The sequence below is a fragment of the Amycolatopsis sp. H20-H5 genome (genome assembly GCF_035828755.1).
Classification (GTDB): domain Bacteria; phylum Actinomycetota; class Actinomycetes; order Mycobacteriales; family Pseudonocardiaceae; genus Amycolatopsis.
The window spans coordinates 1-57315 of the sequence record NZ_JAYMZS010000046.1 but is presented as its reverse complement, the minus strand read 5'-3'; the positions used below and the strand labels follow the sequence as shown (position 1 = coordinate 57315).

The 57315-nt window shown below is 69.1% G+C and carries 49 protein-coding genes, 1 tRNA gene and 1 pseudogene (1 of these 51 only partly in view); 24 read left to right on the top strand and 27 right to left on the bottom strand.

Translation table 11 applies throughout. The features are described 5' to 3' along the window. The 3 genes in view from QMK34_RS24415 to QMK34_RS24405 are tightly spaced (at most 23 nt apart) and all read left to right on the top strand, a layout consistent with a single transcriptional unit that may run on beyond the window. Window positions 1–3572, top strand: the 3' portion of a protein-coding gene (locus tag QMK34_RS24415) for a polyketide synthase (RefSeq protein ID WP_326416636.1). 2878 nt of this gene lie to the left of the window's left edge; the window shows 3572 of its 6450 coding nt (coding positions 2879–6450); the start codon falls outside the window, past its left edge; its stop codon occupies window positions 3570–3572. A gap of 23 nt (window positions 3573–3595) precedes the next feature. Beyond that, the gene (locus QMK34_RS24410) at window positions 3596–5197 is read left to right on the top strand and encodes an acyl-CoA carboxylase subunit beta (protein WP_326416634.1); all 1602 of its coding nucleotides are present in this window, start codon (window positions 3596–3598) and stop codon (window positions 5195–5197) included. 12 nt (window positions 5198–5209) lie between these two features. Further along, window positions 5210–6187 carry an alpha/beta hydrolase gene (locus QMK34_RS24405; protein WP_326416633.1) on the top strand — a complete coding sequence of 326 codons (978 nt, stop codon included), beginning with the start codon at window positions 5210–5212 and terminating at the stop codon, window positions 6185–6187. Here the strand turns inward: QMK34_RS24405 and QMK34_RS24400 are convergent. The 4 genes from QMK34_RS24400 to QMK34_RS24385 all read right to left on the bottom strand — a co-directional run bounded on the left by QMK34_RS24400 (window position 6167) and on the right by QMK34_RS24385 (window position 11607). After that, on the bottom strand, window positions 6167–7330 hold the full coding sequence (locus tag QMK34_RS24400; RefSeq protein WP_326416642.1) for a helix-turn-helix domain-containing protein: 1164 nt from the start codon (window positions 7328–7330) through the stop codon (window positions 6167–6169). The two genes, QMK34_RS24405 and QMK34_RS24400, sit on opposite strands and share 21 nt — an antisense overlap. A 109-nt stretch (window positions 7331–7439) precedes the next feature. Then, a complete protein-coding gene (locus tag QMK34_RS24395; protein ID WP_326416632.1) occupies window positions 7440–8810 on the bottom strand; it encodes a helix-turn-helix domain-containing protein in 1371 nt (456 codons plus the stop codon). A gap of 244 nt (window positions 8811–9054) precedes the next feature. Further along, window positions 9055–9996, bottom strand: a complete 942-nt coding sequence (locus QMK34_RS24390; protein ID WP_326416631.1) for an alpha/beta fold hydrolase — start codon at window positions 9994–9996, stop codon at window positions 9055–9057. A 408-nt stretch (window positions 9997–10404) separates the two neighbouring features. Beyond that, the gene (locus tag QMK34_RS24385; protein ID WP_326416630.1) at window positions 10405–11607 is read right to left on the bottom strand and encodes a PucR family transcriptional regulator; all 1203 of its coding nucleotides are present in this window, start codon (window positions 11605–11607) and stop codon (window positions 10405–10407) included. A gap of 320 nt (window positions 11608–11927) precedes the next feature. Here QMK34_RS24385 and QMK34_RS24380 point away from each other — a divergent pair. Next, window positions 11928–13064, top strand: a pseudogene (locus QMK34_RS24380) (helix-turn-helix domain-containing protein); the annotation flags it as partial. Here QMK34_RS24380 and QMK34_RS47905 read toward each other — a convergent pair. Next, window positions 13008–13601, bottom strand: coding sequence for a GtrA family protein (locus QMK34_RS47905; protein WP_442785202.1), 594 nt, complete (start codon window positions 13599–13601; stop codon window positions 13008–13010). The pseudogene QMK34_RS24380 and the gene QMK34_RS47905 sit on opposite strands and share 57 nt — an antisense overlap. Before the next feature lie 274 nt (window positions 13602–13875). Here QMK34_RS47905 and QMK34_RS24370 point away from each other — a divergent pair, with 274 nt between their 5' ends. Continuing rightward, window positions 13876–14442: a hypothetical protein gene (locus QMK34_RS24370; protein ID WP_326416626.1), complete on the top strand. Its 567-nt coding sequence runs from the start codon at window positions 13876–13878 to the stop codon at window positions 14440–14442. 45 nt (window positions 14443–14487) lie between these two features. Here the strand turns inward: QMK34_RS24370 and QMK34_RS24365 are convergent, their stop codons facing one another. Together QMK34_RS24365 and QMK34_RS24360 are read right to left on the bottom strand one after the other, a co-directional pair. Beyond that, window positions 14488–15654 carry a lipase family protein gene (locus QMK34_RS24365; RefSeq protein WP_442785203.1) on the bottom strand — a complete coding sequence of 389 codons (1167 nt, stop codon included), beginning with the start codon at window positions 15652–15654 and terminating at the stop codon, window positions 14488–14490. A gap of 134 nt (window positions 15655–15788) precedes the next feature. Then, on the bottom strand, window positions 15789–16358 hold the full coding sequence (locus tag QMK34_RS24360) for a hypothetical protein (RefSeq protein WP_326416624.1): 570 nt from the start codon (window positions 16356–16358) through the stop codon (window positions 15789–15791). 444 nt (window positions 16359–16802) lie between these two features. Here QMK34_RS24360 and QMK34_RS24355 point away from each other — a divergent pair, with 444 nt between their 5' ends. From QMK34_RS24355 to QMK34_RS24340, 4 genes are all read left to right on the top strand, one after another. Continuing rightward, on the top strand, window positions 16803–18050 hold the full coding sequence (locus QMK34_RS24355; protein ID WP_326416623.1) for a DUF6801 domain-containing protein: 1248 nt from the start codon (window positions 16803–16805) through the stop codon (window positions 18048–18050). A 109-nt stretch (window positions 18051–18159) separates the two neighbouring features. Next, window positions 18160–19287, top strand: a complete 1128-nt coding sequence (locus QMK34_RS24350) for a DUF6801 domain-containing protein (protein WP_326416622.1) — start codon at window positions 18160–18162, stop codon at window positions 19285–19287. 243 nt (window positions 19288–19530) lie between these two features. Continuing rightward, the gene (locus QMK34_RS24345) at window positions 19531–20721 is read left to right on the top strand and encodes a DUF222 domain-containing protein (protein WP_326416621.1); all 1191 of its coding nucleotides are present in this window, start codon (window positions 19531–19533) and stop codon (window positions 20719–20721) included. A gap of 487 nt (window positions 20722–21208) precedes the next feature. After that, a complete protein-coding gene (locus tag QMK34_RS24340; RefSeq protein WP_326416619.1) occupies window positions 21209–25201 on the top strand; it encodes a discoidin domain-containing protein in 3993 nt (1330 codons plus the stop codon). 73 nt (window positions 25202–25274) lie between these two features. Here QMK34_RS24340 and QMK34_RS24335 read toward each other — a convergent pair whose 3' ends face one another. Both QMK34_RS24335 and QMK34_RS24330 read right to left on the bottom strand, forming a co-directional pair. After that, a complete protein-coding gene (locus QMK34_RS24335; RefSeq protein WP_326416618.1) occupies window positions 25275–25700 on the bottom strand; it encodes a nucleoside deaminase in 426 nt (141 codons plus the stop codon). After that, window positions 25697–26566, bottom strand: a complete 870-nt coding sequence (locus tag QMK34_RS24330; protein ID WP_326416617.1) for an LLM class flavin-dependent oxidoreductase — start codon at window positions 26564–26566, stop codon at window positions 25697–25699. Before QMK34_RS24330 ends, QMK34_RS24335 begins: the two co-directional genes overlap by 4 nt. 92 nt (window positions 26567–26658) lie before the next feature. Between QMK34_RS24330 and QMK34_RS24325 the strand changes: the two genes are divergently transcribed. Continuing rightward, window positions 26659–27111 (top strand): Lrp/AsnC family transcriptional regulator, encoded by a 453-nt coding sequence (locus tag QMK34_RS24325; RefSeq protein ID WP_326416616.1) that lies wholly within the window; start codon window positions 26659–26661, stop codon window positions 27109–27111. Here the strand turns inward: QMK34_RS24325 and QMK34_RS24320 are convergent. From QMK34_RS24320 to QMK34_RS24305, 4 genes are all read right to left on the bottom strand, one after another. Further along, window positions 27101–28168, bottom strand: a complete 1068-nt coding sequence (locus tag QMK34_RS24320) for an alpha-1,3-galactosidase-related protein (protein ID WP_326416615.1) — start codon at window positions 28166–28168, stop codon at window positions 27101–27103. The genes QMK34_RS24325 and QMK34_RS24320 overlap by 11 nt on opposite strands. Beyond that, window positions 28159–28614: a hypothetical protein gene (locus QMK34_RS24315; protein ID WP_326416613.1), complete on the bottom strand. Its 456-nt coding sequence runs from the start codon at window positions 28612–28614 to the stop codon at window positions 28159–28161. Before QMK34_RS24315 ends, QMK34_RS24320 begins: the two co-directional genes overlap by 10 nt. 63 nt (window positions 28615–28677) lie before the next feature. Continuing rightward, complete coding sequence (locus tag QMK34_RS24310) at window positions 28678–29049, bottom strand: RNA-binding S4 domain-containing protein (RefSeq protein ID WP_326416611.1); 372 nt, start codon at window positions 29047–29049, stop codon at window positions 28678–28680. Window positions 29050–29100: 51 nt separating this feature from the next. Next, complete coding sequence (locus QMK34_RS24305; RefSeq protein ID WP_326416610.1) at window positions 29101–29595, bottom strand: DUF3237 domain-containing protein; 495 nt, start codon at window positions 29593–29595, stop codon at window positions 29101–29103. 76 nt (window positions 29596–29671) lie between these two features. Between QMK34_RS24305 and QMK34_RS24300 the strand changes: the two genes are divergently transcribed. Continuing rightward, a complete protein-coding gene (locus QMK34_RS24300) occupies window positions 29672–30313 on the top strand; it encodes a TetR/AcrR family transcriptional regulator (protein ID WP_326416609.1) in 642 nt (213 codons plus the stop codon). 45 nt (window positions 30314–30358) lie between these two features. Here QMK34_RS24300 and QMK34_RS24295 read toward each other — a convergent pair whose 3' ends face one another. Further along, window positions 30359–30826 (bottom strand): CBS domain-containing protein, encoded by a 468-nt coding sequence (locus tag QMK34_RS24295; protein ID WP_326416608.1) that lies wholly within the window; start codon window positions 30824–30826, stop codon window positions 30359–30361. Continuing rightward, window positions 30823–31023, bottom strand: a complete 201-nt coding sequence (locus tag QMK34_RS24290; RefSeq protein ID WP_326416607.1) for a hypothetical protein — start codon at window positions 31021–31023, stop codon at window positions 30823–30825. The genes QMK34_RS24295 and QMK34_RS24290 overlap by 4 nt, the downstream gene beginning before the upstream one ends. A 26-nt stretch (window positions 31024–31049) precedes the next feature. Between QMK34_RS24290 and QMK34_RS24285 the strand changes: the two genes are divergently transcribed. Continuing rightward, a complete protein-coding gene (locus tag QMK34_RS24285) occupies window positions 31050–31493 on the top strand; it encodes an LmrA/YxaF family transcription factor (protein ID WP_326416606.1) in 444 nt (147 codons plus the stop codon). 92 nt (window positions 31494–31585) lie between these two features. Here the strand turns inward: QMK34_RS24285 and QMK34_RS24280 are convergent. After that, window positions 31586–31659 (bottom strand) — tRNA-Leu (locus QMK34_RS24280). A gap of 122 nt (window positions 31660–31781) precedes the next feature. Here QMK34_RS24280 and QMK34_RS24275 point away from each other — a divergent pair. After that, window positions 31782–32003, top strand: a complete 222-nt coding sequence (locus tag QMK34_RS24275) for a DUF3618 domain-containing protein (protein ID WP_326416605.1) — start codon at window positions 31782–31784, stop codon at window positions 32001–32003. Between the two features lie 19 nt (window positions 32004–32022). Here the strand turns inward: QMK34_RS24275 and QMK34_RS24270 are convergent, their stop codons facing one another. After that, complete coding sequence (locus QMK34_RS24270; protein ID WP_326416603.1) at window positions 32023–32505, bottom strand: hypothetical protein; 483 nt, start codon at window positions 32503–32505, stop codon at window positions 32023–32025. Window positions 32506–32741: 236 nt separating this feature from the next. Further along, complete coding sequence (locus QMK34_RS24265; protein ID WP_326416602.1) at window positions 32742–33341, bottom strand: TetR/AcrR family transcriptional regulator; 600 nt, start codon at window positions 33339–33341, stop codon at window positions 32742–32744. Window positions 33342–33419: 78 nt separating this feature from the next. Between QMK34_RS24265 and QMK34_RS24260 the strand changes: the two genes are divergently transcribed. Further along, a complete protein-coding gene (locus tag QMK34_RS24260) occupies window positions 33420–34880 on the top strand; it encodes a flavin-containing monooxygenase (protein ID WP_326416601.1) in 1461 nt (486 codons plus the stop codon). Window positions 34881–35198: 318 nt separating this feature from the next. On the opposite strand, the gene QMK34_RS24255 is transcribed toward QMK34_RS24260, so the two are convergent. The 5 genes from QMK34_RS24255 to QMK34_RS24235 all read right to left on the bottom strand — a co-directional run bounded on the left by QMK34_RS24255 (window position 35199) and on the right by QMK34_RS24235 (window position 43105). After that, on the bottom strand, window positions 35199–35666 hold the full coding sequence (locus QMK34_RS24255; protein ID WP_326416599.1) for a helix-turn-helix transcriptional regulator: 468 nt from the start codon (window positions 35664–35666) through the stop codon (window positions 35199–35201). 212 nt (window positions 35667–35878) lie between these two features. Beyond that, complete coding sequence (locus QMK34_RS24250; protein WP_442785201.1) at window positions 35879–37546, bottom strand: LCP family protein; 1668 nt, start codon at window positions 37544–37546, stop codon at window positions 35879–35881. Window positions 37547–37706: 160 nt separating this feature from the next. Then, the gene (locus QMK34_RS24245; protein WP_326416597.1) at window positions 37707–39881 is read right to left on the bottom strand and encodes a phospholipase A2; all 2175 of its coding nucleotides are present in this window, start codon (window positions 39879–39881) and stop codon (window positions 37707–37709) included. Between the two features lie 64 nt (window positions 39882–39945). Next, on the bottom strand, window positions 39946–41394 hold the full coding sequence (locus QMK34_RS24240; protein ID WP_442785200.1) for a diguanylate cyclase: 1449 nt from the start codon (window positions 41392–41394) through the stop codon (window positions 39946–39948). Between the two features lie 496 nt (window positions 41395–41890). Then, on the bottom strand, window positions 41891–43105 hold the full coding sequence (locus QMK34_RS24235; protein ID WP_326416596.1) for an MFS transporter: 1215 nt from the start codon (window positions 43103–43105) through the stop codon (window positions 41891–41893). Between the two features lie 411 nt (window positions 43106–43516). On the opposite strand from QMK34_RS24235, the gene QMK34_RS24230 reads away from it, so the two are divergent. Then, window positions 43517–44410 carry an SDR family NAD(P)-dependent oxidoreductase gene (locus QMK34_RS24230; RefSeq protein WP_326416595.1) on the top strand — a complete coding sequence of 298 codons (894 nt, stop codon included), beginning with the start codon at window positions 43517–43519 and terminating at the stop codon, window positions 44408–44410. Window positions 44411–44513: 103 nt separating this feature from the next. On the opposite strand, the gene QMK34_RS24225 is transcribed toward QMK34_RS24230, so the two are convergent. After that, window positions 44514–46361: an AMP-dependent synthetase/ligase gene (locus tag QMK34_RS24225; protein WP_326416593.1), complete on the bottom strand. Its 1848-nt coding sequence runs from the start codon at window positions 46359–46361 to the stop codon at window positions 44514–44516. 202 nt (window positions 46362–46563) lie between these two features. On the opposite strand from QMK34_RS24225, the gene QMK34_RS24220 reads away from it, so the two are divergent. Together QMK34_RS24220 and kynU are read left to right on the top strand one after the other, a co-directional pair. Continuing rightward, the gene (locus QMK34_RS24220; protein WP_326416592.1) at window positions 46564–47289 is read left to right on the top strand and encodes a transcriptional regulator; all 726 of its coding nucleotides are present in this window, start codon (window positions 46564–46566) and stop codon (window positions 47287–47289) included. Continuing rightward, window positions 47286–48452 (top strand): kynureninase, encoded by a 1167-nt coding sequence (gene kynU, locus QMK34_RS24215; protein ID WP_326416591.1) that lies wholly within the window; start codon window positions 47286–47288, stop codon window positions 48450–48452. The genes QMK34_RS24220 and kynU overlap by 4 nt, the downstream gene beginning before the upstream one ends. On the opposite strand, the gene QMK34_RS24210 is transcribed toward kynU, so the two are convergent. Continuing rightward, a complete protein-coding gene (locus QMK34_RS24210) occupies window positions 48427–49014 on the bottom strand; it encodes a TetR/AcrR family transcriptional regulator (RefSeq protein ID WP_326416589.1) in 588 nt (195 codons plus the stop codon). The two genes, kynU and QMK34_RS24210, sit on opposite strands and share 26 nt — an antisense overlap. A gap of 235 nt (window positions 49015–49249) precedes the next feature. Here QMK34_RS24210 and QMK34_RS24205 point away from each other — a divergent pair, with 235 nt between their 5' ends. The 5 genes from QMK34_RS24205 to QMK34_RS24185 all read left to right on the top strand — a co-directional run bounded on the left by QMK34_RS24205 (window position 49250) and on the right by QMK34_RS24185 (window position 53881). Continuing rightward, the gene (locus QMK34_RS24205) at window positions 49250–49522 is read left to right on the top strand and encodes a hypothetical protein (protein WP_326416588.1); all 273 of its coding nucleotides are present in this window, start codon (window positions 49250–49252) and stop codon (window positions 49520–49522) included. A 574-nt stretch (window positions 49523–50096) separates the two neighbouring features. Continuing rightward, window positions 50097–52514, top strand: a complete 2418-nt coding sequence (locus tag QMK34_RS24200; RefSeq protein WP_326416587.1) for a sensor histidine kinase — start codon at window positions 50097–50099, stop codon at window positions 52512–52514. Then, window positions 52514–52933 (top strand): roadblock/LC7 domain-containing protein, encoded by a 420-nt coding sequence (locus QMK34_RS24195; RefSeq protein WP_326416585.1) that lies wholly within the window; start codon window positions 52514–52516, stop codon window positions 52931–52933. Before QMK34_RS24200 ends, QMK34_RS24195 begins: the two co-directional genes overlap by 1 nt. After that, a complete protein-coding gene (locus QMK34_RS24190) occupies window positions 52930–53304 on the top strand; it encodes a DUF742 domain-containing protein (RefSeq protein WP_326416583.1) in 375 nt (124 codons plus the stop codon). Before QMK34_RS24195 ends, QMK34_RS24190 begins: the two co-directional genes overlap by 4 nt. Further along, complete coding sequence (locus QMK34_RS24185; protein WP_326416581.1) at window positions 53285–53881, top strand: GTP-binding protein; 597 nt, start codon at window positions 53285–53287, stop codon at window positions 53879–53881. Before QMK34_RS24190 ends, QMK34_RS24185 begins: the two co-directional genes overlap by 20 nt. A gap of 500 nt (window positions 53882–54381) precedes the next feature. Here the strand turns inward: QMK34_RS24185 and QMK34_RS24180 are convergent, their stop codons facing one another. Further along, a complete protein-coding gene (locus QMK34_RS24180) occupies window positions 54382–55383 on the bottom strand; it encodes a helix-turn-helix transcriptional regulator (protein WP_326416639.1) in 1002 nt (333 codons plus the stop codon). Between the two features lie 151 nt (window positions 55384–55534). Between QMK34_RS24180 and QMK34_RS24175 the strand changes: the two genes are divergently transcribed. Both QMK34_RS24175 and QMK34_RS24170 read left to right on the top strand, forming a co-directional pair. Continuing rightward, window positions 55535–55981: a DoxX family protein gene (locus QMK34_RS24175; protein ID WP_326416580.1), complete on the top strand. Its 447-nt coding sequence runs from the start codon at window positions 55535–55537 to the stop codon at window positions 55979–55981. A 34-nt stretch (window positions 55982–56015) separates the two neighbouring features. Continuing rightward, window positions 56016–56489, top strand: coding sequence for an NUDIX domain-containing protein (locus tag QMK34_RS24170; protein ID WP_326416579.1), 474 nt, complete (start codon window positions 56016–56018; stop codon window positions 56487–56489). Between the two features lie 70 nt (window positions 56490–56559). On the opposite strand, the gene QMK34_RS24165 is transcribed toward QMK34_RS24170, so the two are convergent. After that, entirely contained in the window at window positions 56560–57009 is a 450-nt protein-coding gene (locus QMK34_RS24165; protein WP_326416577.1) for a single-stranded DNA-binding protein, read from the bottom strand. Between the last annotated feature and the right edge of the window lie 306 nt (window positions 57010–57315).

Here is a 57315-nt window from a genome sequence, read left to right as displayed (position 1 = left end):
GGCGGCGCCCGGCCGGGGCGGGTCATCCGCTGCTCGGCACGCATGTCGAGGTGCCCGGCGAGCGCAGGCACCTGTGGCAGGCGAAAATCGGGCCGGACACGCCGTCGTGGCTGCCGGGACACCGGGTGCACGGCATCACCGTCTTCCCCGCGACGGGCTACCTCGAGCTCGTCCTGGCCTGCGCGCGCCGCCGGTTCACCGGTGGCTTGTGCGTGGAAGCCCTTGATGTGCACCGGATGCTGCCGGTGACCGGCGACACCGAACTCACCACCGAGTTCCGGCCCGAGGACGAGACCTCGGGCAGTGTCCAGGTGTTCGCCAGGGAGCCGAACGGCAGCTGGGCGGTGTACGCGTCCGCCCGGGTGTGCGCGGATCCCTCGCCCCGCGGTCCCGAACCGCTCGCCGAGGTGACCGGCGAATCCCTTGACCTGTATGCGGAACTATCCGGGATCGGGCAGCACTACGGCGTGGCCTTCCGCGGCCTGCACACCGTCCGCGCGGCGCGGGGCCGCGCGTCCGCCGGGATCTCGCTGCCCGAGGAGGCCGGGAGCCCGCGCGCGTACGCCTTCCATCCCGCGCTGGCCGACGCCTGCCTGCACGCGCTGGCCGCCGCCGGTGCCGCCGACCTCGCCGGTGAGGAAGGCGTCTACCTGCCCACCAGGCTCGGCCGCGTCCGGCTGCTGGGCGATCCCGGCGACGGCGTCCGCTGCCACGCGACGTTGAGTCCACACGGGACGGACTACACCGGGGCCGTGCAGCTCGTCGACGCCGCGGGCGAGGTCGTGGTCGACATCAGCGACGTCCGGGTCCGGCGGCTGGGCGGCGCCGGGCTGGCCGTCCCGCTGGCCGCGCGCAGCTTCGAGACCCGCTGGGCCGAGACGCCGTTGCCCGCCCCGGAGCCGGGCGCGCACTCGTTCCTGGTGCTCACCGACGAACATCCGGCGAGCCTCGGCCGCGCGCTCGGGCTGGCGCTCGGCCTCGCCGAGTTGGGCGACCAGGCCCTTTCGCTGCCCGCCGACGACTTGGCCGAACTGCCCGGCATGCTGGCCGCCGGGGCCGGGGTCGCGCTGCTGATCGGCTCGCCCCAGGCCTATCGCGATCCCGAGGAAGCGCAACGGCTGCTGCTCGCGGTCACCGACGTCGTCCGGCGGATGGCCGAGGCGCCCGGCTCGCGGCTGTACCTGCTCACCCAGGCAGGCACGGCCATCCGCGATGGCGAGCCGGGCGAACCGGGACTGGGTTTCCTGCGCGGCCTGATCCGCGTGCTCGCCTTCGAGCACCCCGGCCTGCACGCGACGCTGGTCGACGTCGACGCGCAGTCCGGAGCGGACTCGGTGGTCAGCGAACTGCGCGCCGCCGCGGCCGACGACGAAGTCGCCTGGCGCCAAGGCGTCCGGTACGCCGCGCGGCTCACGCGCACCGGTCCTTTCGCGACGGACGGGGTCACCGGCGGCCCCGGCGCGTACGTGATCACCGGCGGGCTGGGCAGGCTCGGCCTGGTCACCGCCCGGTGGCTCGCGGACTCGGGCGCGACCAGGATCGTCCTTTCCGGACGCCAGGACCGGGCGCGCGACGAGGTCGGCGAGCTACGTCTGTCCGGAGTGGACATCGTGGTGGTCACCGGCGATCTGGCCGAACCCGGCGTGGCCGAGCGGATCGTCGCGGCCACGGAAGGCCTGCCCCTGCGCGGGGTCGTGCACGCGGCGGGAGTGCTGGCCGACCGGCTCGCCGGAGACGTCGAAGCCGAAGACCTCGCGGCCGTCTGGCGGCCCAAAGTGCTGGGCGCGCAACGGTTACACGAAGCGACCGCACACCTCACGCCCGCCTGGTGGCTTGTGTACTCCTCGGCGGCGGCGCTGCTCGGCTCGCCCGGCCAGACCTCCTACGCGACGGCCAACGCCTGGCTCGACGCCTTCGTCGCCTGGCGGCGGTTCCGCGGCCTGCCCGCGGCGACGATCAACTGGGGCGCCTGGGCGGGCACCGGCGGTGACCGGGCCGAAAACCCCGTGCTGGAGCCGATGCCCGTGGACGAGGGGATCGAGGCACTCGAAGCCGTCCTCGCCTCCGGGCGCGCGGCCACCGGCATCACCCGGCTCGACGTCCCCCGCACCGTGGCCCTGTTCCCGGAGCTGACGAAGCGGCCGTTCTTCGAGGCGGTGCTGGAAGACGCCACCGTCGAGCCGGGCTGGGCCGGGGCCGGGGCCGGGACGTTGAAGTCCCTGGGCGCCAAAGCGGGCGAGGCCATCGCCGACCGGCTCGCCACCGTCCTTTCCGGACTACTGGGCTGCCGTCCCGCCGAGGTCGCCCGCGAGGTCCCGCTCACGCAGCTCGGTCTCGACTCGTTGATGGCGATGCGGGCCAGGGCGGCCGCCGAGCGCGACTTCGGCACTGCGCTGCCGATCCCGCTGCTGCTGCGGGGCGCCAGCATCGCCGAGGTGGCCGCCCATCTGACGGCCGAACTCGGCCTGGAAGCCGCACCGGCGAGCGCGCCGAAGAGGTCCACAGTGGACCCCAGAGATCACGCCGAACGCTGGCTGCACGGACTCTGGCGGCAGACGCTCGGCACCGAGGAGTTCGGCGTCCACCAGGACTTCCCCGGAGACGCGACGGCCGCGCGCCGGTTCTATGAGCTGGCGTCGGGAAAACTGCCCGGCGTGGCGCCGTTCGAGGAGCTGTTCGCCGTGCCGACGATCGCCGCGATGGCGGACCTGGTGCGCGAACGCCTCGACGGCCCCGAAGGCACGCCGATGCGGGTGCTGCGGGAGCGCGGCGAGGGCCCGCCGCTGTTCCTCTTCCACCCCGCCGGTGGCCCGACGAGCGTCTACCAGCCGCTCATCGAACACCTCGGCGTCCGGCTGCCCTGCTACGGCTTCGAGCGGCTGGACGAGGTCCCGACGCTGGAGGAGAAGGCGGCCCAGTACGTCGAACTGCTGCGCGCCGTCCAGCCGGAGGGGCCGTACCGGCTCGGCGGCTGGTCGTTCGGCGGCCTGCTGGCCTTCGAGGCCGCGCACCAGCTGACCGAGCTCGGCGAGCGGGTCGAGGTGCTCGCGCTGATCGACTCCATCCTGCCGCTGCGAGCGTCCGGTGAGGACGATCGCGAACTCGTCGTCGAGCGGCTGATCCGGTTCGTGGCACACGTCGAGGCCACCTACGACGTCGAACTGGGCGTCACCGGCGGCGCGCTGCGCAAGCTGGGCGAGGTCGAGCAGCTCCAGCTGGTGATGGGCAACCTGTCCGCCGCCGTGCCAGGGATGGGCCGATCGGTGCTGCGCCACCAGTACACGTCCTATGTGGACGCTCGCGTCGGCGAGCGGTACGAGCCGCGGCCCTACGACGGCCGGGTGGTGCTCTATCGCGCCAAGGACCCGCACCCGCTCACCACCTCGCTCGACCCGCGCTACCGGCGGACCGACGACGCGCTCGGCTGGGACGCGTTCTGCCCGGACCTGCACGTCGTGCCGACCCCCGGCGACCACCTGTCCATGATCGACCCGCCGCACGTAGCGGTGCTCGCCCGCCATTTCGCGACCGTGCTCAGCGGCCGCACGACCCCCGGAGTCCCCACCGCCTGAACCGGAAGACAAGGGAACCGCCCATGTTCGCCACCGACGACGAACCCGCCCAGCTGCTCGGCCACGGCACCGCCGGGGTCCTCGCGGACCTCGCCGACCGCCAGGACGAGGCCGTGCGCCTCGCCGAGAAGCGGGCTCGTGACCGGCAGCACGGCAAGGGCAAGCTGACCGCGCGCGAACGCGTCGACCTGCTGCTGGACCCGGGTTCGTTCCTCGAACTCGACCAGCTCGCGCGGCACCGCTGTGCAGAGTTCGGCATGGGCGCGGACCGGCCTTACGGTGACGGCGTGGTGACCGGGCTCGGTGAGATCGACGGCCGCCGCGTCGCGGTGTTCTCGCAGGACTTCTCGGTGTTCGGCGGCAGCATGGGGGAGACGTTCGGCGCGAAGGTCCTCAAGGTGATGGACCTCGCGCTCAAGACGGGCTGCCCGGTGATCGGCATCAACGACTCCGGCGGCGCGCGCATCCAGGAGGGCGTGGTTTCCCTCGCGCACTACGCCGAGCTCGCGATGCGGACCGTGCGCGCGTCCGGCGTCATCCCGCAGATCTCGCTGATCCTGGGCCCGTGCGCGGGCGGCGCGGTGTACGCCCCGGCGCTCACCGACGTCACGGTGATGGTCGAGCACACCTCGCACATGTTCGTCACCGGCCCCGAGGTCGTCGCCGCGGTGACCGGCGAGCGGCTCACCGCCGGCGAGCTGGGCGGGCCGAAGCTGCACAACGAGGTGTCCGGCGTCTCCCATTTCCTCGCCGAGGACGAGCCCGACGCGATCTCCTACGTCCGGTCGCTGCTCGGTTACCTGCCGCCGAACAACCTCGACGAGCCGCCGGTCTACGCCGACGGCACGAGCACCGCGCTGACCGCCGCCGACGAAGCGCTCGACCGGCTCATCCCGGACGACGACAACCAGGCCTACGACATGTACTCCCTCATCGAGTCCCTTGTGGACGATGGCGAGCTCCTCGAGATCCAGCCGGGTTTCGCGCGCAACATCGTCTGTGGGTTCGCCCGCGTCCGCGGCCGCTCGGTGGGCGTCGTCGCCAACCAGCCCCGGTGCCAGGCTGGCGTGATCGACCTCGACGCCTCCGACAAGGCGGCCCGATTCGTCCGGCTGTGCGACGCCTTTTCGATCCCGCTGGTGACCCTGGTCGACGTCCCCGGCTACCTTCCCGGCGCCGAGCAGGAGCGCGGCGGGATCATCCGCCACGGCGCGAAACTGCTGTACGCCTACGCGGAGGCCACCGTGCCCAAGGTGACGGTGGTGGTGCGCAAGGCCTACGGCGGCGGCTACGCCGTGATGGGCTCGAAGCACCTCGGCGCGGACGTCAACCTCGCGTGGCCGACCGCCGACATCGCGGTGATGGGCGCGGAAGGCGCCGTCCCGCTGCTGCACCGCCGCGAGATCGCCGCGCTGGACGGCGAAGATCGCGATGCCGCCCGCGTGCGGCTGACCGAGGAGTACCGCGAGCGGTTCACCGGGCCGTACGCCGCTGCCGAACGCGGCTATGTCGACAAAGTGATCCGGCCCGCCGAAACCCGGCTCCAGCTCGGCCGGGCACTGGACGTCCTGCGCGGCAAGCGGGCCGAGAGCCCGCGGCGCAGACACGGAAACATTCCCTTGTAGACAGGAGCGGTCATGAAGAGAACCGGCAGGATGGCAGCCGTGGTGGTGGTGCTCGCGGCGTCACTCGTCTCGATCACCCAGGCCTCGGCGGCGCCCGGCGTGACTGCCGACGACGGCGCGAAAGTGGTGTCCGAAACACAGATCGACGCACGGACCGTCGATCTCGTCATCTCCTCGCCCGCGCTGGGCACCACCGCACCGGTGCGGCTGCTGCTGCCCACCGGGTACGCGGGCCAGCCCACCCGCACGTGGCCGCAGCTCTACCTGCTGCACGGCTGCTGCGAGGTCAAGGACTACCAGTCCTGGGACTTCTTCACCGACGTGAAGGCGATGACGGAGAACTCCGACGTCATGGTGGTGATGCCCAGCGACGGCAAGGCGGGCATGTACTCGGCGTGGTGGAACTGGGGCCTGAGCTCCAAGCCGGACTGGGAGACCTTCCACACCACCGAGCTCCCGCAGCTGCTCGAACGCGGCTACCACGCGGGCACCACCCGGTCGGTGGCCGGACTCTCGATCGGCGGGTACGGCGCGATGGCCTACGCCTTCCGGCATCCCGGCATGTTCCGCGCCGCCGCCTCGTTCAGCGGCGTGCCCAACACCAAGCTGTTCGGCGTGCCGGAGTTCATCCAGGGCATCCTGCTGCAGCAGGGGCTCAGCTTCCTCAACCTGTGGGGAAACCAGTACATCAACCCGCAGCTGTGGACCGCCCGCAATCCCTACGACCACGTTGAGCAGCTCCGCGGGACAACGCTGTATGTCTCCTGCGGCAACGGCAACACCGGCCCGCTCGACCCGGCGGGTAAGTCCGACCTGCTGGAACCGGCGGCGTACGCGGCGTCGAAGAGCTTCACGGACCTGTTGACCAGCAAGGGAATCGCGGTCACGACCGACTACTACGGCAACGGCACGCACAGCTGGGAGTACTGGGCCCGCGAGCTGCACCGCGCCTGGCCGATGCTGGCGGGCTCACTCGGCGTCCCCGCCTGACGGCGTCTGAACGAGACCCTGAGCGAGTCCCTGAGCGAGTCCCTGGGCGGCCCGCAGCGCGAGCAGCATCTCGAACCGCTGCTGCGGGTCCTCCAGGCGGTGGTCGAACAACGTCTCCAGCTCCTGCGCGCGCGACCGGACGGTCTGCGGGTGCACGGACTGCCGCTCGGCGACCTCGCGGACGTTGCCGCAGGTCTCCAGCCAGGCCAGCAGGGTGTCCGCGAGCCGCTCGTACTGCTTCGGACTGAGGTCGGTCAGCGGCCCGAGCGTGCGCTTGCCCAGCTCGTCGGCGAGGAATGGCTCCCTGAACAGCCAGAGGTCGGACAGGTGCTGGTCACACCAGGTGACCGCCACCTCGGGCAGCGCGCCGGACCCGGCCAGCCGCAACGCCTCCCGCGCCCAGCGCAGCGAGTGTGCGGCGCCGTCGAGGCCGACTTCCGGGCCGACCGCGGCCCGCCAGCCGACCAGTGCGATCTCCAGCCGCCGCCGTTCGTCGCCGCCCAGCGCGGGCAGCAGCAGGCAGGGCGCGCCCCCTTCCAGGTCGATGAGCGCTTCGGGGCCCAGCGGCGGCGCGGGCTCCCGGCCGTGCTCGCGGGGTTCCAGCGCCACCGCGACCAGCCGCTCGGGCACCGGCCACTGTGCGCTTTGGGCGACCTCCTCGATCGCCGGTGCGGCGGCGGGTGGCTGCGCGAGCAGCAGGTCCAGGAGGCGACGGCGTCGCCGTTCCAGCGTCCCCGCGTTCTTGGCCTGAGCGGCCGCGTGTCCTTCGATGGACAGCGCGGACAGCTCGTCGATGTAGGCGAAAATGGCCTCCGCCAGCAGGCACAAGGTCGCCGACGGGACGTCGGCGTCCGCGCCGACCTCGGCCATCCGCCGCCAGGTGACCCGCGCCCCGACGCGGTACGCGGCCTGCAGGACGTCGAGGTTCCGGCCCTGGCCGAGCTCGTGCACGCCCAGCCCGACGAAGATCTTCCGGCGCTCTTCGGACGACGGGACCGGGCTGCCGAGCCGGTCGAGGAACTGCAGGATCGCCTCCTGCACCCCGGCCCGCAGCGCCTGGCCGAACGCCCCGTCGAGCGGGCGCCGGTAGGCCGGGATCGTCCGCTGGATCTCCTTGAGAACGTCGTCGGCGACGTCCAGCATGCGCGGCCGGAAGACCGTGGCCAGCTCGCGGGGCAACAGGGTCCACAGCTGTTCTTCCCGTGGTCCGGTCACCTGTGCACCTCGTCTTCGAAGCGAACTCGGGGGGTGGCTACTCGTCGGCGAGCAGTGCCTCCGCGCGCAGCGCGATTTCCATGTCGAGCCGGTCGTCGGCGTTGTTGAGCCGGTCGCCGAACAGATCGGTCAGCTGGTGCATGCGGTAGCGCACAGTCTGGGGGTGGACCTTGAGCTTCTTCGCGATCTCGGGGGCACTGCCCCGCGACTGCAGCCAGATCAGCAGCGTCTCGCCGAGGCGCGCGCGTTGCTTGGTCGTCAGGTCGTCGAACGGCGCCAGCGCCCGCGTGCACAGCTCCTTGACCAGGAATTCGTCAGTGAGCAGCCACAGCGTCGAGAGGTGGTCGGCGCACCAGGTGATCGGCGCGTCGGCGATGACGCCCCGCTGCACCAGCCGCATGGTCCGGCGCGCCCAGGCGAGCGACCGCGCGGCGTCGGTGAGCCGCACGGTCGGGCCGACCACCGCCCGCCAGCCGCGCAGCCTGCCTTCCAGGTCTTTCAGCTGCCGGGCCGGGTCGCCGGTGACCAGGCAGGGCTCGTTGCCCTCGAGGTCGACCAGCACTTCGCCGTGCAGGTCGGGGGTCGCGAGGCTGTGCTGGTCGGTCCTCGGTTCGAGGGCGACCACGGTGACTTCGGCCGGCAGGTTCCACTGCGCCGACACGGCCTGGGCCGCGATGGTCTGCGGGGAGGCCGGGGGATCGGCCAGCACCAGCTCCAGCAGCCTGCGGCGGCGCCGGGCGATGGTGCCCGCCGCGCGGGTCTGCGCGGCGGTGTAGCCCTCGATGGACAGCGCGGAGATCTCGTCGACGTAGGCGAAGATGGCCTCCGCGCACAGGCACAGGGCGTCGGAGCTCAGCCCGATGGACTGCCCGAACTCGGACACGTGCCGCCAGGCCACCCGCCCGCCGACCCGATAGGCGGTCTGCAGGCAGTCGAGACTGCGGCCCTCGTTGAACTCGACCTTGCCGAGGTTGCGGAACACGGTCGTCCAGGTGTCTCGTGCGCCTTCGGTGGCGACCACACTGTCGACACACTGAAGAATGGCGCCCCGGACACCCTGCGTGATGGTCGCGCCGAAGGGTCCTTCGAGCGGTTGTGCGTACTCCGGTACCGCTTTCTGGATCTCCTTGAGCATCGCCCTGGCGAGCGCGTCCACATGCGGCCGGAACCGCTCGCCCATCTGTGCGGGCAGCAGTGACCACAGGCCACGCGCTTCGGAGGCCTTGGCCGCCCGTTGTCCCGGTGGCCCGGAATCCGCGGGCCTGGGTTCCAGCGGCTGCCTGGTCTCCATCGGTTTTCTGGGTGCCGGCGCCCGCAGGAGGGAGGTGCGTGGCGTTGCCGCGTAGGTCGTACCGGATCGCCTGGCGCGCAGGTCATCCGATGTCAACCCGGTGTCCAAGTCGGTCATGTTTTTACCTTTGCTAGCAACAAAACCAGCCTCTTCGTCATCGAAGCCGATCTAGATTTTGTGGCTCAGGCAACATAATTTCGGTGTGAGGTGGCTGTCAACCGCTCAGCGGGAAGCAGGCGTTAACTCGTCTGGAGTACACCCGAACGGGTGGTGTTGCACTTTCGTGAGTGATATTTCCGCCAGTGAAACCTGATGCGCGGGTGACAACTTTGCGGTGTGACACTCCGCTGAACTGTGGCACTCAGGGTGTTCGCACGCTATTTGTTGCGATCAACAACGTGACAACTTCTTCAAAATTCAACCTCGCGGGCGGGTTTTCGGCCAGGAAGCCGTCGAGGAGCCTGCCGAAACGCTCAGGGTCGGCCACATGCGGAAAATGTTTCGCGTCTTCGAACACTTCCAGCCTGCTTCCCGGCATGAGGGTCGCCGTCCGCCGCCCATGGGCCAGCGGGATCAGCTGATCCCGGGCGCCCCACACCACCAGCGTCGGCACGCTTTCCGCGAGATACAGCTTGTCGACGGCGCTGGCCCGCTGGCCGCGCAGATCGATGAGCCCGCGGGCGATCGACAGGAAGGCCCGCCGGTGGCCCGGTGCGGCCAGCGACGAAAAGTGGGCGCCGAGCTCCCGCGTCTCCGGGGACAGGCGGCCGCCGAGCCTGCGGCCCAGCGCGGCCGCGGACCGCGCCACGGCGAGCGTGACGCGGTTGACCGTCAGCGCGAGCGTCACGTTGGCGCCGGGCAGGGCCGTGGCGCGCAGCACCGGGCTCACCTCCGGGCCGAGGCCGCCGCTGTCGACCAGCACGAGCCGCCCGCACATCTCCGGGAACTGGTAGGCGAACTGCATCGCGATCCCGCCGCCCAGTGAATGACCGACCACGGTGGCGTGCCGGTGCCCTTCCACGGCGAGCACGTCGCGGGCCAGCGTCGCGAGCGCGCCGAGGCCGTAGTCCGCCCTGGGCGTGCCCGAACCGCCGTGCCCGAGCATGTCCGGCGCGAGCACCCGGTGGCCGAAACCGTGCCGCTCGAAGTGCTCCAGCAGGGGCTGCCAGGTGTGGCCGCTGCCCGCGATGCCGTGCAGGAGGAGCACGACGTCGGCCTCGTCGGCCGGGGGCACCTCCGGGACGTATTCGGTGAGGTGTATTTCGTGGCCGTGCAAGGTCAGCGTGCGCGCGTTCAGCGTCATGGTCGGCCTTTCATTCCGGCTTCGAAAATAGCGCACGGATAAGGGAAAACAACCGTGTGCGCGCTCACCGCGAAAAGGTGCTCTCCGGTGCTAGCCCGGTGCCCGGTTATTCGTTCCACGGTGCTAGTTCCCGGGATCCGGCCGCCGGATTCTCCCTGGCCGTTGCCAGTTTCGTTACCCACCGGTAACGTCGGGCACCCTGATCGAACGCGGGAGTGTCACATGATACTGCGGAAAGCGGGCCACTGATGTCCTGCCGGGCGAGCATCTTCTTCGACGCGGTCCCCTCATGGCCCCAGCAATGCGCGGCGGGAACGGCGGGCTGGAGCCGGTTGCGGGTGAGCCGCCGCCGGGTGCGGTCCCGTCGGCCGTGCTCCTGTCAGCCCGTCGAACCCGCCACCGGTCCGGTCACCGCGCAGGCCCGTTCCGATCATGGGGGTTCTCCCGCGTGAGCCGCTGGGCGCGCAGCGCGAGGTGCATGCCCAGCCGGTCGTCCGGGTCCTCCATGCGGTCGCCGAAGAGCTCCTCGAGCTGCCGGAGACGGTTGCGCACGGTCTGCGGGTGCACGTCGAGCCGCTTGGCGATTTCGGGCGCACCGCCGCGGGTTTCCAGCCAGGCGAGCAGCGTGTCGCTGAGCCGCTCGCGTTGTTTCTCGCTGAGTGCGGCGAACGGGTCCAGCGTCTGCTTGGTGAGCTCGGACGCGAGGAAGTCCTCGGCGAGCAGCCACAGCGTGGCCAGGTGATCGCGGCACCAGAGCAGCGTGCCGGGGTCGTCGTGGCCGGTGAGCCGCAGTGCCCGCCTCGCCGTCCGCAGCGCGGCGGGGGCGTCGGCCAGCGGCACGGTCGGGGAAATCGCCGCGCGCCAGCCGTTCAGCCGCGTTTCCAGCGGCGCGAGAGCGGTCTCGGGCGACGCGGTGAGCAGGTACGGCTCGGCGTCGTCGAAGTCGGCCAGCACGCCGGCGCCGAGCAGCTCGAACGGGAAGGCCGCGTCTTCGCGCCGACTTTCGAGCGCGACCAGCGCGGCCGTCTTCGGCAGGTCCCACTCGGCGCTCTTGGCGAGCTCGCCGAGGTTCGCTGGCGTCCCGCCGACGATGTCCTCGAGCAGCTTGCGTCTTCGGGTCCGGAGCGTGTTTTCGGCTTCAGCCTTGGCTTCTTGGTACCCCTCGGCGGCTGTCGCGCACAGTTCGTCCACATAGGCGAAGACGGCTTCGGCGGCGACGGCGACCAGGTCGGCTCCCGCGCCGACGGCTTCCACGCCGGGGTACATGGCGCGCCACGCGACCCGCGCGCCGATGGTCGCCGAGTCCTGCAGCGCGTCAAGGTTGCGGCCCTGCAGGAATTCCAGCCGCCCGCGCGAGCGGTACAGCTGGATCCAGCGCTCCCGCGGCGCCTCGGGATTGCCGATGCAGTCGACGTAGTGCAGGACGGCCTGTTCGACGCTTTCGAAGAGGACCTGCCCGAACAGCCCCTTCAGCGGCAGGCCGTAGGCGGGCACCACGCGCTGGACCTCCCGGATCATCGCCGCGGTGGTGTGGCCGATCCGGGGCCGTAGTTCGTCTCCGAGCCGCCGGGGCAAGGAAGCCAGCAGGCGTGGGCTGCGGTACTCGACCACTGTGGGACCACCTCAGAACGGGAAAGGGAAAAAAGATTAATCGCATTCTTACGCCGAGGCTTCGCCCGGATCGCCGAGCCTAGCGGAATCGGCAGCGTTCAGGCTGTGTTGGCCCTCTCGTCTGTACGGGTGAATATCCCTCGAAAGTGTTAATGAAGTATCAACGAACTGTGTGCTAAACCCGGGAACGGGCACCGCCAACGTTCGTCCTTTTGACACAGAAGGGTGTTGGTCCCTACTCTCTGTGTTACCGAGTGCGTCACACCCACGGCCCCACCGCGGCCTGGGTCGAAGCTTTTACAAGTTAACTGCCTTAACAAATGGGACGGCCGGAAACAGTTATGAACCGGGACGTGCGTGGCGCCGCGGGATCACTTTGGGCCAGGCTGCCCCACGAGGTCGTGGCGACCGTCCGGCCGCGGGTCCCGGCTCTCGCCGAGGCCTGTGTGGACCGGATCGCCGCCGAAGTGCCGGAGTACGCCGACCTCGCCGCCGGCGCGGCCCGTGCGGCGGCCGTCGAGACGGCCAGGCTGAGCATCGAACTGGACATCGACCAGTCCGGTGTCCCCGAGGTGCTGCGGGCCAACCGGCTGGCCGAGTTCCGCGGCTACGGCAGGCAAGCCCACGAAAACGGCCGCAGCCGTGAAGCGGTCCAGTCCGTGCTGCGGGTTTCGAGCCGGGTGTTCTGGCGCCACCTCGCCCAGGCTGGACGGGAGCTCGTGCTGCCCAGCGAAGTCCTCTACACCATGGCCGAGGCCATTTTCTTCTACGTGGAAGAGGCGTCGACGGCGATCGTCGAGGGATACACCGCGGCCGAGACCGGCGCGGGCGGCGACGGCGAGCGGCGGCTGAAGCTGCTTCGGCTGCTCATCGCGGGGAGTGTCCGCGGCAGGCCCGAAGCGGACAGGCTCGCCGTCTTCCTGGGCTGGACCCTGCCGGACAGGGTGTCCGCGGTCGCGCTGCGGGCGCTGCCCGGCGTCCCCGAATTCCCGGTCGACCTGCTGCCGGAGCGGGTCCTCGCCGACCTCACCGGTGCCCGTCCGTGCCTGCTCACCGGCCAGCCGGACGCCGATCTCGCGGCGTTCCGGGCGCAACCGGCCGGCTGGTCGGCGGCGGTCGGCCCGCCGGTGCCGCTCGCACAGGCGGGGGAGTCGTTCCGCGTCGCCGAACGGGCGCTGGAGCTGTCCGCACGCGGGCTCCTGGAGGCGCCGGGGCCGGTGCTGTGGTGCCGGGACCACCTCGCGACGTTGATGCTCCTGGCCGACGAATTCCTGTTGTCCCAACTGGTCGAGCAGTCGCTGGAGCCGTTCACCAGGGTCACCGGGAAGCGGCGCGAGCACCTGGCCGCCACCCTGCTGGTCCTGCTCCAGACCAGGGGAAGCGCGCCGGAGATCGGCAAACTACTCGACGTGCACCCGCAGACCGTCCGCGCTCGCCTGCGTCAGCTGGGAGAGCTGTTCGGCGACCGGCTGGACGACTCGGCGGAGCGGCTCAAGCTCGAGCTCGCGCTGCGGGCCGAGCAGATCCTGCCCGACAACGCCGCCTGAGCGGGCGCCCGCCACCGGGAACACCCATTTCTGGTAACCCCACCAGCGAAACGCGGAACCGGCCGCGGTGCCGAGCAGCATCCCGCTGGCGAAGTCGGCGAGTTCCTGCGTGAGGTAGGTCACCTGCGGCACCTCGAGGTGCAGGACATAACGGGAGAACAGCTGGGGACACAGGTTCAGCGCCACGGCGACCGCGTTCACCAGGAAGAACGACGCGGCCTCCCGTAGCCTTCCGTGACCGCCGCGGGTGTGGAACGACCAGCCACGCGAGAGCACATACGCGACCACGGTCGCCACGATCGTCGCGATCGCGAGCGCGGTAACCGGCTTTTCGCGCAACAGCGTCAGTTTCAGGCTGTAGTTCACCACGAGGGTGAGCACGAACGCCGCCCCGCCGACGATTGCGAAGCGGAGCAATTCCCGGTATTTCGCCAACAGCGCCTTCACCGGGCGCGCGCTTTCACCGGTATTTTCGGGATGGGGTGGCACGAGCCCTCCAGGCGCGACGTTGCGTCCGTTTTCGCTGATGGAACGGGTGTCTCCGCAATTTACTCAGCGCTCGGCCCGCCTGCCAAGTATCCGCGGTGACAAGTGCTGACGGCCGCACCATGAGCCGGATGACAAGTACCACTGGCGGGTTTACAAGGTGCGACGCGATTCGTAGGCTTCGCCCGGGTACCGCGCCGACGCGTCGTGGGCCGTTCCGTCTGGAGGTCTGTCGATGGCTCGCTCGGCTCCCCGGGGTACCGGTGACGTGGTCACGGTCGCCGAGCTGGTGAGCCGTGCGGACACGGTGGCCCTGCGGCGCGAGCCCGGCGACACCGCCCCGCTGGACCTTGGCGAGATCGAGGCCAAGCACCGGCGTGCCGACGAGGAGACGCTCGCGGTTGCTTCTGTCGCGGCCTTCGCCGAACCCGAGCCCCAGCCCGCGCCTCGCCCGGCGCGCAGGCGGGCGGCGGTGGCGGCCGGACTGTTCGTCGTGCTGGGCGTGGCCGTGTTCGCGTTTTCCTCGGGCGGAACCGTGAACGGCACCCCGCAGCCGGTCGTCGGGGCGACGGAAGCCGCGCCCCCGCCGTCGAGCTCGTCCTCACCGCCGGTGGCCGTCGCCACCCTCACCGCCGTGCCGACACCGTCCGCGCGCGCCGACCTCAACGACCGCGGCGTGACGACCGAACGCAAGCAGCCCGACGCCGGCGGCCGCAAACCGGCACAGCCGCCGACCACCGACTACCTGGCCCCGATCCGCAGCGCCGTCGAGAGCGAAATCAACAAATGGCCCCACGGCTGACGCCATGAACGGTCCGTTCATGGCACTTCCGGCGGAGGCCCCTCGCTAGCAGTTCGAGGTGGCGGGAGTCCCGGCAATACGGTCCTTGATGAACGCCAGCACGTCGGCGTTGCCGGTGTAGACCAGCGTGATGTGGTCGGTGTCGTAGGTCTTCCACGTCACCTTGACCCCGGCCGTGCAGTACGCCTTGTGCAGCGTGTCGGCCTGCTTGAACTGCACGAGCTGATCGCCGGTGGCGTGGTACTCGAACACCGGGACCTTGATCGGCGCCGCACCCAGCTTGTTCTCGTTCAGCCGGGCGACCCATGCGGGCTTCACGTAGCCGGCGCTGGTCGTGTAGTCACCGATCTTCTGGTTCGCGTAGGTGGTGAGCAGCTCGAAGGTGCACGCGCTCTTCTGCATCTCCGCCAGCTTCGCGCGGCCGTTGTCGCTCAGGAACGAGTCCAGCTTCAGTTCCGGATAGGCCCTGTCCAGCCCGATGAGCGCGTACGCGAACACCCCGAAGCCGAACTTGCCGTCGAGCTGCAGCGTGACCTGGACGAGGTCGGCCGGGATGCCGCCCGCCGCCACGCCGACGAGGTTCAGTTCCGGCGCGTAGTCCGGCTGCAGCTGTCCTGCCCAGGCGGCCGCCCCGCCGCCCTGGGAATACCCGCGGAAGAGCACCTTGGACGTCGCGGAGAGCTTCGTCGCGGCGAGCCGCTGGGCCGCGCGGACCGAGTCGATCACGGCAGGGCCCTCGGACCTGCCCACGACGTACGTCGTCTTCGGGTCCGACTGGTAGCCCTCGTAGTCGGTGATCGCGACGGCGTAACCAGCGTCGAGCAGGTCGTCGACGCCCGGCTGCTCATAGAACGCGCCGATGTTCATCATCGCCGACGGGGTGCAGCTGAAGGCGGGTCCGTGGGTGCCTGGCGCGAACGCGACGATCGGCGCGGTGGCCGGGTCGGCGCTCTTGGGCACCAGCACCGTGCCGGTGACGGCGTCGGGCTGCCCGAGTGCGTTGGTGGACAGGTACATCACCTGCCAAGCGCTGGCGGAATCCTTACGTGGACCGGCTTTCGACTCCCGCCAGCGGATCACGTCACCGGGCTTGCCCGCGGGCAGCGGCGACGGCGGGGTGTAGAACGAGTCGTCGAACGGGCCGGTGCCGTCGGCGGGAGCCGCGGCGACATGGGCGGGCGCCGCACTCGCTCCGGCGGCGGTCAGCGCCAGCGAACCGGCAACGACAGCTGCGGCCGCGAGTGGTTTCCACCGGCCCTGGAGTCGGCGAAAACCCTTGCGGGAACGGGAAAGGGAGTGCACCGGTCGACCTCCGTGCTGGGGGAAAGTGCTGGGGGATTGAATGGTCAGGCCGCGTTGCCGTAGACCCGCTTGCAGGTCGGGGACTCGGCGAACGCGAGGTTGAGTTCGGGGTTGGCCTTGAGGTCCTTGATCGGGCCCTCGGGGTCGGACAGCTGGCCCATGCTGGTGTTGGCCTCGGCGATGACCTGCTGCAGCCCCTCCTTGTCGGAGATCTTGGCCGCCTGCATGCGGGTCCGCGTCGCGTCCACCTTGGCCTTGGTCTCGGTCAGCGTTCCGGTCGCCTTGTCGACCGTGACCTGGCCGTTCGGCACCGGGGGCAGGCCCGCGCCCTTGATGCCGCCGGCCATGTCGTCGAGCGCGGACGAGATCGACGTGAGGAACCCGACCATGGCGTCCCTGGCCTTCTGGGGGTCGGCCTGGTCGAACGCGGGCGGGTTGGCCAGCTTCGCGGAGCCCGCCTGGACGCCGGTGCAGACCTTGTCGACCCAGGCGATCGCGGCCGGGTCCGCGTGCGGGCCGTCGTCAGCGGCACCTTTCGAACCGCAGCCGGTGAGGGCGAGACCCAGCGCCGAGGCGAACGCGACGGTGGTGGCCAGACGGCGAATCTTGTCCATGTCATCATCCTTGATGAATTCCGGCGGGGAAAAGGCGAACGTACTATGGCGGACGCTACTGAGCACGCACCGCAGGTGCAAGGCCGCGATCGTCATAAATGCTTATCCACTGACGCCTTTATCATCCTTGGGCGAGTTTCTCCGACTGCTTTTGTCACCTGTGTCAGCCTGTCGCGCCAGGGCTCGCACCAGGGAAAACATGGCGCGGCGCTGCTAAGTACCGTACTCGCCCGGCGTGCTCGTGTGACAATTTCTTGGTACCGGTGCAAGTTTTCCGGGTTTCCACTTGCCCCACTCGTGGTGCGTCGTTAGCTTACTGTTTGGTAGCGATTGGACAAGCATCTTCACTACCCTCGAACGCAAATCACACCGATTCCCGGTTGTGACCGGGGTGAGTGGTTTCGAGCCGTTTCGTATCACCGTTGATACCACGGAAGGACGATTGTGAGTCACCGAAGAGGATTCAAGAAGCTGGCCGCGGTTGCCGCTGCCACGACCGCGACCGGCCTGGTCGCGGCTGGACTGATCGTCGGGGCGCAGGTCAGTTCCGCTGACCCGGTCTCGCTCACCCTCACCTACAAGTGCGAGTTCCCGATCGTCGGGGTTCAGCCGCTGAAGGTGGCCGTTACCACCGACCTGCCGCTTACGGTGCCGGTCAACACGCCTACCGGAGCTTTCGCCATCAAGGCGGTGTCCACCATCAGTGAGGACACCGTAAGTGGCTTGGGCATCATCGGCGCCACCACTCTGGAAGGCACCGCCGGTGCCTCGGCGAGTGTGGTGGGCGCGGGGATCAACCTCCCGTCGCTCACGGTGCCGGTCACGTTGGACAAGACCAACATCCCGGCTTCGGGCGAGATGGCGATCAACGCCAACGGCAAGACCCCGTCGCTGACCTTCAAGGAGGCCGGTGACGTCAAGATCAACGTCGGTGGCCTCTCGCTGAAGGTGACCCCGCGCAAGGCGGACGGCACGGTCACCGACATCACGCCGGACGGCACGATCAGCACGGCCTGCACGCAGGACCCGGGCCAGAACAACCTCCTGGCCACGATCAAGGTCGGCAGCGGCCCCGCCAGCAGCACCCCGCCGACGTCACCCACCACGCCCACCACGCCGACGTCGCCGAGCACCCAGCCGACGACGCCGACGAGTGACCCCACCACCCCCACCACCCCCGGTGGCGGCACGATCAAGTACTCGTACGCGATCGACGGGCAGACCACACTGAAGTCCCTCGGCAGCACCGCGCCGATCAAGGGTAGCTTCGACGCAGACGTCAAGCTGCAGCCGCAGACGTTCACCGGCAACCTCACGCTGGCGAACACCCACACCGACTTCAAGCTGCTCGGCTTCCTGCCCGGCAGCTCGGACATCAAGGTGGTGCAGGAAGGCGTGCAGTCGGGTGAGCTCGTCGCCCCCGGCTTCAAGGCGCACATCAAGTTCAACGTGTTCCTGCCCCAGGTCGCGCTGTTCGGCTTCCCGATCAGCACCGACCCCAAGTGCGGCACCGTGTCCCCCTCGACCTCCGAGATGGTCACCGCTCCGGACTTCAACCTGCTCAAGGGCGGCAAGCTGTCGGGCACCTACTCGCTGTCGGCGCTGGCCAACTGCGGTGGGCTGAACGACTACATCAGCGCGTTCGCCAAGAGTGACGGCAACACGCTGGATCTCAACCTCACCAAGAAGTAACTCGCCGGGTTCGCCCGCACCCTAGTGGTCACGGCTACCACAAAGTCAGGCGCCGGCCCTCGTCGCTCACCGCGGCGGGGGCCGGTGCCCCGCCATCCGGAAGGCGATCATGAACCTCCGCACTCCTGTCCGCGCCGTGCTCGCGGCGGGCACCGTCGGGCTTGTTGTCGTGGCCGGCCTGCTGCTGAGCGGCGGCCAGAGCCTTGCCGCGCCGACACCGATCGACAAGCACCTCACGTTCACCTGTCCGTTCCCGCTGATCGGCCTGCAGAAGCTGGACGTCGGGATCAAGGCGAACTTCGACGTGCCCACCGCCGTCGGCGGCTCGCTCAAGACTTCGGACCTGACGGTGCTGGTGACCGTGCCGGACAAGCCCGCGCGTGGGCTGAACCTGGTACAGGCCGCCACCATCGAGGGCACCGCGTCGGCAGGCGCCACGATCACCAACGGCCCCGCGAAGCCGCTGGCGCTGAAGATCCCGATGAACGTCGCCAAGACCGACATCCCCACCACCGGCACCTTCGCCCCGGTGGCGACTGGATCCGTCCCGACCGCCGTGCTCAAGAACCCCGGCAAGACCTCCGTGGTGATCGGGGACTTCAGCACCCGCCTCACGCCGAAGAAGGCCGACGGCTCGCCCACCGGGCTGGGCTCGTTCACCTCCGACTGTGTGCTGGACCCCGGGCAGGACCCGACCCTGATCGCCTTCGACCTCGCGGGCGCCCCTCCCGGCGACACGGCGTTCGCCTACGGTTTCAAGGGCAGCACGGCACTCAAGTCACTGGGCAGCACGGCGCCGATCACGGGCGCGTTCGCGGCGAAGGTCGATCTCGCGACGAAAACGTTCACCGGTGACCTGAAAGTCGATCCGACGCACACGGACTTCAAACTCTTCGGATTTCTGCCGGGAAGCGCGGACATCACCGTGGTGCAGAACGGCGTGCAGGCCGGTCAACTGACGGGCACCGGATTCGTTTCGCACACCCGGTTCGACGTGTTCCTGCCGCTGGTCTCGTTGTTCGGCCTGCCGATCAGCAGCGACCCGAAATGCGGCACCGTCACGCCGTCGAGTGTCGATCTCGTGACGGCCGCGGGCTTCGACCTGCTCAAGGGCGGCAAGCTGACGGGGACCTACTCGCTCTCCGCGTTCGCCAACTGCGGCGCGCTGAACGACTACATCAGTGCGTTCGCCAAGAGCGAAGGCAACACACTCGAATTGGACCTGCTCAAGCAGTAGCTCGTTTCAGGGCCGCACCTGCCGATCTTCCGGTGGGTGCTGCCCTTTTTCGTGCCCGGCAGTTCACTCGTTGGAGTGGTGCGTTCGCTTTTTGCGTTTCCGTTCTTGTCGGTGGTCCTCTTTAGCGTCGTCGGCGTGCCCACTACTGAGGTCTTACCTGACAACATCACTACGGAAGAAAGACAGGTGCTGGCTGGTCTACGGTCGGATGGGTTTCGAGGCATCGGCGCCGAGGTGTGCCACATGGACGCTGACGACGTCGTCCAGCTGATGGAGGGCGCGGCGGCGTTGATCGCGCGGTTGCAGGCTTTGCAGGCGCGTGCGGTGAACCGGCTCGACGAGGTGCGTGCCGGTTCACGTGGGCCGCTGGCCGAAGTGGCGTTGAGCCTGTCGGTCACCCAGCACCACGCCCGGTCCCTGGTGACCGTGGCCAGGGCACTGATCAAGCGGCTGCCACGTACTTTGGGATTGATGGAAAGCGGTGTCCTGGATTGGTACCGGGCATCGAAAGTCGTCGAAGCGACCGACTGGCTGTCCGATGTGGACGCCGGAGCGGTGGACGAGATCCTAGTGTCGAGGCTGGTGGGGAAGAACGCCACCCAGGTCCGCCGAGCCGCCTGCTATGCGGCGATGAAAACAGATCCGAGCGGAGCCGAGAGACGCGCTGAACGTCGTCGCACGAGCAGGCGGCTGGTGCTGACTCGCCAGGGTGAGGGCACCGCGACGTTGTCGATCGACAACGCCCCGGTGGAGAAGGCGGCCACGGCGTACAGGCGCATCGATCGCGTGGCTCGCGCGCTGAAGACCCGCGACGAGCGCCGGACGTTGGACCAGCTTCGAGCTGACGTGACGTTGGATCTCCTGCTGGGCCACCGTGACGGCGGCAGAGGTGGCGCCCGGCCGGAGGTGTTCCTCTACATGGATTTCAACACCTACCTCGGGCTCAACCACAACCCCGTGGAAATGGCGGGCCACGGCCACCTTCCCGCCGGGCTTGCACGCTATATCGCCACTGGTCCGGACACTGTGCTCCGGCGCATCATCACGGACCCGCTGACCGGGCAGGTGCTGGAACTGGGCCGCACCCGCTACCGGCCGACGGCCTCGATGGACGAGTTCATCCGGGTCCGTGATCGCGAATGCCGCGGAGTCGGCTGCAGCCGTCCGGCGCAGGCCTGCGGCATCGACCACGGTAGCTACCCCGGCACCGACCGGACCAACGGCGACCCGGCCACTCTCGGCGAAATGGTCTGCTACTGCGGTACCGAGCACGAACTCAGGGACGAACCAGGCTGGCACCGCACCTTGAGCCCGGACGGCATGCTCACCGTCACCACGCCCACCGGCCGCAGCTACTTCAGCAGCCCTGAACCCTTGCATGAGCCAAGGTTGTCGCCACCCAGCGACCATGACGACTATTCACCGCTGTCATGACCGGGTGGCTTGCGGTCGTCAAACGATCACTGCTCACGACCTCGACGCCGATGAGGTCGCAACGGTGTGAGGGGTTCCTGGTACTCGACGCGGGCTTGCGAGTCAAGTCGTCGCCCTGGCTGCCGAAGGCGACGTGCCGTCCATGGTCGGTGTTTCCGGCGCCCGGTGGGGCAGTGTCGATCTCGCCGTCGTCGGCGAATGACCATGACGGGCGGTCCCGGCCGAGACCTTGCCGCTCGTCGGCCGTCGAGGGACGTTCACCGTCCAACCGGACGCGTGTGGCGCCTCGTCCCGGGTCCGCGTTGCTCCGGTCGGGTGAAACGGTGGCTTCCGAGCAGGCCTTCTGCAACTCTTGGACACCACAGTGCAAATCTCGTACAAGACAGCGGCAAATACTCACCAGTTTCAGGAAGTTTCCGTGCGCCCGGTCCCCATCTCAAGCGTGCGGTCCCGCTTGCCCCCTCAACGGAGAGGCCAGAGGAACGCCATGAGAACGAAGCGACTCCTACCGCGGGCGAGCGCCACACTGCTCGCATCCGCCCTGCTCGTGCTCGGCTTGCCGGTGCTGACCGCGCACGCCGCCGAAACGACCGGGAAGGCGGCCTCGGCCAGCAGCTCCCAGGGCGACCGAACCGCCGCGAAGGTCAGTGACGGCGACCAGAACACCTACTGGGAAAGCTCGACGGCGAAGCAGCCGCAGTGGGCGGAGATCGACCTCGGCGCCAAGACGAGCGTCGATCAGGTCGTCCTCAAGGTCCCCGCGGGCTGGAACGCGCGCAAGCAGACCCTCGCCGTGCAGGGCAGCCTGGACGGCACCGGCTTCTCGACCATCGTGAGTTCTGCTGAATACTCGTTCGACCCGAAAGCCGGGAACACGGTGAAGATCGCCTTCGCGCCGACTGTCGCCCGTGTCGTCCGGGTGGAAGTCACGGCCAACACCGGTTCGCCCTCGGCTCAGCTCTCCGAACTCGAGGCCCACCGCGCGACCGCGTCGACCGCCGATCTGGCGGCGGCCACGACGTTGACTGCGAGCAGCGGGAACTCGCCGTATGTCGCGTCGAACGCGAACGACGGCAACCAGGCCAGTTACTGGGAGAGCGCGAACAACGCGTTCCCCCAATGGATCCAAGCCGATCTTGGCGCTTCACTCGCCACCAATCGGATCGTCCTGAAACTGCCGTCAGGCTGGGAGACCCGCACGCAGACGTTGAAGGTGCAGGGCAGCGCAAACGGCTCGACCTTCGCCGATCTCGTCGCGTCCGCCGGCTACGTGTTCAACCCGGCCACCGGCAACACGGTGACGATCTCGTTCGACACGGCCACCACCCGATACGTCCGCCTCGCCCTCACCGCCAACACCGGCTGGCCTGCCGGGCAGCTGTCCGAGTTCGAGGTCTACGGCCCGGCGACGGGCGACACCCAGGCGCCGACCGCCCCGGCTAACCTGTCTCTCACCCAGCCGGGCACCGGCCAGATCAAACTGACCTGGAACGCGGCCACCGACAACGTCGGTGTGTCCGGCTACGACGTGTACGCCAACAACACGTTGCGGTCGAGCGTCGCGGGCAACGTATTGACCTACACCGACAGCCAGCCCGACGGCAGCAACGTCTCGTACTACATTCGGGCGAAGGACGCGGCCGGTAACCAGTCGCCGAACAGCAACACCGTCACCCGCACAGGCACCGCGAACGGCGCGAACCTGGCCGTGGGCAAGGCGATCACCGCCTCGTCGACCACGCTCAACTTCGTCGCCGCCAACGCGAACGACAACACCACGGCCACCTACTGGGAGGCGGGCGGTGGCACCTACCCGAACCTGCTGACCGTCGCGCTGGGCGCGAACGCCGACGTCAGCTCGGTGGTGCTCAAGCTGAACCCGGACGGCGCGTGGTCGACCCGCACCCAGACCATCGAGGTCCAGGGCCGCGAGCAGAGCTCGTCGGCGTTCACCACACTGACCGCCGCGGCGGTGTACACCTTCGACCCGGCGTCCGGAAACACGGTGACCATCCCGGTCAGCGGCCGTGCCGCCGACGTCCGGCTCCGCGTCACCTCGAACTCGGGCGCGGGCGGGGGCCAGGTCGCGGAGTTCCAGGTCCTCGGTGTTCCCGGGCCGAACCCGGACCTCGTGATCACCGGCATGTCCACCAGCCCCACCTCGCCGGTGGAGACCGACCCGATCACCTTGTCCGCCACGGTGAAGAACATCGGCACCGCGGCCGCGGGCGCCACCGACGCCACCCTCTACCTCGGCACCGCGGTCGCCGGAACAGCACCGGTCGGTGCGCTGGCCGCCGGGGCTTCGACGACGGTTTCGGTCGATGCGGGGCCGCGTGACGCCGGGACTTACCCGGTCAGCGCCAAGGTCGACGAGAGCAACAAGGTCATCGAGCAGAACGACGCGAACAACAGCTTCACCAGCCCGTCGTCACTGGTCGTCACCCCGGTCGCGTCGTCCGACCTGGTGGCGTCGCCCGTCGCCTGGTCGCCGAACAACCCGGCCGCGGGCAACGCGGTGAACTTCTCCGTCGCGATCAAGAACCAGGGCTCCGTCGCCTCCGGCAGCGGCTCGCACGCCATCACCCTGACGGTCATCGACGCCACGAGCGGGGCCGTCGTCAAGACGCTGACCGGCGCCTACAACGGGACCATCGCCGCCGGCAGCACGACGGCGCCCGTCAACCTGGGCTCGTGGACCGCGGTCAACGGCAAGTTCACCGTCAAGACCGTACTGGCCAACGACAGCGCCGAGCTGCCGGTCAAACAGGCCAACAACACGAGCAGTCAGGCGCTGTTCGTCGGCCGTGGCGCGAACATGCCGTACGACACCTACGAAGCCGAGGACGGCGTCACCTCGGGCGGCGCGAGCGTCGTCGGCCCGAACCGGACCATCGGCGACCTGGCGGGGGAGGCGTCCGGCCGCAAGGCGGTCACCCTGAATTCCACGGGAAGCTCGGTCGAGTTCACGACCAGGGCCACGACCAACACGCTGGTCACCCGGTTCTCGATCCCGGACTCGGCGGGCGGCGGCGGACTCGACTCGACGTTGAACGTGTACGTCAACGGCACCTTCCTGAAGGCGATCGACCTGACGTCGAAGTACTCGTGGCTGTATGGCGCTGAAGCCGGTCCCGGGAACTCGCCGGGTTCGGGCGGGCCACGGCACATCTACGACGAGGCAAGTCTGATGCTGGGCACCACCGTGCCGGCGGGCAGCAAGATCAAGCTGCAGAAGGACGCGGCCAACACCACGACGTACGCGATCGACTTCGTCAGCCTCGAACAGGTCGCGGCGATCGGCAATCCGGACCCGGCCAAGTACGCCGTGCCCACCGGATTCGGCCAGCAGGACGTGCAGAACGCGATCGACAAGGCGCGGCAGGACAGCAATCTCGTCGGCGTCTACCTGCCGCCGGGTGACTACCAGACCTCGGGCAAGTTCCAGGTCTACGGCAAGGTGCTCAAGATCGTCGGCGCTGGGCCGTGGTTCACCCGGTTCTTCGCACCGTCCACTCAGGACAACACTGACATCGGCTTCCGGGCGGATGCCACGGCGAACGGGTCGACGTTCTCCGGCTTCGGCTACTTCGGCAACTACACGTCCCGCATCGACGGCCCCGGCAAGGTCTTCGACTTCGCCAATGTCGCGAACATGACGATCGACAACATCTGGACCGAGCACATGGTCTGCATGTACTGGGGCGCCAACACGGACAACGTCACGATCTCGAACTCGCGGATCCGGGACACGTTCGCCGATGGCGTCAACATGACCAACGGCAGCACGGACAACCACGTCACCAACAACGAAGCGCGCTCCACCGGTGACGACAGTTTCGCGCTGTTCTCTGCCATCGACGCCGGTGGTGCCGACGAGAAGAACAACTTGTACGAGAACCTCACGTCGATCCTGACGTGGCGTGCCGCCGGCGTCGCCGTCTACGGCGGCTTCGCCAATACGTTCCGCAACATGTACATCGCGGACACGTTGACCTACGCCGGGATCACGATCAGCTCGCTGGACTTCGGCTATCCGATGAACGGCTTCGGCACCGATCCGACGAACCTGCAGAACATCTCGCTCGTGCGGACCGGCGGGCACTTCTGGGGCGGCCAGACGTTCCCGGGAATCTGGGTGTTCTCGGCGTCCAAGGTGTTCCAGGGGATCCGCGTGTCCGATGTGGACATCGTCGACCCGACGTACAGCGGCGTGATGTTCCAGACCAACTACGTGGGAGGCCAACCGCAGTTCCCGATCAAGGACACCATCTTCACCAACGTCAGCATCACCGGTGCGCAGCGCAGTGGTGACGCCTTCGACGCCAAGTCCGGGTTCGGCCTCTGGGCGAACGAACTGCCGGAGGCGGGCCAGGGCCCGGCGGTCGGCACGGTCACGTTCAACAACCTCAGGATGAGCAACAACTTCCTGAACGTGAAGAACACGACCTCGACGTTCACCATCGTCACCAACCCGTAGCCGGGTCCGGTTCCCAAGCCCCTGAAGGCCACCTTCACCGCGTAAAACGCCGTGAAGGTGGCCTTCAGGGGCGCTACCGGTAGTAGTCCGCGACCGGGACGCTCGCCTCGTCGAGCAAGGCCGGACCTTCCTGCGGCACCGGCGGGAAACCGCCGCCCGGCTTGAGTTCCCCCAGCTGCTCGCCCGACAGGGCGAACACGACGCGCCCGAGACCGGAGCGGTCGATGGCGCCCGCGCACATGCCGCAGGGCTGGCAGCTGGTGTACATCGTGGTCGTGGCCGCCGTGCCCGGGTCGAGTTCGCGCGCCGCCCACCTGGCCAGCTTCTGCTCGGGATGGGCGGAGATGTCGTTGTCCGTCAAGACCGTGTTGCGCTCCTCGGCGAGCACGGCGCCGTCCCCACCCACCAGCAGGGAACCGAACGGCGGGTTCCCGCCCGCCCGCGCCGACGCGGCCAGCTCGATTGCCCTGCGGAGGAAGCGTTCGTCTTCTGGTGTCATGGCTGTTCCGTTCCGGTTGGGGGAGTACGCAGGTCCCAGTGGGCCGCGATCGTCGCGAGTGTCTGCCACGCCTGCTCGGGGTGGCGTGTTTCTGCCGGATCGTCGGTGAACGTGTCGAGCAGGACGGTGTCCGCGCCGACCCGGCGCAGCTCACCGAGATCCTCGACCACCTGCTCGATGGTCCCTTCGCCCGCGCGTCGCCCGGCGTCGGTGATCGTCGATCCGGTGAGCCGAAGGATGATGCGAGGCGCCAGCGCGGGCACCGGCCGCTGTTGCGCCTGCGCAATAGTGGTAACCCGTTCGAGTGCCGCGTGCAGCCAGGGAAGGGTGAAGTGCAGCGGATGCCAGGCGTCGCCGAGGTCTACGGCCCGGCGGACCGCGGCGGCGCTGTTGCCGCCGACCCAGATCGGGATGTCCCCGGCGCGATAGTCCCGGTCGTCCTCCCAAGCGGCGCGGACGGTCCGGAGATGCTCGTCGGTCAGCCTCCCGCGCTGTTCGAACGGGACGCCGAGTGCCTCGAACTCCTGTCGCGCCCAGCCGACGCCCACCCCGAGCACCAGCCGTCCGCCGCTGAGCTGGTTGAGGTTGGCGGCCATCCGCGCGATGGCCAGCGGGTGCCGGTACGGCACGACGAGCACGGTGGTGCCCAGCCGGATCCGGTCGGTGATCCCGGCCAGCCACGAAAGCGTGGTGAACGGCTCATAGAACGGCGCCGGATACTGCTCGGCGACGTCGGGGGTGATCGCGAGGTGGTCCGACACCATCAGCAGGTCGAACCCGAGGCCCTCAATCGTCCTGGCCCAGTCGCGGAGCAATCCGGGATCGGCACCCGGCCCGAAATTCGGCACGTTCACGCCAAGTCGCATCGGACAAGACTATCCAGTGTCTTCCTGGTCAGAAAGAGATCGTTCACGGCGTTGGACTCTTCCGGGCGTGGATCTCCCGGTATTGTGCCCGGATGACCGTGAGTCTTGACGAGACCGACTGGGCCATCCTGAGCGAGGTCCAGCGCGACGGCCGCATCCCGCTCACCGAGCTGGGCCGCCGCGTGAACCTCAGCGCCTCCGCGACCACCGAGCGCGTGAAACGCCTGGAGGCGACAGGTGTCATCACCGGCTACCACGCCGACGTCGACCTCGCGAAGGCTGGTTTCGCGGTGCTCGCCATCGTCCGTCTCAAGTACCCCGGCAGCAAGCACGAACCCCTGCACCGGCTGCTGGAGGAGCGCCACGAAATCCTGGAGTGCCTGCGCACCACCGGCGACGACTGTTACCTGCTGAAGGTCGCCGCGAACTCCATGCCCCACCTCGAGCAGCTCATGAACGAACTCGCCCAGTTCGGCAGCACCACCACCAACATCGTCTACAGCCAGACGCTGCCCTACCGCGGCCCGCGGAGCCCTAGTCCGTGACCACGGCCGGGTTCAGGCCCTTGTCGTAGTGGTTGCGCTCGATCCGGATGTCCGAGCTGCCGTGGAACTTGAACAGGGGCGAGGTGTACGGCGGGTGCGCCGGGCCGTCCAGCCGCCGCACGGTGTCGCCGGTGAACTGGAATCCGCCGACGCTCTTGGCGTCGACGACGGTGACGTCGCCGACGTCGAACTTGTTGTCCTCAACGGAGATGCCGTGGTGCACCGGATTCGTCGGATCGAGGACCTGGTTGGTCGGCTCCACGAGGATGACCGGGCCGCTGGGCCTGGTGAACGCGTTGCCGCGGATCGTGACGTCGGAGACCGCGCCGGATTCGTACCACTGGTAGGCGTTGGCGGAGATGTAGACGCTCGGCATGGACATCCCGTCGAACCGGTTGCCGGTGATCAGGACCGGTTTGCGCGTGGTGACGAGCACGCCGCGGGTCGGCACGTTGCGGAACACGTTGCCGGAGACGAGGACCGACGGTGTCGCGGTGATGTTCTCCGCGACTGTCCCGCCGATCTCGACTCCCGGCGGCACGGGCCGGTCGAGTGTGACGGTCATCGTGGTCAGCGGCTTCGTGTGGTTCATGCCGCTCGGCCCGTCGACCACGGCGACCACGGCGTGCGCGCCGAGGAGCGGGGACATGGTGAGTTTGTCGACGAACTCGACCTCGTCGCCGGGGGAGAACTGCGGGAAGCCGGCGGTCTGCGGGTGCCGGTAAGCGAGGGACAGCGTGGCCAGCCCGGGTTTCCCGGCGACCTCGAGGTAGGTGCCGTGGATGTTGATCGGATCGTCGTGCGGCCCGTCGAAGACGCTGCCGGTGATCGAGACCTTGCCTTTGATCCCGGACATCCGCACGAAGTCCGCGAACGAGGCCGTCGACCGGCCGGACCTCGGATCGGGCGCGAAGTTCACCTTGTCGATGCTGATGTTCTCGCTGAACTGCCCCACGACGCCGAAGGTCTGCAGATAGTAGGCGCTCATCGAGCGCATCGTGACGTTCTTCGACTCCCAGATGAACGCGCCCGGCTCTTCCCGCTCGATCAGGCGCATCTGGTAGACGAGCCCGGCGCCGCCGAGGTGGTGTAGTCGATCCGGACGCGGCGTCCGCCCAGGTCGGTGACCGCGGCGACGGAGCTGAACAGCGGGTTGTCGCCGCGCCAGGTCTTCTGCGCCACCGGGTCGTGGATCTGCGTGTACTCCGGCCCGTCGACGCCCGACCAGTACGGTTGCCCGGTGGCAGGGCTGGTCTCGCCGAGCCAGGTGATGTGCGTGCCGTTCACCCGATAGGGGCTGCCAGCGGGGACCGACAGGACGCGGTACGCGTGTCCCGCGGTCACCCCGGCCGCGGCGACGGTCGCGTCGATGACCTTCGGCGCGGCGTAGTCGAAGGAGAAGTTTGTGAACGTCACGTTCGTCGAGCGGATCGACGCGAACGCCGTCTGCAGGCCGTGGTAGACGAGTTCGGCCCCGCGCCCGTCGATGGTGACGTCGTGCATGTCCTCGACGAGCAGGCCGATCTTTCTTGTCCCGGTACCGCGGCAGTGCCGCCACGGCCAGGATCACAGCGCTTCGGGTTCGCCGGTCCGGAACTTGTCGAGGACCCGGCGTTCCCGTTTCGTCGGACGGCCCGCGCCCCGGTCGCGACGGGCGACGGCCGAGGAGGTGTCCGGCGGCGGAGGCGTCCGGTCGATGAAGCAGACGGCGGCGTCGGTGGCCCCGACCCGCTTCTGGATCACCCGTACGACCTCGACGATCCGCGTCGTGTCACCCACGCGGGCCCGCACCTGGTCGCCGGGTGACACCGTCGTCGCCGGTTTGGCCGGCCGGTCGTTGACGCGCACGTGCCCGCCCCGGCAGGCCGCGGCGGCGTCGGGCCGGGTCTTGGTCAGCCGGACCGCCCACAGCCAGCGATCCACACGAGTGGACTCCACAGTCGTCCATGATGGCCTACCGACCGCCGCTCGCGCACGTAGAGCACCTCCTCAGCCGACCCGGAGTACGCGGTAGGCGACCCCGCCGTCGACCAGGTAGCCCGAACCGACGCAGATGATGTCGTTGAGCCAGGCGTAGTCCGGTGATCCCGTTTCGAACAGCGGGGTGGTGCGGAAGTAGTAACGAGCGGGATCGGCCTCGTAGCGCTTCGCCGGGTCGGCCAGCTCCGCGCGGAGCCCGGGAGGGACGACCCAGCGGCCGCCGTAGGTCATGTTGACCAGGGCGCCGTCGTGTGTGCGCAGGGTCAGCCGCACATCCAGCGTCATGGTCCCGTCTTCCCGGAACAGCGCCCAGTCCCCGCCGCCCGCCAGCACTTTCCCGCGCAGCGCCGGGCCTTCGAACGAGCCGCCTGCCGCGCCGAAGAGAACCCGCCTGCCGACCGGGCCGTCGCCGAAGTTCAGCGGCGTGTCCAGATCGACGACGAGGTCGAACAGCGGTGCCGTTTCGAGCTCGCCGAGCGTTTTGACTCTCGAATCAAGTGCCACGATTCCCCCTTGACAGAGCTGCGGTAAACTAAACATACGATCGGTCGTATGTTTATAGCAAGGGAATGATGGACCCATGACCGAGCACCCCGCCACCGCGGAGATCGTCGACCGCCGTCTCCTCCGTGGCGCGCGGACCCGGCACGCGATCGCCCGCCACGCCGCCGACGTCGCCTCGCTTGAGGGGCTCACCGGGCTCAGTCTCGGCAGGCTGGCCACCGACCTGGGCCTCAGCAAGAGCGGCGTCCAGACCTTGTTCGGCACGAAGGAGAAACTGCAGGTCGCCGCCGTCGAGGCGGCGCGGGAGGCCTTCCTGGACGCCGTCGTCCGTCCCGCGCTCGCCGCGCCTCCTGGTGCGGCCCGGCTACGCGAGCTGATCGAACTCTGGGGTGTCTACGCCGAGACGCCGCTGTTTCCCGGCGGCTGCTTCAGGGCGGCCAACCTGGCCGACTTCGACAGCCGCCCCGGCCAGGTCCGCGACGCGCTCTTCCGTGACCAGCGGGACTGGCGGGACCTGATCGCGGGCGAACTGCGGAAGGCCGCCGACGCGGGCGAGATCGCCGAACTGGACGCCGGATTCGCGGCCTTCCAGCTCGACGCGGTGCTGTGCGCGGCGAACACCGCGCTGCGCCTGGGGGACAAGCTGGGGGACAAGCTGGTCATGATCAAGGTCCGGCGCGTGCTCGACGGGTTCCTCACACCACCGGTCACTACGTAGCGGGTGTGGCACGTCTTCACTGGAAAGGGCGCGCTGCGACGCTCTTCACGTCCTGGCACCACAGCCGGTCTCGTGTGCCGCGGTCGTGGTCAGCCGACGTTCGAGGGCACGGGCCTTGATGTCCGCGTCGGCGCAGAAGCCGAGACCGGTGCGGTTGAGGCACAAGAGACCGAGCAGCAGCTGATGGTCGTCGATGACGGCGAGGCGCCGCCGCCGGAGCGCGGTCATCGTGTGCCACGTGGCGTCGAGATCGGCGTCGGGGCTGCTGACACGTCCCCGCAGCCGCCCGGCCAGGCGGGCGGGGAACTCCGGGGGCACCGTCGTGACATCCGGCCGTTCGACCACAGCCATCAGCTTGTCGTTGTCGACGACCAGTACGGCGTGCACGTGATCGTCGCGGAACAGTTCGCGTACGTGGGCCGTGGTCGTCGCGGGTCCGCACACTTGGGGAAAGCGGATCATGGCGTCGGCCACCGTCGCGCCGCGGCTCGCGTGTCCCCTGACGAGGTTCACGACGGCACACGTTCGAGCCGGGCGGGGACGTTCTTGTGCCAGGGGGTGCCGACGAACTTGTCGCGGCGGGTGCTGGAGGTCAGCGTGTTCAGCGGCACGCCGACGACATGGTCGGTGCCGTCGTCGCCGGGGTAGGCCACGCCCATCCCGTTGGGCAGTGAGATGTGGCCCGGCTGCATCATGTCGCTGACTTCCACGCTGGTCTCGGCCGAGCCGGGGGTCGGTGTATCACCACTTCCCCGGTGGGCGAAGCGAGCTGATCCTCAGCGCGACCCGGCTGGCAGGCGACTTCATCACGGCCCTGGTCGAAGACGCCGCCACCGATGGCGACCCGGTGCGAGCGCTGGAGCGGTTCGTTCGGTTCTGGAAATACGCGCTGGCCGACAGTGACTACACCGCAGGCTGCCCGATCGTGGCACTGGCCGTCGATGGTCGCCACGGCACCGACGAGGTGGCCGTGCTGGTGCGCGAAATCTTCACCCGCTGGCAGACGAGCCTGTCCGGCCTCCTGGTCGCCCACGGCATCCCCGCCGCGCGGGCCCGGTCGCTGGCCACCGTGGTGGTCGCCGCCATCGAGGGCGCGGTCATCCTTTGCCGCGCCCAGGGCGACGACGGCCCGCTTGACGACGTCCTCACCGAGATCCCGCGGCTGCTGGGCACGCCCTGAGCGCGAAGCGGGGTGTTTGCGGCACGTTTGCGGTACGGGGCCTTGTCGATCACCTGAGGTCAACCGAGAAACCGCAGGTCAGCGTGTCATTGTGGGCCCGGAGAGACTCGAACTCTCACTGGCACGGACCTAAACCGTGTGCCTCTGCCAATTGGGCTACGGGCCCCCACAAGCGGTGAAAGCGTATCGTGCGCCACGATCGGGCTTCCTCGGCGTGGTCAATGCGGTGCCGGTGGGGGCTGTCCTCTACCGTGGGGCACCAGCAAGTCCGATGTGCGAGGAGGACAAGTGGCTCGCGATCCCGAGACCATCGAGCGTGAGATCGAGAAGGCCAGGAACGCTCTGGCGACGACCCTCGATCAGCTCGGCACCAAGGCGAACCCCCAGCGGCTTGCGGACACGGCGAAGAACAGTGTGCGCGCGAAGCTGGACGAGCCGAAGGTGAAGTACCCGCTCATAGGGGCCGCTGTCCTCATCGGCGTCCTGCTGCTGCGCAAACTCCTCAAGTAACCCCGCCGGCGTCAGGGCCTCAGGCCCTGGCGGCCGGGGGTGTCACGGTTTTCGTCGCCACCGCGGCCGCCGCCACCGGGCCACCCGGATTCAGCTTCGCCTCGTCGGACTTCGGCGTGTGCTCGGCAGGCTTCCGTGGCTCGACGGCCTTGGAAAGCTGCTTGCTCGGCGGCATCTGCGGTTTGCCGGAACCCTTTTCGGGCGCGGACGCCTTTTCGGCCTGCTTGGGCACCGCCGGCGGCGGCACCACCAGTGGTGCGATCTCCGGCAGGGTCAGCCGGGCCGTCATGTAGGCGCTCGTGAACTCGAAGGCACTCCCGTTGAGCAGGTGCACCACTGTCGTGCGGCCTTCCGGTGCCAGTTTCTCGACCAGCTGATCGGTGCGATCCCTCGCCGCGATGATGCCGGGCGCTCTCGCCGTCAGCTGCTTGCCGAGACCACTGACCGTGATCGTCCAGTCATCACCGGTCTGCACGTAGTTCGCCGTGATTGTGTCTGCCATCTGTCTCACCCCTCTCCCTCACCAGCATGCGTCACCGACCTTGACTCGGCCACCGCGCGATCATGACGCGACTCGGCCATGACGTTCCCCACTCTCGTGCGTCGGCCGAAAAGGTCCAACCCACTTTCTACAGTGCTATCGATACAGCAAGACAACTCTGTGTCACAAGTAACCAGACGCAATGTGCTCTGAGTGACGACCGAATGGCCTAATGCACGGGCATCCTCACGGGCGTTTCACCGGGTGCGGCGGTTGAGGCCGTCCCAGAGCAGGTCCATGGCGTAGCCGGTGGCCATTTCGGGCGTCACCTCGTCGTGTCGCTCGCACCAGATGGCCAGTCGCTCGCAGGCGCCGACGACGAACTCCGCCGACGCTTCGGCGCGCAGGTCGTCGCCGTTGTCGAAGTGGCCGCTCATCAGCGCGGCGATCAGGTCGGTCTGCTGGCGCCGGGTCTGCTCGATCTCGTCGGCGGCCGGGGTGCCGATCAGTGCCATCTCGTGTCGCAGCAGTGACCACGCCTGCCGTCGCTCGCGGATGAACACGAAGAACGCCAGCAGGCCGAGGCGCAGCGCCTCCTCCGCGGTGGCCACGCCGACCGTCGCCCGCTCGGTGACCTCGCGCAGCGCCGCCCGCGACTGCTGGATGCAGGCCAGCAGCAGCCCTTCCTTCGAGTTGAAGTACTCGTACAGCATCGGCTTGGACACGCCGACCCGCTCGGCGATCTCGTCCATGGACGAGGCCGCGTAGCCGCGCTCGGCGAAGACCTCTTCGGCGATGTCGATCATCTGCCGTTCCCGTTCCGCCCGGGGCATGCGCTTGCGTTTCGCCGTGGTCACGACGACACTCTACCGGTGGTAACCTACTTCGAGTAAGGTGGACTCGAGGTAATAGGAACTTCAACGGAGGACGGGCATATGGGCAACCGCACCGAGACCGGGGTCGTGATTGTCGGGACCGGTTTCTCCGGCCTCGGCATGGCCATCCAGCTGCGCAAGGAAGGCCGCGACGACTTCGTCATCCTCGAGAAGGCGGCCGACGTCGGCGGCACCTGGCGCGACAACACCTATCCGGGCTGCGCCTGCGACATTCCCTCGCACATGTACTCGTTCTCCTTCGAGCAGAATCCCGGCTGGTCCAGGGCGTACTCGCCGCAGCCGGAGATCTGGAAGTACATGCGCGAGGTCGCCGACAAATACGACCTGCGCGGCCACATCCGTTTCGGCCAGGAGATGACCGGCGCCCGCTGGGACGCCGACGAGAACCGCTGGCACGTGTCCTCGAAGTCCGGGGAGGAGTTCGTCGCGCCGGCTCTGGTCGCCGGGCTCGGCGCGCTGCACCTGCCGCAGATCCCGAAGCTGCCCGGCATCGAGAGGTTCCAGGGCCGCGCGTTCCACTCGGCGCGGTGGGAGCACGACTTCGACTTCACCGGCAAGCGCGTCGCGGTGGTCGGCACCGGGGCCAGCGCCATCCAGTTCGTCCCGCAGATCGCCAAGGACGTCGAGCAGCTGCACCTGTTCCAGCGGACGCCGCCGTGGATCATGCCGAAGCCGGACCGCGAGATGCCCGGCTGGCTCAAGGGCATGTTCAAGACCGTTCCGCTGGTCCAGCGCGCTTTCCGCGACATCCTCTACTGGGGACTCGAGGCGCGCGCGATCGGCTTCAACGGGCACCCCGGGGTGATGAAACTGGGCCAGCGCATCGCGCGGCGCAACATCGACAAGTCCATCAAGGATCCCGCGCTGCGCGCGAAGCTGACCCCGGACTACACGATGGGCTGCAAGCGCGTCCTGGTCTCCAACGACTACTACCCGGCGCTGGCCAGGGAGAACGTCGACGTCGTCACCGACGGGGTGACGGAGGTCCGCGAGCACAGCGTGGTGGACGGCGTGGGAGTCGAACACGAGGTCGACGTGATCATCTACGGCACCGGGTTCCACGTCACCGACGCGTTCGACGACCTGGAGATCATCGGGCGCGACGGGCGCAACCTCGGCAAGGAGTGGGCCACCGAGGGGATGAACACCCACCTTGGCATCACCGTGTCCGGCTTCCCGAACCTGTTCCTGCTGCTCGGCCCGAACACCGGGCTGGGGCACAACTCGGTGGTGTTCATGATCGAGTCGCAGATCTCGTATGTCGCCCAGGCGCTGCGAATGGCGCGCGGCAAGGCGCTCGACGCCAAGCCCGCGTCGCAGGCCAGGTTCAACGTGGACATCCAGCGCAAGCTCGAGAAGGGCATCTGGACCCAGGGTGGCTGCAAGAGCTGGTACCTCGACGCGAAGGGCGTCAACCGGACGATCTGGCCCGGCTTCACGTGGCGCTACTGGCTCGACACCCGCAAGGTCCGCGCGGAGGACTTCGAGCTCCTCGGCTGACTTCCGCCGCCTCTTAGGTTGCTGCCCCTGAAGGCCACCATGACGGCGTTAGACGCCGTGAAGGCTCCCATCAGGGCACACGGCAAACCTGGGTTAGCGACTGAAGGGGGCCTTCCCTCGACTCAACCTTGCAAAAGTCCCCTTCACCAGAACAGACCGTGTGAAGGTCCCCGCCCTCGCCACTCAGCTCAACGAACGACACACAAAACACTGAAATGGGTTACACCACAAAAACAACTCAACACACTACTGTCCACAAAGGAACAAGCTGCCACCTCTTGAATTCGCCTGGCCTTCAGGGGCTTTGGGGGAGGGGGATCAGGGGGCGCCCAGCCGGCGCAGCCGCACGATCAGGTCGGCGGTGGGGATGCCGCACAGCTCGGCCATCCGGTCGAGCGCGGGCAGGTCGAGCTGGACCTCGTGGTTCGCGTCGCCGCCCTGGTGCAGGCGGCCCTCGGCCCACCGGCGCAGCGAGCCCAGCTCGGGCTGGTCGTCGACGATCACCTTGCGCAGGTCGACGCGCACGCGTCCCGGCTCGTCGATGAACACCCGGCGGTGCACCTTGGCCAGCAGGTCCTGGGGCAGCTCGTCCATCGCGACACACAGCTCGACCAGGCGCACCACGGAACACTGCCGGGTGCCGAGTTCGTAAGTGGCCAGCGTCTGCAGCGAGATCTCGCTCTGCAGATGCTGGTTCAGCTCCTTGCGCGTCCAGCCACGCTGGCGCCGGAGCTTGCGGAGCTCGTCCCCGAGAATCCGCTGGTAGTCCTCAGCGTCGATCAGCACTCCTCGTCCCCTGCCCTGCCACGTGCTCCCTCGTGTCCTCGCGAGCCGCCGCACGGGCGAACGCGAGTGCACTTCACGTGTATGTAAGTCGGCAGAGGCCCCGCGCTTACGCGATTTCGGGGATGTCTTTCATACCGATTCGACTGATAAGCCGAACGGAGTAACGCCGCTGCTCCGGACGGGCCAGCGTCGACGCCGGAAACCGGGCCGGGTCAGTTGACGCAGGGAACGCCTTGGGCGGTGATCGTCTGGCCGTCGTCCGGCGCCTGGGCGGGAGCCTGCGCCGGGGCGTTCGAGCTGGAGTCGGGCGCCGTCGAGCCGCCCTGGTAGTCCGCACCGAGGAACACCATCACGTGCCCGGCGTCGACGCTCTTGTCCTCCTGGACCGTGGCGGTGATCCCGAGCGCGTCGGCGACGGTCTTCCCGGCGTCCTTCTGTCCCTTCGGGACCCAGATCACGCTTGTCTTGCGGGATGACGAGTTGGCCGTGTCGCCCGCGGTGAACCCCTTCGCGGCGACGTCCTTCGCGACGTTAGCGGCCAGGCCGGTCTTGCCGGAGGAGTTGCGCACGTCGACGGTGGTCTTCTTGTTGTTCTCGTCCGGCGGCGGGGCGGCGGGGGACTCGCCCGGCGGCGGGCCGGCGACGCCCTGCACGAAGTCGTGCACCTGCTTGGGGTCGACCTGGATGGCGACCCCGTCCTCCGGCGTCTTGTACTCGACGTTGACTGTCGGGATGGTCCGGAACTCCAGCTGACCGCCGGAGAGGCCCTTCATCTGCTGGGCGAAGCCGAAGATGTCCCAATTCTGGTTGAGCACGACGGACTTCTTGATCGCCTCGATCAGGTCGTTCAGCTTCGTCGGGCTGCTCAGGGTCCCCGCCGAAAGCACCTTCTTCGCCATCCCCGCCATGAAGACCTGCTGGCGCACCACCCGGTCGAGGTCGCCGCGCGGCAGGCCGTGGCGCTGGCGGACGAACTCGAGCGCCTCCACCCCTGAGATAGTGTGCTCGCCCTTGGTGAACTTCGCGCCGGAGTAGGTGTCGTCGACGTTGTCCTTGAGGCACACGTCGACGCCGCCGACGGCCTTCGTGATGTCACTGAAGCCGAGCAGGTTGACCGCGGCGTAGTTGTCGATGGTCGAACCGGTGAGCTTCTCGATGGTCTGGATCAGCGTCTTTGCCCCGGCCTGGTTGGCCTTCTGGTCCAGTTCCTTGGGGTCGGTGACGCCCTGTTTCTGCAGGTCCTTGCGCGCGGACAGCATCGCGCGCGCATAGGCCGAGTTGATCTTGTGCTTGCCGAAACCGCCGGGAATGTCCACGTAGGAGTCACGCGGCAGCGAGACGGCGACGGCCTTGGAACCGTCGTTCGGGATGTGCACGAAGATCAGGGAGTCGGTGTTCAGCTCGCCGTCGGACTCACCGGCCCGCAGCTGGTCGAGGACCTCCTGCGACAGCGGGTTGCCCTGCGCGTCGGTACGGCTGTCGAGGCCGACCAGCAGGATGTCGCGCGCGCCGTCCGCGGGCTGCGGGCCGCCGGAGGCCGGATCGATGACGTCCTGGTAGTTCAGCCCGTTGACCAGGCCTTCCAGCGAGGCCCACGCGTAGCCCGTCAGACCCATGACCAGCAGGGACACCACGGTCAGGGCGATTTTCGCGCCGCGGAACGAGCTTCGGCGCCGCGGTGGCGGGGACGCCGGGCGGCTGCGGGCCGCGGGCGGGCGGGCCGGGGTGGCCCGGCGAGGGCCGGTGCCGGAGTCCCGGGGGTCACGCCGCGGCGGTGCCGGGCGTGCGGAGCCGGACTGCGGGGCGCGGCGTTCGGGGCCGTCCTGCCAGGGGCGGGCGGGACGGCGGTCCCCTTGCCCATTCCGAGGCGGGTACTCCACGCGAACGGCTCCTTGGGTCGCTGTCTGGTTTCCGGGTCTTTCTTGAAGACGCATGGTGCGTCCTGAGGTTGTCGTAGGGTTACACATCCCCCCGCCGATGTGGTGTCCACCACCCGTTTCGACGGCGATTCGTCGAAGTCGCCTGGTCAGGGGCCTGCTTTCAGGACGCGACGCGCCGGGGCGCCGGGGTGGGCAGCAGGGTCGCGACCAGGGCGAGCGTGGCGAAGACCGCGGTGCCGCCGTGCAGGACGAGGCCGGTGGTGCCCGGCCGGTCCGCGGCCGCGGCCGCGAGCAGCGCCGGCGCGCAGGCGATCGCGCAGGCCACCCAGGTGCCGGTCGCCGCGCTGGTCCCGATCCGGACGGTGTGCAGCAGGAACGTCCCGAGCAGCAGGTGAGTGAGGCTCTGGATCGGGTCGAGCCGCAGGCCCAGCAGGTCCGCGTCGGCCGCGGCGACCCCGAACCGGGCCAGCGCGAAGCCGAACACGCCCAGCGTGGCGTAGCCGATGCCCAGGGCGGTCGCCGCGCGGCCGAGGACGGCTGCGAGCCTGCCCGGCGCGCCGGGGACGAGCAGGGGCCGCCGGTCGGCGGAGTGCCGTTCGAACCACCAGAACACCAGGACCGCGGGGACGGCCAGCAGCGCCAGCGCGAGCAGGGTGTTCGGCCGGACGAGCCAGCCGAAGACGTCCGTCAGCTGCCCCGGCAGGTACACGAGCGCGACCAGCAGCAGCATCGCGGCGAGGAAACAGAGGTAGACGGTCATCGGCGCGCGCAGCGCGAACCGGGCGGCGCCCAGGACGACGGGGCGGGCGCCGAGCCGCGCGAGGGGTCCCGCCAGCAGGCCCAGCACGCTCAGCTGTGTCATGCCGAGCAGCAAAACGCCCCAGGTGGGCGCGGAGAGAGCCGCCGGGGCGCCCGGGCCGCCCAGTAGCAAAGGTGGGGCGCCCAGGACGACGCTCGCGACGACGAGCCCGGCCAGCCCGGCGACGGCCGACCCGGTGAGCAGCCGCCGCGCCGGGCGGAGGCCGTCGGCGTGGACGAAGGCGATCTGCTGCGCGAGCAGCGCGAGACAGAGCGTGGCCGGGTAGCGCGGCCACGCCGAGCCGGAGAGGTTCGCGGCCAGCTCGCCCGCCACGACCAGGCCCAGCAGGGTGAGCGCGACGGCGGCCGGGGCGCGGCGACGCAGGGTCAGCAGCACCGGCGCCGAAACGACGGTCAGCAGATACACCCCGAGCAGCCACAGCGGGTGCAGCGCGATCCGCATCACGGTGGCGTTCGTCCCGGCGGGGACACCCAGCAGCTCCAGTGCCATCGGCACCACCAGCGCGACCACGGCGAAGATCAGCGCGGGACGCAGCAGATGGCCGGCGCGGTCGGCCAGGTAGTGCCGGTATCGGCCGCCCACGGCGGGCACCGCGCGCCAGGCGGCGGCGTTGACGTGGCCCCCGGCGAAGAAATACAGGGGCGCGAGCTGGGCGAGCCAGGTCAGCGGCCAGAGCGACTGCTCGCTCGCGCCCGCCCAGTGCGCGAGCGCGATCGCGGACTCGCCGAGAATCAGCAGTGAGAGCGCGGCGACCCCGAGCAGCGCCCAGCGGTTCACCGGCGCGGCGTCCGGCGGGAGCAGCTCCTCGTCCGGGAGCAGCCCGGCCGAGCGCCGGGTCTGCAGCCAGCCGCGCATCCGGAACACCAGCAGGCAGCCGATCACCAGCACGCCCGCGATCATCGGGCCGATCGGGTCGCCGACCGGCGGGCCCCAGCGCTGGTGCCACGAGTTGATCACCAGTCCGGCGGAGTACAGCGTGGCGACCAGCTGGCAGGTGCGGGGCGAGTCCATCGGGTTGAGCCCGCACGCGGCGTGCATGTCCGCCGAGAGCCGGGCGTCGAGGGCCGCGCGGGCGTCCTGGTCGAGCGGATGGCCCTTTCGCGCCGCGTAGCGCAGCAGGTCGTAACCGAGGTCGTGGGCCTTGCACGGGACGGCGTAGTCCCATTTGGTGTTGTCGTCACCCCAGGGAGTGGAGCAGCCACCGTCGGTGTGCACCGCGCGCACCGTGCCGTCCCTGGCCGTCAGCCGGCCCGGGGTGATCCCGGTCAGCGCGGTGAAGTCGGCGGGCAGCCGGTTCAGCGCGTCGGGGTTCGGGCCGGGGTGGGTGAGGGCGTCGATCGCCTCGCGCGCCGCCAGCACGTCCCCGGTCGGCGGGCCCTGGTCGGGCGGGGACGGCGCCCGGGAGGCGACGAAACCGAAGCCGAACACCAGCAGCACGACCAGCAGGAGCCAGCCCGAGGTCGACAGCGGCCGCCGGATCGGGGCGGCCGGGGTGCGGGGAGCGGGGGCGGGCATGGCTCATAGGGTGCCAGTCCGCCCGCGGCGGCGGCATCGGGCTGACCCCCCGCGCGGGTGGGGGTTATCCGCCGCCCAGCTCCTCCGGCGGCTCGGCCCGGCCGTTCAGCCTGGCGAACCGGACCTGGTTGCGGCCGCCCTCCTTCGCCTCGTAGACGGCGGCGTCGGCGGCGTGCAGCAGCTGTTCGAGCGTTTCACCGTGACGGGGGAACAGCGCCGCCCCGATCGAGGTCGTGCGGCCGGCGATGGTCGTTTTCCCGCCCCGTTTGTCCGTGGTCGCGATATGCAGTTCGGCGATGGCCAGGCGGACCCGTTCGGCGGCCTGCTCGGCGGAGGATTCGTCGATTTCGGGGAGAAGAATGAGGAATTCCTCGCCACCGAACCGGCCGACCAGGTCCGCCGGCCTGGTCACCTCGTCCAGGGTTTGGGCGACGTCGCGCAAAACGTCGTCGCCCGCCGGATGCCCGTAGGTGTCGTTGATCCACTTGAAATGATCGAGATCGATCATGAGCAGCGCGAGCCCGTCCTCGGACCGCGCGGTGCGGCTGAGCGCCCGCTCGGCGGACTCCGACCAGCCGCGCATGTTGAGCACCCCGGTCTTCGGGTCGGTGCGGACGTCGTCCTGCAGCTGGTCGATCTCCGCGAGCCGGTTGAACACCACCGTCACCACGGCCATCACGGCCACCATCGGCGGGATGATCAGCAGCAGGATCGCCGTCACCGCACCGAGTCCGATGGTGATCGCCTCGAGCAGGTTGTCCGCCTTGTTGCCGAGCACGCTGCTCACCGTCGGCTTCGCCGAGGCGCCGAGCGCGAGAATCCCGCCGATGTAAAGGATCTGCACGGCTTCGAAGACGAGTCCGGTGACGATGAGGACGCCGAATTCGCGCACCGGCTCCCAGCCGGTCATCGTTCCCCAGTCGTGCGGGCCGAACGCGGTGAACGTCAGATACGCGAGTGTCCCCGATATCCCGTGGGTGATCGACGAGAACACGAAGTTGTGCGCCGGGCGCCGGGCGATGTACCAATGCTGGATCCGGACCAGTGCGATGATCGACAGTGTCAGTGAAAGCGGGAGAATGACCGTCGCCGGAAAGGTCCACACCGCCGTCAGGTCGATGAGAACGGTTCGGGTCCGGTCCCGCCTGCGTTCCTCCTGGCGCTGGGTCAGCTGGATATGCACGGTCGCGCCGGCGGCCAGAATCGCGAACCGTATCCAGTCGGACCCGCCCGGAACGGCGGAATGGGTGAATGCCAGGACGATAATGACGGCCGCGAGCGCTTCCATGCCGAAAAGAAACGCGACGAATCGGGCCGGGCGGTTCCACAGCGCCCACGCGCGCGGGTCGTACGGATGCCGTTCGGTCTTGGCGGTGCCGTCACTTTCCGGGCCCGGCCGCCCGCTCTCGGTCACCGGTTCCCGCCGGGCAGGTCCCGGCTCAGCCGCTGGTGGACGGCCGGTGCCCGCGGCGCCGTCCGGCCGCCGGGGTGCGTTGCCGGGCACGGCGGGCAATGGTGACCTCTTTCCGCTCCGGCTAACGGGTTGAGTAATCTCTCCGGTACCCGCTCAGCCGACGTTAGTTTTCTGCGGCCGGTACCATCCTCAGTCATCAGCTGTTCGACATCGTCGAGCGGCGAGGCCGCACCCGGGCTCGGCCTCGCCGCCGAAGTGTCCGCCGTCCGGAGGTGATTTTCTTGTCCAGCCGCGATTTCTGATCTTGACAGGTGAATGGTTTCCCATGCTCCGTGCGGAAGGGGTGACGCAAAGTGTCCAGCCGTGACTTCTGAAGGCAGATCGTGTATTTGTTCGTCGTCGGTGTTACAGGGAGGTGGCCACTCGTGTCGAGCCGTGACTTCTGATCCGTGGTGTTTTACCGCCGATGAGATTTTTTTGTCCGCGCCGCGGCGAGCGTTCCGCGTGTGCATCCGCAAGAGCAGAAGGAGTTCAGGTGTCGAGTCGTGACTTCTGAAGGCGGTCCCCGGACCCGGGCCGTTTCCGGCGTTGTCGATCATGTCGCCGGTTGTTCCGGTCCGGCACCGCGCACGCGTCGCCAGACGAAGGCGACGGGAATAGCGAGCAGTAGTCCGACCAGTCCGGCCAGCGAGATCGCGGTGTTCGCCGACCCCAGCCATTCTGCGATTAATCCGCCAAGGCCGACCCCGATGCCCTGTGCGACCCGAAGCCCGGTGCGGTACAGCCCGCCCGCTCCGCCCCTGAGCTCGTTCGGCACCCAGGTGATGAACGTGGCGCTCACCGTGATCAGGTAGGCGCCCGTCGCGCCCGCGAGTGCGAGCAGCACCAAGGCCAGCACCAAATCCGGCTTCGCACCGAAGCCGATCAGCGCCACCATCGGTAGCGACGCGAGCACACCGAGCAGCCGGCGGCGGTTCTCCGCCGAGACGAACTTCGACAGCAGGAACGCGCCCGCGACGAACCCGAGCGGGTCGGCCGCCAGCAGCCAGCCCACCGCCTGGTCCCCGGCGCCGAGCTGATGCGCCAGCGGCGCCGCGAGGCCTTCCGGGATCACCGCGAGGCCCACCAGCCACGAAAGCCAGAGCAGCACGCGCAGGCGACGATCGGCGAACACCCATTTGGCCGCGCCGAACCAGCTCCCGGTGCCGTCCCCGGCCGCCGGCCGCGCCGTCACCGCCGCGCGCACCACGATCGCGCTGATGAGGAAGGTGACCGCGTCGATCGCGAGCGCCCAGCTCGCGCCGACGGTGGTCACCAGCAGCCCGCCCCCGGCCAGGCCCAGCAGCTGGGCGGTGTTGGTGGTGATGCCCCGGATGTCCTGGCTGCGCAGGTAGAGCTCGTCGTCGGTGAAGACTTCCCTGGTCAGCGCGTTCTGCGCGGCGTTACCCGGCGAGTTGACCAGCCGGGCGAGGACGACGAGCCCGCAGAGGACGCCCAGCGGCATGGCGGGCAGGGCCATCAGGCCGACCAGCACGGCCTGCCCGAGCGACGCCGTGATCAGCACGAGGTGGCGGGGGTAGCGGTCGGCCAGCTGCGCGAGGCCGAGGCCGCCCGCGAGCGCGGGCAGGAACGTCAGCGAGTAGACGGCCGCGGAGAGCAGGGCCGAGCCGGTGCGCTGGTAGACCAGAATCGCCAGCGCCACGGTGGTCAGCTGGTCGCCGAGCACCGACTGCGTCTCGGCGAACCAGAGCGCGCGGAATTCGCGGTTCCCGAGTGCGGCCGTGAGCCGCGGCGTCGCGTGGGTCTTCACCGGCTAGTCACTTCCCCGATCGGGTGAACGTTTGCGGCCCGCATTCTGTCCTGTGCTGTGACGGGACCGGCAGGTGCGTCACACCGAACGGCCCGGGGATCAACGTTCAGTATGCCGCTGACTACACGCAGACGAACAGCCGACCTGCTGCGGAAGGAACCGAAGAGCGCGCGCGGTTACTCCGGGTGATCGGCGAACGGAGTCTGCCTGACCTGTCCGTGAGTATCTCCGCACCGATCGATGATCACTCGCTTGGCGCAAGGCGGGCACCGTTCGCCGTGGCCGCGGTGTCGGCTCCGCCGAATGGGCCAACACTGGAAACGAACCGGCGGCACGGCGGTGCGCAGTGGTGCTTGTCACCGGCGGCGGGCTGAAAGCCAGTCGGGCTTACAGGCAGCGGGGAGCGGAGCGATGAACGAACACCTGCAGGACATGGCCGTGGTGGTGACCGGCGCCGGACGGGGACTCGGCGAGGCGTTCGCCGTCCACGCGGCGCAGGCCGGGGCGGCGGTCGTGGTCAACGACATCGACGGTGAGCTGGCCGAGCGGACGGCGGCAGGCATCCGCGCGTTCGGCGGCCGGGCGGTGGCGAGCGGGCACAGCGTGGCGGACCCGGCCCAGGCCCAGGCGATCATCGACCTGTGCGTGGCCGAGTTCGGCTCGATCGGCGGCCTGGTCAACAACGCCGGGCTCAACTACGAGGCGTTGCCGTGGGAGGACGACGTCGAGCTGGCCAGGGAGCTGGTCGAGGTCAACGTGCTCGGGGTGATGTACACCGGGCTGGCCGCGATCAAGGCGATGGTCGCGGCCGGCACCGGCGGCTCGATCGTGAACATCTCCTCCGGCGCGTCGCTCGGCCAGCGGAAGCTGGGCGTCTACGCGGCGAGCAAGGGCGCGGTCGCCTCGCTGACCTACTCCTGGGCGCTGGACCTGGAGGACGCCGGGATCCGGGTCAACGCCGTCTGCCCGCTCGCGCACACCCGCATGGTGTGGAAGTCCGAGCGGTCGCTGCGGGCCTGCCCGCCGGACCGGACGCCGTCGCGGATCGCGCCGGTCGTGCTGTTCCTGCTGGGCGCGGGCTCGCACGGGATCACCGGTCAGATGATCCGCTGCAACGGCCCGCAGCTGCACGTGATGGGCCAGCCGTTCCTCAAGCAGCCGATCCTGGAACGTCAGGTCTGGGACACCGAGACCGTCCAGCGCGCGTTCGACGAGGTCTTCAGCGCCCACCTCGAGAACTACGGCCTCGAGAAGCGCGTCCCGCCCCGGCTCCGCAAGTGGACCGAAGCCACCCGCACCGCCTGACCCGCGAGTCCCTGAAGTCCCTGAAGGCCACCATGAGGGCGTCTAAGTCCCTCATGGTGGCCTTCAGGGACCGTCAGCCGCTCGAGGGTTAGGTGCTCGAGGGTTAGGTGGCGGTGTGGGCTGCTGCGTAGAGCTCCGTGATGTTCGGGCCGTAGCGCTCGTTGATGACGCGGCGCTTGAGCTTCAGGGTCGGGGTGAGCTCGCCGCTTTCGGGCGTCCAGGCCGTCGTGATGACCTGGTAGCGCTTGACCTGCTCGACCCGGGCGAGCCTGCTGTTCGCCGACTCCACCGCCGAGTCGATCTCCGCTCGGACCCGTTCGTGCGCGGCCAGCGAAACGACGTCCGCCGCCTCGATACCGTTCGTCGCGGCCCAGGCGGGCGCGATCTCGTCGTCGAGCACGATCAGCGCGGTGACGTACGGCCGGTCGTCGCCGATCGCGACCGCCTGGCCGATCAGCGGGTGCTCCTTGAGCAACCCCTCGATCTTCGTCGGCGCGATGTTCTTGCCGCTCGAGGTGATGATCAGTTCCTTCTTGCGGTCGGTGATCGAGACGTACCCGTCCTCGTCGATCGTGCCGATGTCGCCGGTGGCGTACCAGCCGTCGGCGTCGACGTCCGGCTTGATCGAGCCGTCCTCCTGCAGGTAACCCAGGAACACGGTCGGCCCGCGGACGAGCAGTTCGCCGTCCTCGGCGAGCTTGACCTCGGAGCCCTCCAGCGGACGGCCGACGGTGCCCGCTTTGAACCCGTCGCCGGAGTTGGAGGTGACCGCGCCGGTGGTCTCGGACAGGCCCCAGACCTCCTTGATCTCGATCCCGAGCCCGGCGATGAAGAACAGGATCTCGACCGGCAGCGCGGCGGCGCCACTGGAGGCGACCTGCACCTGGTCCAGCCCGAGCAGTGCGCGGATGGGCGCCAGCGCGCCCTCGTCGGTCCGGGCGATCTTCTCCGCGAGTTCGGCCGGGACCTCTTGGCCCGCGCTGCGCATCTTGTAGCCCTGCTGCAGTAGTTCGTTGGCTTCCAGCAACGCCGTGCGCCGGTCGGCCGGGGCCGCGGCCAGCATGTTCTTCATGCCCGCGACCATCTTCTCCCACACCCGCGGGACGCCGAAGAAGCTCTGCGGGTGCACCTGGCCGAGCGCCGCGACCACCCCGGACGGGTCGGCCAGCGTGTGCACGTGCCCGGCCCAGACGATCGGCATGTACACCGACAGCTCGCGCTCGGCGATGTGCGCGAGCGGCAGGTAGGCGACGTTGGTGGCGTGCATCGAGGTGCCGTGCAGGGATTGGACGGCGTACGCCTCGTGGATCGCGTTGCGGTGCGACAGCACGACGCCCTTGGGGTCGCCGGTGGTGCCCGAGGTGTAGATCATCGACAGCGGGTCGTCCGCGGTGATCCCGGCCCAGGACCGCTCGAACGCCGATGGATCCGCCGCGTGCTGTTCGGCGCCCTTCGCCCCTACGTCGGCGAAGGAGACGAACCGGTCGTCACCGGCGGGGATCACCGACGCGTCCATGACGACGATGTGCCGCAGCGCGGGCAGGTCGTCGAGCACGCTCAGCCAGCGGCCGAGTTCCTTCTCGCCTTCGATGACGACGACCTTGGCGGCGCTGTGCCTTGCCACATAACGGATCTGCTCGGCGCTCAGCGTCGAGTAGGCGGTGCACGAGAGCACCGATAGGTGCGTGGCGGCCAGATCGGCCACCAGGTGGTCCGGACCGCTCGCCGCCATGATCAGCAGGCGGTCGCCCGCTTCGAGGCCGAGCCCGGCGAGCCCGCGCGACATCCCGGCGATCGCGGTGCGGAACTCACGCCAGGTCAGGGTCGGCTTTCCCTCGATGTCGAGCGAGGTCACCGCGGGCAGGTCCGGGAACTCGGTGGCGTTGCGATGGACCAGTTTCGGGATCGTCTGGCCTTCGGTCTGCTCGGCGACGGACTGCGGAGTGGTCAACGCTGGCCTCCTCGATGCTGCCTTTGGCCACACTGTAGGGGCACCCGCGCCTCGGAGGATAGAGATCCGCGGCCAGGCCGCACGGCCGCGAACCGTCCACCAACCCCGGTCCCACCTGGTCGGCTACCGGCCGCTCGCCACGTCCGAGGTGATCACGCTTGAATGGGTGGGCACAGTCCCCGAACCCCAGGAGCGATCCCCGATGACCGGTTCAGCGCGTGAGCTTCTCGACGCGGTCCAGGCCGAGCTGGCGCCCCGCGACGAAGACAACCGCCTGGTGCCCCTGATCGTCGAAGGCAGGGCGCCGCGCGCGGTGTTCGCCGCCATCGCGGCCGAGGAGCACCGCATCGTGCGCAGCGACTGGCGCAGTTTTCTCCTGCTGGCTTCCCGGGCGGAGGAACAGACGGCGCGGGAGTTCTTCGGCGGGCTCGCGGCGGGGGAGGGCCTCGCGCTGGGCAAGCTCGCCGGGCTCGCCGCCGCGACCGGGCTGGACGAGGACGCGCTGCGGGACTACGAGCCGCGCGCGGGCTGCCAGGCGTATCCGGCGTACTTCGCGTGGCTGGCGCTGAACGGCGAAGCGGCGGAGGTCATCGTCGCGCTCATCGCCAACTTCGCCGCGTGGGGCCGTTACTGCGCCGCCATCGCCACCGCGATGCGTGCGCGGTACGGCTTCGACGACGAGGCCTGCGGGTTCTTCGACTTTTTCGCCACGCCGGTCCCGGAGGTCGAGGCGCAGGCCGTCACCGCGGTTCAGGTGGCGCTCGACGCGGGCAGGCTGGACGTCCGGGAGGCCAGGACGTACGCGCGGCTCTTCCAGAGCTACGAGCTCAGCTTCTGGAACACGCTGGCCTCGCCGCACCCCGCTTCGCAGCTCAGCCAGTCCGGCGACATTGGTTCGAAGATGACAGCTTCAGAGGTGACCGAATGATGCTCGAGACCGAGGCTGAGGCGCTCGACGAAGCCGATCCCCTCGCCGCCAAACGCGACGAGTTCGACCTCGACCCCGAGATCGCCTACTTCGACGGGAACTCGCTCGGCGCGCCGCCCCGGCATGTCGCCGAGCGGCTCGCCGGCGCGGTGCGCGAACAGTGGGCAGGCCGGCTCATCCGGTCCTGGTCCGAGGGCTGGTGGGAGCTGCCGGAGCGGGTCGGCGGCCGGATCGCGCCCCTGGTCGGCGCCGCGCCGGGCCAGGTCGTGGTCGGCGATTCGACCAGCGTGAACCTCTTCAAGGCGCTGGTCGCCGCGGTGCGGCTCAACCCCGGCCGCGACGAGATCCTCCTAGACGGCGACACCTTCCCGACCGACGGCTACATCGCGGGCGAGGTCGCCAGGCTGACCGGGCACACCCTCCGGCGTGTGCGCACCGGCGACCTGCCGTCCGCGCTGTCCGAGCGGACGGCCGTCGTGTTGCTCAACCACGTCGACTACGTGACGGGACGGCTGCACGACATGGCCGCGCTCACCGCGGTGGCGCACGAGGCCGGGGCACTGGTGCTCTGGGACCTTTGCCACAGCGTCGGCGCGATTCCCATCGAGCTCGACGTGCTCGACGTCGACCTCGCCGTCGGCTGCACGTACAAGTTCCTCAACGGCGGCCCCGGTTCGCCCGCGTTCGTCTACGTCGCGACGCGCCTGCTCGGCGGTTTCGAGCAGCCGCTCGCCGGCTGGGCCGGGCACGCCGACCCGTTCGCGATGGGGGCGGACTACCGGGCGGACCCGGGGATCAGCCGGGCCAGGGCGGGCACGCCGGACATCCTGTCGATGCTCGCGCTGGACGCCGCGCTCGACGTCTGGGACGGCGTCAGCCGCGTCGCGGTCCGCGAGAAGGGGCTGGCGCTGGGCGAATTCTTCCTGCGGTGCGTGGACGAACTCCTGCCGGGGACCCGGGTGCTGACCCCGCGCGACCCGGCGCGCGGCCATCAGATCTCGCTCGCCGACGACGCGGCCAGGCAGACCATGGACGCGCTCATCGCGCGGGGCGTGATCGGCGACTTCCGGCCGCCGAACGTGCTGCGGTTCGGGCTGGCGCCGCTCTACACCCGCTACGAGGAGGTGCTGCGCGCCGTCACGACGCTGGCCAAGGTGCGCTGATGACGGCTTCGGCCGCGCGGATCAGGCTCGCGCGGACGTCGGCGGCGTCCTCGAGGTACCCGCCGACCATCGCGCCGTCCCGCAGCAGGGTGAGCTCGCGCGCGCCCTCGGCCGGTTCGGGATGGCCGGTGGCCTCGAGGACCCCGGCGACCGCCCCGCGGAACCACGTGCGGTGCTCCCGCACCACGCGGCGGACGGGATGCTCCGGGGCCGGGTACTCGGCGGCGGCGTTGATGAACGGGCAGCCGCGGAAGCCGGGACCGCGGATCTCGTCGCCGATGCCGAGCATCAGCAGCTTGAGCAGCTCGGCCGGGGCCGCCCGCAACGCGGCGGCCTCGGCGACCCTGGCCCGGATGGCGGCGTCCTCGCCTTCGAGGTACGCGCGGACGAGGTCCTCCTTGCCGGGGAAGTGCCGGTAGAAGGTGGCGCGGCTGACCTCGGCGGCGGTGATGACCTCGTCGACGGCGATCGCGTGGATGCCACTGGCGTAGAAGATCCGCGACGCCGTCTCCAGCAGGCGCTCCCTGGCCGCGGACCGGCGGCCGGTCGGGGTGGCTGTCATGACACCAGCGTAGAGAACGTTCTGTCTCGTCAGTCCCGGTGACCGGTGACTTCGAGCTGAGCGGAGCTGAATTCTTTTCGTATTATAAAGTCATTTGCCTTATTCCTCGGTGTATTCGTAGTCCTTTCGGGTGAGGTTTCCCCGTATCCGCGCCGGGGAGCTTGGTATGCTCGCGGCCGGGGTATGAACAAGATCCTTATGCTGCAGGGCAAGGAAAAGCTTTCGGGGGAGTGAAATGCGCCCACCTTCGGCCGCGCGTTCGACTGAGCATCGTCGCGCCCACTTCCCGCCCTATCTCGTCGTGCCGAGCGCCGCGCTGCTCGTGTTCCTCGTGCTCCGGTTCGGTGGCGTGGTGCTCGCCTATCCGGTCGAGAGCCTGCTGGTGGCGATTCTCGTCTGCGCGATCGGCACCCTGGTCTGGGCGTGCCGCGAACTGCTGCGCGACGCCGCGCGGCGGGTCGACTCGATCCTCGACGAGGAGCTCGGCCCGCAGGGCCGTGACGACTAGTCGTCCACCCGCGCTTTCTTTCCGGTCGAATTGAGTGCCGCGCGGGGAAATAAATCGGGATACGGATATTTTTAGTTTTCTCGCAAGAGTTCGGTAGTCACTCGGTTGCCGTTCGGGTGACGAAATTGACTGCGCTGCGTGACTGAGGTCACCGGGCGCTTTTCGGCGGCCTCTGGAGTATTGTTGCGTGATCGGCGTCCGCCACAACGGACACCGCCGAGACAGAACCGTTCCCGGACGATCAAGGCCCTGTCAGGCCATACGTCCACGTGAAGCCCTGGCGACCAGGCGGCAAACGACCACGGTGAGCGGTTATCCAATTTCCAGGCTGTTCGGGCTCGCGTTAGCAGGTCACGGGAAACGTGACCCTTGCTCACATCCGGACTTGACTCACCCATCGGGGTTTGCCTACCGTCTTCGCGGGTGCAGCGGACACGGTGAGTTGATCCGGCTCTCGGAATCCGGGTGATCAGCCCCCGGCTACCCGACACCCAAGAACTGCCGGAAGGAATACGGGACCACGGTGAAGCAGATTTCTCTTCGGCGAGGCCGGGGCTCTTCGATTCGTTCACGAGTGCTGACGATCGCGCTCGTTCCCAGCATCGTGCTGCTGCTCTCCGCGTTCGCGGTCGGCGGCTACCTCATCTACGACGCCGTGCACGGCCGCGACTTCGCGACCAAGATCCGGAACTCGGGGGGGCCGTCTTTCCCGTTCTTCAGCGCCGTGCAGGAGGAACGCCGGCTGAGCCTGCGTGAGCTCGCCGGCAACAAGACCGAGCACGCCACGCTCCTCGCGCAGCGCGACAAGACCGACGCCGCCGCCGCGGACGTCAGCGCGAACCTGCAGAACTTCATCGGCGACGCCCCGGCGAGTGTGCAGCGCAACATCGCCGTCCTGAGCGGCCTGCTGCAAAAGGCCCCGCAGCTTCGCCAGCAGATCGACGCCGGGCAGATCAGCCAGCTGGACGCCTTCGGTTACTACAACAAGATCATCGACCAGTTCGTCGACGGACTCACCGGGCTGGCGCAGGACGCGCCCAACGCGCAGAACGCCTTCGACCGCATCACCGCCGTGCCGCTGTTCATCGCGACCGACCAGATGCAGCGGGCCGACGCGCTGGCCGCGGCCGCCGAAGCGGGCGGCGGGTTCACCGACGAGAACTACCGCGCGTTCGTCACCCAGGTCGGCGCCTACCGCACCCAGCTCGACGCCTCGGTCGAACGGCTGATTCCCGAGGTCAGGGCCAAGTACGACCAGCTGATCGCCAGTGACGCGTGGAAGACCGTCACCACGGTCGAGAACACGCTGCTGACCAACAGCAAGGCCAAGCTCCCGGTGCCGGAGGACCAGTGGCGCGCCGCCGCGGCCCAGGTCAGGGGCGGCCTGTCGGCCGTGTTCGTCCAGCAGAGCGCGAACGCGACCAACACCGCCATCGACGAAGCCGACAACACACTGCTCACCTCGGCGATCGCGGCGGCCATCGCGCTGCTCGTCGCCGTCGCGGTGTTCTTCTTCGCGCTGCGGCTGTCGAACCGGCTCATCGGCAGGCTGGCCCGGCTGCGCGAGGACACCCTCGACGTCGCGGAGGTCCAGCTGCCCGAGCTCGTGGCCAGGGTGCGGGCCGGTGAGTACGTCGACGTCGAGGAAGGCGCCTACCTGCTCGACCACGGCGACGACGAGATCGGCGAGGTCGCGAAGGCCTTCAACAAGGCGCAGCAGACCGCCGTCGCGGCCGCCGTGGACGAGGCCAAGACCCGTGAGGGCACCAAGGCGGTGTTCCTCAACATCGCGCATCGCAGCCAGGTCATCGTGCACCGCCAGCTCAAGGTGCTCGACCAGGCCGAGCGTAAGCAGGAGGACCCGGACCAGCTGGACACGCTGTTCCAGCTCGACCACCTCTCCACGCGGGCCCGGCGCAACGCGGAGAACCTGATCATCCTCGGCGGCGGCCAGCCCGGCCGTCAGTGGCGCAACCCGGTCAGCCTGACCGAGCTGGTGCGCGGCGCTTCGGCCGAGACCGAGGACTTCGCCAGGGTCAAGACGGCGAAGCTGCCGTCGATCGCCGTGCAGGGCCCGGTGGTCGGCGACCTCGTGCACCTGCTCGCCGAGCTGATCGACAACGCGACCTCCTTCTCGCCGCCGCAGTCGCGGGTCGAGGTCCGCGGCAACGTGGTCGGCAAGGGCGTCGTGATCGAGGTCGAGGACCAGGGCCTCGGCATCGAGCCGGAGCAGGGCGACCAGCTCAACCAGATGCTCGCCGACCCGCCGGACTTCGGGATCATGGCGCTTTCGGTCGAACCGCGGCTCGGGTTGTTCGTGGTCGCGCGTCTGGCCGCGCGCCACGGCATTTCGGTCCACCTGCGCGAATCGGCCTACGGCGGTACCCGCGCCATCGTGCTCGTCCGGTCCGATCTGCTCAGCGCGGCCACGTCCGGCGAATCGCCGTCGGGCGAGCTCCCGATCGTCGAGCCGACGCCGGTGCTCGCCGAGGACAACGGCGCTCCGGTGATGCCGCCCGTGCGTCCGCTGCGCCGCGCCCGGCACCGCACCGAGCCGCCGCTCGGCGTGCCTGCCCCGGTGTCGGCCGCGCCCCCGCTGCCCGTGGACAGCGCGCAGACGTTGCCTCCCCGGCCGCCGCGCCCGCCCCGGCCGGAGCCGATCCGCCCGCAGCAACCCGCAGCCCAGCTCCCGCCGGCGTGGCCGCCGCAGGACACCCGCCAGCCCCAGGGCGGTCATCCGCAGCAGCCGAGCCGTCCCGAGGCGCCCGGCAGGCCGGCTCTGCCGCAGCGACGTCGTCAGCAGAGCCTGGTCCCGCAGCTTCGGGAGGACAGGCCCGCCGCGCCGACGCAGGAGATCCGGCCGGACACGCCGGAACTGGCGCGCAACCGTCTTTCGGCGTTCCAGCAGGGCACCCGGCGCGGCCGTGAGCAGGAGCCTGAGCCGCAGTACGAAGACCTCGACATCAACGATGGGTACGGAGAGCGCGAGTAATGGTCAATTCAGGGGTCAGTGAGCTCGACTGGTTGCTGGACGACCTGGTGAAGCGGGTCGCCGGCGCCGATCGCGCGGTGGTGCTCTCGGCGGACGGCCTGCTCATCGGGCGGTCGGGCAATCTGTCCGAAGAGGACGGTGAGCACCTGTCCGCGGTCGCTTCGGCGTTCCAGAGCCTCGCCAGGGGTACCGGACGGCACTTCGGGGGCGGTAACGTACGCCAGACCATGGTCGAGATGGACCACGCGTTCCTGTTCGTCACGGCCGCCGGTCGTGGCGCGTGTCTCGCGCTGCTCGCCACCGAGGACGCTGACATGGGCTTGGTCGCCTACGAAATGAACATGATGGTCAAGCGGGTCGGGGCCGTTCTCACCGCGGCGCCCCGGGCCGCCACGGCGGCTCCGCCCGGCCAGCCATGAACGGCCGGCACGAAGCCTGGTTCGAGGACGAGGCCGGGCCGCTGGTCCGGTCGTACGCCGTCACGGGTGGCCGCACGCGTTCGGACACCCTCGGTCTCGACCTGATCACGCTCGTGGTGGCCATGCGCTCGGCCGCCGAGGTGGGCGGCGGGCTGGAGCCCGAGTACGGCCGGATCCTCAACCTGTGCCTGCACCCGACTTCGGTCGCCGAGGTGGCCGCCCGGGTCGATCTGCCCTTGCCGGTGGTCAAGGTGTTGCTCAGCGATCTCATCGAGCAGAATCTCGTGCTGTTCCGCACCGCGGCCCCGGCGTCCGACAAGCCCAACAAACACGTACTCCAGGCGGTTCTTGATGGCATCCGGAAACTCTGAGCCTCCTCGGCGCACGCTGACCGCCAACGCGGTGAAGGTGCTGATCGCGGGTGGTTTCGGGGTCGGCAAGACGACGATGGTCGCCTCGGTCAGCGAGGTGCCCCCGCTGCGCACCGAGGAAGTGATCACCGCGGCCTCGGAGGGTGTCGACGACCTCTCGGGGGTTGAAAAGAAGACCACCACGACGGTCGCACTCGACTTCGGCCGCATCACGATCAACCCTGAGTTGATCCTCTATCTGTTCGGCACCCCGGGTCAGGACCGTTTCTGGTTCATGTGGGACGAACTGGCCGAAGGTGCCCTGGGCGCGGTAGTCCTGGCAGACACCCGCCGCCTGGACAGCTGTTTCGCCGCGGTGGACTTCTTCGAACGCCGAAACCTCCCGTTCGTGGTGGGAGTCAACTGTTTCGACGGCGCCTACCGCTACGGAACCGAAGAGGTCCGATCAGCCTTGGACCTGGGCCCCGAAGTACCCCTCCTCCTCTGCGACGCTCGCGAACGCGACTCAACCAAGCAGGTACTGACAATCCTGATGGAGCACGTAATGGCCCGCAACGACCTAGCCCCCAGCTACTAACAGCGGCGCCACCCCCACCCCCACCCGCCACCCGCCACCCGCCACGAGCAGCCCAGACTCAGCCACGCCTGTCACCGGTCCCCAAGACTCAGCCACGTTTGTCACCGGTCGCCCAGACTCAGCCACGCCTGTCACCGGTCCCCAAGACTCGGCCATGACAGTCACCGGTCGCCCAGACTTCACAATGCGCGGAACCGCCAAGACTTAGCCGCGCCAGTCACCGGACCTCCAAGACTTGGCCACGCTTGGCCTCGGACCCCAAGACTTCACAGTGTGCGGAACCGCCCAGACTCAGCCGCGCCAGTCACGCTCCATCCAGACTTGTCCCCGACACGCTCCACTAAAACCCCGCCACCGCTGTGGTCCGGGACCACAGCGTCTCCGCGAGCTTTGCGAGTGGAGACTTCACCGCCGCGCGCCCTCTTTGCGGCCGCCAGGCCGCCCCAACTCGCGACGGTAGGTCGCCCCCCTTCAAGCAAAAGCCGCACTTACGCTGGAAGTCAGGGGCGACCTGGCGGCGCGAGTTTGTGAGCGCGCTGGCCAAAAAACACAGCCCGCCGGTACCGCTCAGCAAGAACCCGAAGCGCCTCAACCAACTCAGGCGGCTCCGTCACCGTGAAGTCCACTCCCAGCAACCCGAGATAGACAGCCACAGTTTCCACACTGTCGGCCCCGGTCTCTAGCACACAGGTCCGCGCGTCCACGGCCTCAACCACCCCCACTGCGGGGTTGATCCGTTCGGCGACGACCTCGGCCGAAGCGTGCACGGTCACCCGCGCCCGGTACCGCCAAGCGGCAGCGGAAACCCGCCGGGAGACAAAAGCCGCGACATCACCCCCTGGCACCTCCCTGGCGCTGAACCGGGGCCCGGTCGGAATTTTCGGCACCAGCCGGTCTACGCGAAACGTCCGCCAGTCGCCCCGGTCGACGTCCCAGGCCACGAGATACCAGCGCCGCCCCCAGTTGACCAGCCGATGCGGTTCGGTGACGCGCACGCTCTGCTCGCCTCGGTGCCCCCGGTAGTCGAACCGGAGCCGCTCGCGGTCCCGGCACGCGGCCGCGATGGCGGTGAGCGTCGCGGCGTCGATGGTCGGCCCCGGATTGTCCGCGGGCACTCGGACCATCGCGGTCTGCAGCGTGTTGACGCGGTGGCGCAGCCGGGAAGGGAGCACCTGTTCAAGCTTCGCGAGCGCCCGTAGCGCCGTCTCCTCAATCCCGGCGATGGTTCCGGTGGCGGCGGTCCGCAGCCCGACCGCGACCGCGACGGCCTCCTCGTCGTCGAGCAGCAGCGGCGGCATGGCCGCGCCCGCGCCGAGCCGGTACCCCCCGACGGCGCCGCGGGTGGCGTGCACCGGATATCCCAGGGACCGCAGCCGCTCGACGTCGTTGCGCACTGTGCGGCCGCTGACCTCCAGCCGTCCGGCCAGCTCGGTCCCTGTCCATTCCCGGGGCATCTGGAGCAGCGAAAGCAGACGGAGCAGGCGTGCCGAGGTTTCGAGCATGTCCCAGTCTGACACCCATCTAGGAACATCACCTTCCTAGATTGACCCCGCGGAAACTCGTCCGAAAACTTTTCCGGCCGAGGTCGAAATCGCGCCGGGCCGCTCGACGTACTGGTGAAAGCCCACCGGACACCACCGAGAGGACAGTGCGATGACCACCACGGCCACCAGGACCGAGAGCACCACCGAAGCCACCGCCAAGACCGGCGCCAAGTCGACCGAGTTCGTCCTTTCCGCGACGCGGATCGTCGTCGGCTTCCTGTTCGTCTGCCACGCGACCCAGGGACTCTGGGGCACCTTCGGCGGAGTCGACGGCGCGGGCGGCGCGGTGCCGCTCGGCAGCTGGCCCGGCTGGTGGGGCAGCCTTTTCGAGCTGATCGGCGGCGCGCTCGTGCTGGCGGGCCTGTTCACCAGGGTCGCCGCCGTGCTGTGCTCGGGTGTCATGGCCTACGCCTACTTCACCGTGCACGCGCCGATGGGCCTCTTCCCGCTGCAGAACATGGGCGAGCAGTCCGTGCTGTTCTGCTGGATCTTCCTGCTCTTCGCGTTCGTCGGCCCGGGTCGCTGGGCACTGGACTCCTTGCGCAGGAGTGCCTGAACGAGCCGGCGGGCGGCACGGGAGACTGGGCGGCATGGCGGTCAAGCGCAGTGCCGGGATCCTGGTCTTCCGTTTCGTCTCGGGTGAGGTCGAAGTGCTGCTGGGGCACATGGGCGGGCCGTACTTCGCCCGCAAGGACGCTTCGGCCTGGTCGATCCCCAAGGGCGAGTACGAGCAGGACGAGACCGCCGAGGCCGCCGCGCGGCGTGAGTTCCAGGAGGAGCTCGGCCTGCCCGCGCCCGAGGGTGAGTACGTCCCGCTGGGCGAGGTCAAGCAGTCCGGCGGCAAGATCGTGACGATCTGGGCGGTGGCCGGGGAACTCGACCCCGCGCTGGTCGACCCCGGCACGTTCGAGATGGAGTGGCCGCCGCGTTCGGGCACGCTGCAGGAGTTCCCCGAGATCGACCGGGTCGGCTGGTTCGACCTCGAGACGGCCGCGGTGAAGCTCGGCGCCGGGCAGCGCCCCTTCCTCGGCCGCCTGGCCGAGCATCTCGCCATAGTCTCCTGAAACATAGTCTCCTGAAGCGGGCTTTCCGGGCGGAATCCGCCGGGAAAGCCCGCTCTTCGGCGCCGCGCGTTCAGAACGGCGGCTCGCCCACACCGGCGGCCACGGGTGTCCGCGTCCACGAGTCGGCGCTCTCGCCGGTGCCGGTGCCGGTGCCGTGCCCGGCCTTGGTCACCTTGGCCGTGGCATAGCGCAGCGCGGGCCCGATCTCCTCGACCTCGAGCTCGACGACGGTGCGCTTCTCGCCCTCCTTGGTCTCGTAGGACCGCTGTCTGAGCCGCCCTTGCAGGATGACCCTGGTGCCGCGTGTGAGCGACTCCGCCACGTTTTCCGCGTACTGGCGCCAAATGCTGCAGCGCAGGAACAGCGCTTCGCCGTCCTTCCACTCACCCGACGCCTTGTCCAGCGCGCGGGGCGTGGACGCGACGGTGAAGTTCGCGACTGCCGCGCCGGACGGGGTGAAGCGGAGCTCGGGGTCGGACGTCAGGTTGCCGATCACCGTGATCACCGTGTCTCCAGCCATGGGACTGCCTCCTCCAGATGTTCGCGGGCCCCGGCCGGGTCACCGCTCTCGCCTTCGAGGACACCACTGGGGTCCGACAATTTCGGGGGTCTTGGGCTCCTATGTCACTCGGCCGGGTGTACGACGCGGTGGTTCACGCCCGCCGCCTCGGCCCCTCACTCGCACCCGTCCGCTGAAGTCCCTGAAGACATCCCTGGGTTTTGTTTGTCAAGCGGCGGTGGTGTTTTGTCTGGTTTGTGTGGTGGTGTGGTGTGCCCAGGCTGTGTTTTCGTTGTAGTGGGTGTGGGTTTTGAGGCAGCCGTGCAG

Bases quoted from the DNA above. Each gene is read 5' to 3' on its own strand.
- QMK34_RS24300 (WP_326416609.1), top strand. From the start codon at position 29,672: ATGACCGAGCACCCCGCCACCGCGGAGATCGTCGACCGCCGTCTCCTC.
- QMK34_RS24165 (WP_326416577.1), bottom strand. From the start codon at position 57,009: ATGGCTGGAGACACGGTGATCACGGTGATCGGCAACCTGACGTCCGAC.
- QMK34_RS24345 (WP_326416621.1), top strand. From the start codon at position 19,531: ATGGACGCTGACGACGTCGTCCAGCTGATGGAGGGCGCGGCGGCGTTG.
- QMK34_RS24170 (WP_326416579.1), top strand. From the start codon at position 56,016: ATGGCGGTCAAGCGCAGTGCCGGGATCCTGGTCTTCCGTTTCGTCTCG.
- QMK34_RS24330 (WP_326416617.1), bottom strand. From the start codon at position 26,566: ATGCGACTTGGCGTGAACGTGCCGAATTTCGGGCCGGGTGCCGATCCC.
- QMK34_RS24360 (WP_326416624.1), bottom strand. From the start codon at position 16,358: ATGGACAAGATTCGCCGTCTGGCCACCACCGTCGCGTTCGCCTCGGCG.
- QMK34_RS24245 (WP_326416597.1), bottom strand. From the start codon at position 39,881: ATGCCCGCCCCCGCTCCCCGCACCCCGGCCGCCCCGATCCGGCGGCCG.
- QMK34_RS24220 (WP_326416592.1), top strand. From the start codon at position 46,564: ATGACCGGTTCAGCGCGTGAGCTTCTCGACGCGGTCCAGGCCGAGCTG.
- QMK34_RS24180 (WP_326416639.1), bottom strand. From the start codon at position 55,383: ATGCTCGAAACCTCGGCACGCCTGCTCCGTCTGCTTTCGCTGCTCCAG.
- QMK34_RS24400 (WP_326416642.1), bottom strand. From the start codon at position 7,330: ATGCTGGACGTCGCCGACGACGTTCTCAAGGAGATCCAGCGGACGATC.
- QMK34_RS24325 (WP_326416616.1), top strand. From the start codon at position 26,659: ATGACCGTGAGTCTTGACGAGACCGACTGGGCCATCCTGAGCGAGGTC.
- QMK34_RS24405 (WP_326416633.1), top strand. From the start codon at position 5,210: ATGAAGAGAACCGGCAGGATGGCAGCCGTGGTGGTGGTGCTCGCGGCG.
- QMK34_RS24315 (WP_326416613.1), bottom strand. From the start codon at position 28,614: ATGCACGACGTCACCATCGACGGGCGCGGGGCCGAACTCGTCTACCAC.
- QMK34_RS24270 (WP_326416603.1), bottom strand. From the start codon at position 32,505: ATGGCAGACACAATCACGGCGAACTACGTGCAGACCGGTGATGACTGG.
- QMK34_RS24335 (WP_326416618.1), bottom strand. From the start codon at position 25,700: ATGACACCAGAAGACGAACGCTTCCTCCGCAGGGCAATCGAGCTGGCC.
- kynU (WP_326416591.1), top strand. From the start codon at position 47,286: ATGATGCTCGAGACCGAGGCTGAGGCGCTCGACGAAGCCGATCCCCTC.
- QMK34_RS24210 (WP_326416589.1), bottom strand. From the start codon at position 49,014: ATGACAGCCACCCCGACCGGCCGCCGGTCCGCGGCCAGGGAGCGCCTG.
- QMK34_RS24410 (WP_326416634.1), top strand. From the start codon at position 3,596: ATGTTCGCCACCGACGACGAACCCGCCCAGCTGCTCGGCCACGGCACC.
- QMK34_RS24260 (WP_326416601.1), top strand. From the start codon at position 33,420: ATGGGCAACCGCACCGAGACCGGGGTCGTGATTGTCGGGACCGGTTTC.
- QMK34_RS24340 (WP_326416619.1), top strand. From the start codon at position 21,209: ATGAGAACGAAGCGACTCCTACCGCGGGCGAGCGCCACACTGCTCGCA.
- QMK34_RS24195 (WP_326416585.1), top strand. From the start codon at position 52,514: ATGGTCAATTCAGGGGTCAGTGAGCTCGACTGGTTGCTGGACGACCTG.
- QMK34_RS24390 (WP_326416631.1), bottom strand. From the start codon at position 9,996: ATGACGCTGAACGCGCGCACGCTGACCTTGCACGGCCACGAAATACAC.
- QMK34_RS24230 (WP_326416595.1), top strand. From the start codon at position 43,517: ATGAACGAACACCTGCAGGACATGGCCGTGGTGGTGACCGGCGCCGGA.
- QMK34_RS24205 (WP_326416588.1), top strand. From the start codon at position 49,250: ATGCGCCCACCTTCGGCCGCGCGTTCGACTGAGCATCGTCGCGCCCAC.
- QMK34_RS24350 (WP_326416622.1), top strand. From the start codon at position 18,160: ATGAACCTCCGCACTCCTGTCCGCGCCGTGCTCGCGGCGGGCACCGTC.
- QMK34_RS24190 (WP_326416583.1), top strand. From the start codon at position 52,930: ATGAACGGCCGGCACGAAGCCTGGTTCGAGGACGAGGCCGGGCCGCTG.
- QMK34_RS24175 (WP_326416580.1), top strand. From the start codon at position 55,535: ATGACCACCACGGCCACCAGGACCGAGAGCACCACCGAAGCCACCGCC.
- QMK34_RS24370 (WP_326416626.1), top strand. From the start codon at position 13,876: ATGGCTCGCTCGGCTCCCCGGGGTACCGGTGACGTGGTCACGGTCGCC.
- QMK34_RS24395 (WP_326416632.1), bottom strand. From the start codon at position 8,810: ATGACCGACTTGGACACCGGGTTGACATCGGATGACCTGCGCGCCAGG.
- QMK34_RS24185 (WP_326416581.1), top strand. From the start codon at position 53,285: ATGGCATCCGGAAACTCTGAGCCTCCTCGGCGCACGCTGACCGCCAAC.
- QMK34_RS24320 (WP_326416615.1), bottom strand. From the start codon at position 28,168: ATGCGCCTGATCGAGCGGGAAGAGCCGGGCGCGTTCATCTGGGAGTCG.